This window comes from Streptomyces sp. NPDC051582 (assembly GCF_040681715.1).
GTDB lineage: Bacteria > Actinomycetota > Actinomycetes > Streptomycetales > Streptomycetaceae > Streptomyces.
In genome coordinates this window covers 111919-167967 of sequence record NZ_JBFAZJ010000008.1, presented here as the reverse complement: position 1 = coordinate 167967, position 56049 = coordinate 111919, and the positions used below count along the sequence as shown (strand labels likewise).

Annotated in this window: 51 protein-coding genes and 1 tRNA gene (2 of these 52 cut by a window edge); 27 read left to right on the top strand and 25 right to left on the bottom strand. The window is 72.7% G+C overall.

Features of this window, described 5'->3' with window-relative positions; all coding sequences use genetic code 11:
• The 4 genes from AB0M92_RS13680 to AB0M92_RS13665 all read left to right on the top strand — a co-directional run.
• Positions 1-1077, top strand: the end of a protein-coding gene (locus tag AB0M92_RS13680) for a molybdopterin-dependent oxidoreductase (protein ID WP_366102308.1). It extends 1209 nt beyond the left edge of the window; 1077 of the gene's 2286 nt are visible here — the last part of the coding sequence; its start codon lies off the left edge, out of view; the stop codon is at positions 1075-1077.
• A 73-nt stretch (positions 1078-1150) separates the two neighbouring features.
• The gene (locus tag AB0M92_RS13675) at positions 1151-2686 is read left to right on the top strand and encodes a citrate:proton symporter (protein ID WP_366102307.1); all 1536 of its coding nucleotides are present in this window, start codon (positions 1151-1153) and stop codon (positions 2684-2686) included.
• Between the two features lie 107 nt (positions 2687-2793).
• The gene (locus AB0M92_RS13670) at positions 2794-4206 is read left to right on the top strand and encodes an aldehyde dehydrogenase family protein (protein WP_366102306.1); all 1413 of its coding nucleotides are present in this window, start codon (positions 2794-2796) and stop codon (positions 4204-4206) included.
• A gap of 116 nt (positions 4207-4322) precedes the next feature.
• Positions 4323-5402 carry a Zn-dependent alcohol dehydrogenase gene (locus AB0M92_RS13665; RefSeq protein WP_366102305.1) on the top strand — a complete coding sequence of 360 codons (1080 nt, stop codon included), beginning with the start codon at positions 4323-4325 and terminating at the stop codon, positions 5400-5402.
• Positions 5403-5494: 92 nt separating this feature from the next.
• Here the strand turns inward: AB0M92_RS13665 and AB0M92_RS13660 are convergent, their stop codons facing one another.
• Positions 5495-6163 (bottom strand): TetR/AcrR family transcriptional regulator C-terminal domain-containing protein, encoded by a 669-nt coding sequence (locus AB0M92_RS13660; RefSeq protein ID WP_366102304.1) that lies wholly within the window; start codon positions 6161-6163, stop codon positions 5495-5497.
• 90 nt (positions 6164-6253) lie between these two features.
• Between AB0M92_RS13660 and AB0M92_RS13655 the strand changes: the two genes are divergently transcribed.
• From AB0M92_RS13655 to AB0M92_RS13645, 3 genes are all read left to right on the top strand, one after another.
• Positions 6254-7405 (top strand): acyl-CoA dehydrogenase family protein, encoded by a 1152-nt coding sequence (locus AB0M92_RS13655; protein WP_366102303.1) that lies wholly within the window; start codon positions 6254-6256, stop codon positions 7403-7405.
• 127 nt (positions 7406-7532) lie between these two features.
• Complete coding sequence (locus tag AB0M92_RS13650) at positions 7533-7823, top strand: YiaA/YiaB family inner membrane protein (RefSeq protein ID WP_366102302.1); 291 nt, start codon at positions 7533-7535, stop codon at positions 7821-7823.
• Positions 7824-7913: 90 nt separating this feature from the next.
• Positions 7914-8561 (top strand): TetR/AcrR family transcriptional regulator, encoded by a 648-nt coding sequence (locus tag AB0M92_RS13645; protein WP_366102301.1) that lies wholly within the window; start codon positions 7914-7916, stop codon positions 8559-8561.
• A 13-nt stretch (positions 8562-8574) separates the two neighbouring features.
• On the opposite strand, the gene AB0M92_RS13640 is transcribed toward AB0M92_RS13645, so the two are convergent.
• A complete protein-coding gene (locus AB0M92_RS13640; protein ID WP_366102300.1) occupies positions 8575-9036 on the bottom strand; it encodes a MaoC family dehydratase in 462 nt (153 codons plus the stop codon).
• 134 nt (positions 9037-9170) lie between these two features.
• Between AB0M92_RS13640 and soxR the strand changes: the two genes are divergently transcribed.
• On the top strand, positions 9171-9614 hold the full coding sequence (gene soxR, locus AB0M92_RS13635) for a redox-sensitive transcriptional activator SoxR (protein WP_366102299.1): 444 nt from the start codon (positions 9171-9173) through the stop codon (positions 9612-9614).
• On the opposite strand, the gene AB0M92_RS13630 is transcribed toward soxR, so the two are convergent.
• From AB0M92_RS13630 to AB0M92_RS13615, 4 genes are all read right to left on the bottom strand, one after another.
• A complete protein-coding gene (locus AB0M92_RS13630; protein ID WP_366102298.1) occupies positions 9595-10356 on the bottom strand; it encodes a 3-keto-5-aminohexanoate cleavage protein in 762 nt (253 codons plus the stop codon). The two genes, soxR and AB0M92_RS13630, sit on opposite strands and share 20 nt — an antisense overlap.
• A gap of 107 nt (positions 10357-10463) precedes the next feature.
• On the bottom strand, positions 10464-11090 hold the full coding sequence (locus tag AB0M92_RS13625; protein WP_366102297.1) for a hypothetical protein: 627 nt from the start codon (positions 11088-11090) through the stop codon (positions 10464-10466).
• Between the two features lie 151 nt (positions 11091-11241).
• Positions 11242-12597 (bottom strand): serine-threonine protein kinase, encoded by a 1356-nt coding sequence (locus tag AB0M92_RS13620; protein WP_366102296.1) that lies wholly within the window; start codon positions 12595-12597, stop codon positions 11242-11244.
• A gap of 115 nt (positions 12598-12712) precedes the next feature.
• Positions 12713-13981 carry a DUF1343 domain-containing protein gene (locus tag AB0M92_RS13615; protein ID WP_366102295.1) on the bottom strand — a complete coding sequence of 423 codons (1269 nt, stop codon included), beginning with the start codon at positions 13979-13981 and terminating at the stop codon, positions 12713-12715.
• 96 nt (positions 13982-14077) lie between these two features.
• Between AB0M92_RS13615 and AB0M92_RS13610 the strand changes: the two genes are divergently transcribed.
• From AB0M92_RS13610 to AB0M92_RS13600, 3 genes are all read left to right on the top strand, one after another.
• Entirely contained in the window at positions 14078-14842 is a 765-nt protein-coding gene (locus tag AB0M92_RS13610) for an SDR family oxidoreductase (protein ID WP_366102294.1), read from the top strand.
• A complete protein-coding gene (locus tag AB0M92_RS13605) occupies positions 14839-16587 on the top strand; it encodes an AMP-binding protein (protein WP_366102293.1) in 1749 nt (582 codons plus the stop codon). Before AB0M92_RS13610 ends, AB0M92_RS13605 begins: the two co-directional genes overlap by 4 nt.
• A gap of 76 nt (positions 16588-16663) precedes the next feature.
• On the top strand, positions 16664-17269 hold the full coding sequence (locus AB0M92_RS13600) for a TetR/AcrR family transcriptional regulator (RefSeq protein ID WP_048476917.1): 606 nt from the start codon (positions 16664-16666) through the stop codon (positions 17267-17269).
• A gap of 33 nt (positions 17270-17302) precedes the next feature.
• On the opposite strand, the gene AB0M92_RS13595 is transcribed toward AB0M92_RS13600, so the two are convergent.
• From AB0M92_RS13595 to AB0M92_RS13560, 8 genes are all read right to left on the bottom strand, one after another.
• Positions 17303-18502 (bottom strand): S8 family serine peptidase, encoded by a 1200-nt coding sequence (locus AB0M92_RS13595; RefSeq protein WP_366102292.1) that lies wholly within the window; start codon positions 18500-18502, stop codon positions 17303-17305.
• 188 nt (positions 18503-18690) lie between these two features.
• Positions 18691-19929 (bottom strand): acyl-CoA dehydrogenase family protein, encoded by a 1239-nt coding sequence (locus tag AB0M92_RS13590; protein WP_366102291.1) that lies wholly within the window; start codon positions 19927-19929, stop codon positions 18691-18693.
• Positions 19930-19938: 9 nt separating this feature from the next.
• Positions 19939-21015: a phosphotransferase family protein gene (locus AB0M92_RS13585; RefSeq protein WP_366102290.1), complete on the bottom strand. Its 1077-nt coding sequence runs from the start codon at positions 21013-21015 to the stop codon at positions 19939-19941.
• 211 nt (positions 21016-21226) lie between these two features.
• Positions 21227-22138 (bottom strand): MBL fold metallo-hydrolase, encoded by a 912-nt coding sequence (locus tag AB0M92_RS13580; RefSeq protein WP_366102289.1) that lies wholly within the window; start codon positions 22136-22138, stop codon positions 21227-21229.
• Between the two features lie 192 nt (positions 22139-22330).
• Positions 22331-22627: a hypothetical protein gene (locus tag AB0M92_RS13575; RefSeq protein WP_366102288.1), complete on the bottom strand. Its 297-nt coding sequence runs from the start codon at positions 22625-22627 to the stop codon at positions 22331-22333.
• Between the two features lie 83 nt (positions 22628-22710).
• Complete coding sequence (locus AB0M92_RS13570; protein ID WP_366102287.1) at positions 22711-23031, bottom strand: DUF202 domain-containing protein; 321 nt, start codon at positions 23029-23031, stop codon at positions 22711-22713.
• A complete protein-coding gene (locus AB0M92_RS13565; RefSeq protein ID WP_366102286.1) occupies positions 23028-23426 on the bottom strand; it encodes a DUF202 domain-containing protein in 399 nt (132 codons plus the stop codon). Before AB0M92_RS13565 ends, AB0M92_RS13570 begins: the two co-directional genes overlap by 4 nt.
• Positions 23427-23435: 9 nt before the next feature.
• Positions 23436-23966 (bottom strand): NUDIX domain-containing protein, encoded by a 531-nt coding sequence (locus AB0M92_RS13560; RefSeq protein WP_366102285.1) that lies wholly within the window; start codon positions 23964-23966, stop codon positions 23436-23438.
• Positions 23967-24045: 79 nt separating this feature from the next.
• Between AB0M92_RS13560 and AB0M92_RS13555 the strand changes: the two genes are divergently transcribed.
• The 4 genes from AB0M92_RS13555 (at position 24046) to AB0M92_RS13540 (ending at position 30360) form a co-directional block, all read left to right on the top strand.
• Positions 24046-25701 carry an FAD-binding dehydrogenase gene (locus tag AB0M92_RS13555; RefSeq protein WP_366102284.1) on the top strand — a complete coding sequence of 552 codons (1656 nt, stop codon included), beginning with the start codon at positions 24046-24048 and terminating at the stop codon, positions 25699-25701.
• Between the two features lie 342 nt (positions 25702-26043).
• Entirely contained in the window at positions 26044-26991 is a 948-nt protein-coding gene (locus AB0M92_RS13550) for a hypothetical protein (RefSeq protein ID WP_366102283.1), read from the top strand.
• A gap of 133 nt (positions 26992-27124) precedes the next feature.
• The gene (locus AB0M92_RS13545) at positions 27125-28669 is read left to right on the top strand and encodes an APC family permease (RefSeq protein WP_366102282.1); all 1545 of its coding nucleotides are present in this window, start codon (positions 27125-27127) and stop codon (positions 28667-28669) included.
• Positions 28670-28923: 254 nt separating this feature from the next.
• Positions 28924-30360, top strand: coding sequence for an amino acid permease (locus AB0M92_RS13540; RefSeq protein ID WP_366102281.1), 1437 nt, complete (start codon positions 28924-28926; stop codon positions 30358-30360).
• Between the two features lie 121 nt (positions 30361-30481).
• On the opposite strand, the gene AB0M92_RS13535 is transcribed toward AB0M92_RS13540, so the two are convergent.
• Positions 30482-31789: a hypothetical protein gene (locus AB0M92_RS13535; protein WP_366102379.1), complete on the bottom strand. Its 1308-nt coding sequence runs from the start codon at positions 31787-31789 to the stop codon at positions 30482-30484.
• Positions 31790-31919: 130 nt separating this feature from the next.
• Here AB0M92_RS13535 and AB0M92_RS13530 point away from each other — a divergent pair, with 130 nt between their 5' ends.
• On the top strand, positions 31920-33458 hold the full coding sequence (locus AB0M92_RS13530; protein ID WP_366102280.1) for a hypothetical protein: 1539 nt from the start codon (positions 31920-31922) through the stop codon (positions 33456-33458).
• Positions 33455-36112, top strand: a complete 2658-nt coding sequence (locus AB0M92_RS13525; RefSeq protein ID WP_366102279.1) for a hypothetical protein — start codon at positions 33455-33457, stop codon at positions 36110-36112. Before AB0M92_RS13530 ends, AB0M92_RS13525 begins: the two co-directional genes overlap by 4 nt.
• 174 nt (positions 36113-36286) lie before the next feature.
• On the opposite strand, the gene AB0M92_RS13520 is transcribed toward AB0M92_RS13525, so the two are convergent.
• Positions 36287-36371 (bottom strand) — tRNA-Leu (locus AB0M92_RS13520).
• A gap of 169 nt (positions 36372-36540) precedes the next feature.
• Between AB0M92_RS13520 and AB0M92_RS13515 the strand changes: the two genes are divergently transcribed.
• The 3 genes from AB0M92_RS13515 (at position 36541) to AB0M92_RS13505 (ending at position 39219) form a co-directional block, all read left to right on the top strand.
• Positions 36541-37866 (top strand): M20/M25/M40 family metallo-hydrolase, encoded by a 1326-nt coding sequence (locus tag AB0M92_RS13515; protein WP_366102278.1) that lies wholly within the window; start codon positions 36541-36543, stop codon positions 37864-37866.
• A gap of 131 nt (positions 37867-37997) precedes the next feature.
• Positions 37998-38231 (top strand): chaplin ChpH, encoded by a 234-nt coding sequence (chpH, locus tag AB0M92_RS13510; protein ID WP_366102277.1) that lies wholly within the window; start codon positions 37998-38000, stop codon positions 38229-38231.
• A gap of 97 nt (positions 38232-38328) precedes the next feature.
• Entirely contained in the window at positions 38329-39219 is an 891-nt protein-coding gene (locus AB0M92_RS13505) for a chaplin family protein (protein ID WP_366102276.1), read from the top strand.
• 57 nt (positions 39220-39276) lie between these two features.
• On the opposite strand, the gene AB0M92_RS13500 is transcribed toward AB0M92_RS13505, so the two are convergent.
• Entirely contained in the window at positions 39277-39465 is a 189-nt protein-coding gene (locus AB0M92_RS13500; RefSeq protein ID WP_030860319.1) for a DUF5703 family protein, read from the bottom strand.
• Positions 39466-39512: 47 nt separating this feature from the next.
• Between AB0M92_RS13500 and AB0M92_RS13495 the strand changes: the two genes are divergently transcribed.
• Positions 39513-40184, top strand: coding sequence for a hypothetical protein (locus AB0M92_RS13495; protein WP_366102275.1), 672 nt, complete (start codon positions 39513-39515; stop codon positions 40182-40184).
• A 77-nt stretch (positions 40185-40261) separates the two neighbouring features.
• On the opposite strand, the gene AB0M92_RS13490 is transcribed toward AB0M92_RS13495, so the two are convergent.
• On the bottom strand, positions 40262-42493 hold the full coding sequence (locus tag AB0M92_RS13490) for an ATP-dependent RecD-like DNA helicase (RefSeq protein WP_366102274.1): 2232 nt from the start codon (positions 42491-42493) through the stop codon (positions 40262-40264).
• Positions 42490-43485, bottom strand: a complete 996-nt coding sequence (locus AB0M92_RS13485; RefSeq protein WP_366102273.1) for an aldo/keto reductase — start codon at positions 43483-43485, stop codon at positions 42490-42492. The genes AB0M92_RS13490 and AB0M92_RS13485 overlap by 4 nt, the downstream gene beginning before the upstream one ends.
• Positions 43486-43594: 109 nt before the next feature.
• Here AB0M92_RS13485 and AB0M92_RS13480 point away from each other — a divergent pair, with 109 nt between their 5' ends.
• Together AB0M92_RS13480 and AB0M92_RS13475 are read left to right on the top strand one after the other, a co-directional pair.
• Positions 43595-44644, top strand: coding sequence for an LLM class F420-dependent oxidoreductase (locus AB0M92_RS13480; protein WP_366102272.1), 1050 nt, complete (start codon positions 43595-43597; stop codon positions 44642-44644).
• 188 nt (positions 44645-44832) lie between these two features.
• Positions 44833-45621 carry a ferritin-like domain-containing protein gene (locus AB0M92_RS13475; RefSeq protein ID WP_366102271.1) on the top strand — a complete coding sequence of 263 codons (789 nt, stop codon included), beginning with the start codon at positions 44833-44835 and terminating at the stop codon, positions 45619-45621.
• A gap of 15 nt (positions 45622-45636) precedes the next feature.
• Here AB0M92_RS13475 and AB0M92_RS13470 read toward each other — a convergent pair whose 3' ends face one another.
• Positions 45637-46629 carry a magnesium and cobalt transport protein CorA gene (locus tag AB0M92_RS13470; RefSeq protein WP_366102270.1) on the bottom strand — a complete coding sequence of 331 codons (993 nt, stop codon included), beginning with the start codon at positions 46627-46629 and terminating at the stop codon, positions 45637-45639.
• 54 nt (positions 46630-46683) lie between these two features.
• Between AB0M92_RS13470 and AB0M92_RS13465 the strand changes: the two genes are divergently transcribed.
• The 4 genes from AB0M92_RS13465 (at position 46684) to mshC (ending at position 50294) form a co-directional block, all read left to right on the top strand.
• On the top strand, positions 46684-47421 hold the full coding sequence (locus AB0M92_RS13465; RefSeq protein ID WP_366102269.1) for a histidine phosphatase family protein: 738 nt from the start codon (positions 46684-46686) through the stop codon (positions 47419-47421).
• A gap of 62 nt (positions 47422-47483) precedes the next feature.
• Positions 47484-48074, top strand: coding sequence for a DUF3090 domain-containing protein (locus AB0M92_RS13460; protein WP_366102268.1), 591 nt, complete (start codon positions 47484-47486; stop codon positions 48072-48074).
• On the top strand, positions 48038-48943 hold the full coding sequence (locus tag AB0M92_RS13455; RefSeq protein WP_366102378.1) for an SCO1664 family protein: 906 nt from the start codon (positions 48038-48040) through the stop codon (positions 48941-48943). Before AB0M92_RS13460 ends, AB0M92_RS13455 begins: the two co-directional genes overlap by 37 nt.
• A gap of 121 nt (positions 48944-49064) precedes the next feature.
• Complete coding sequence (mshC, locus tag AB0M92_RS13450) at positions 49065-50294, top strand: cysteine--1-D-myo-inosityl 2-amino-2-deoxy-alpha-D-glucopyranoside ligase (protein WP_366102267.1); 1230 nt, start codon at positions 49065-49067, stop codon at positions 50292-50294.
• Positions 50295-50358: 64 nt separating this feature from the next.
• Here mshC and AB0M92_RS13445 read toward each other — a convergent pair whose 3' ends face one another.
• The 5 genes from AB0M92_RS13445 to AB0M92_RS13425 all read right to left on the bottom strand — a co-directional run.
• Positions 50359-51339: a PAC2 family protein gene (locus AB0M92_RS13445; RefSeq protein ID WP_366102266.1), complete on the bottom strand. Its 981-nt coding sequence runs from the start codon at positions 51337-51339 to the stop codon at positions 50359-50361.
• Positions 51340-51466: 127 nt separating this feature from the next.
• Positions 51467-53074 (bottom strand): glycerol-3-phosphate dehydrogenase/oxidase, encoded by a 1608-nt coding sequence (locus tag AB0M92_RS13440; protein WP_366102265.1) that lies wholly within the window; start codon positions 53072-53074, stop codon positions 51467-51469.
• A 37-nt stretch (positions 53075-53111) separates the two neighbouring features.
• The gene (glpK, locus tag AB0M92_RS13435) at positions 53112-54638 is read right to left on the bottom strand and encodes a glycerol kinase GlpK (protein ID WP_366102264.1); all 1527 of its coding nucleotides are present in this window, start codon (positions 54636-54638) and stop codon (positions 53112-53114) included.
• A gap of 73 nt (positions 54639-54711) precedes the next feature.
• Positions 54712-55494, bottom strand: a complete 783-nt coding sequence (locus AB0M92_RS13430) for an MIP/aquaporin family protein (RefSeq protein ID WP_366102263.1) — start codon at positions 55492-55494, stop codon at positions 54712-54714.
• A gap of 312 nt (positions 55495-55806) precedes the next feature.
• Positions 55807-56049 carry the end of an IclR family transcriptional regulator gene (locus AB0M92_RS13425; protein WP_366102262.1) on the bottom strand. The gene runs 525 nt beyond the window's last position, so 243 of the gene's 768 nt are visible here — the last part of the coding sequence; its start codon lies beyond the right edge, outside the window — the gene reads right to left on this strand; the stop codon is at positions 55807-55809.

Here is a 56049-nt window from a genome sequence, read left to right as displayed (position 1 = left end):
CGCCTCGACGCGGCCCTGGCCGGGCTCGACTTCATGGTCAGCATCGACCCGTACCTCAACGAGACCTCCCGCCACGCCCACGTCGTGCTGCCCCCGCCGCCGCCCTCACAGAGCGCGCACCACGACTTCGCGTTCAACGGTTTCGCCGTCCGCAACCAGGTCCGCTACACCCGGCCCGCCGTCCCGCTCGAAGCGAGCCGGCTCGACGAGTGCGAGATCCAAGCCCGGCTCGTCCTGGCCGTCTCCGGCCGGTACGGCTCCGCGGGCCCGTCCGCGGTCGACGACATGGTCATCCACGGCGTCCTCGCCAAGGAGACCGCCGACCCGCGCTCCCCGCTGCACGGGCAGGACCCGCAGCGCCTCGCCTCCCTGCTCACCGGGGAGAACGGTCCCGAGCGCCGGCTCGACCTGATGCTCCGACTCGGTCCGTACGGAGACCAGTTCGGCCTCGTCCGCGCTCCCGGGGCGGGATCGGGCGCGGACGAAGACGCGCCCGCGAGCGGCGCCGCAGCGGAGGGGCTCAGCCTGGAGCGGCTGCTCGCGCACCCGCACGGCATCGACCTGGGCCCGCTGCGGCCCAGGCTGCCGGGGGTGCTGAGGACGCGCAGCGGCAGGATCGAGCTGCTCCCGGACCCGATCACGGCCGAGCTCCCCAGGCTGCGCGCGGCGCTCGCCGACCGCCCCGCCACCCTGGTGCTCGTGGGCCGCCGCCATCTGCGGTCCAACAACAGCTGGTTGCACAACGTCCCGGCCCTCACCGGAGGTTCCAACCGCTGCACCCTCCAGGTGCATCCCGAGGACGCCGGCCGGCTCGGTCTCACCGAGGGCGGGCTGGCCCGGATCACCGCCGACGGCGGCAGCCTGGAGGTCCCCGTCGAGGTCACCGACACCGTCCGCACCGGCGTCGTCAGCCTCCCGCACGGTTGGGGCCACGACCGCGACGGGGCCCGGCTCTCCGTCGCCTCCGCGGCGCCCGGAGCCAACGTCAACCAGCTCCTCGACGGCTCCCGGCTGGACCCGCTGTCCGGCACCGCGGTGCTCAACGGCTTCCCCGTCGAACTGACACCACTGCCCTGAGCTGGGGTTCTGCTCGTATTGCTCACGCCCGGACGTCTTGTTGACGTGAGTGGGAGGCACCTACGTTCCCTGCATGCTGACCTTCCTCGGCTTCGCCATGATCGCCACCTTCCTGGTGCTGATCATGATGAAGAAAATGTCGCCCATCGCGGCGCTCGTCCTCATCCCCGCGCTGTTCTGCGTGTTCGCAGGAAAGAGCGCACACCTCGGCGACTACGTCATCGACGGCGTCGGCAAACTCGCGCCGACCGCCGCCATGCTGATGTTCGCCATCGTCTACTTCGGCGTGATGATCGACGTCGGCCTGTTCGATCCGATCGTGCGCGGCATCCTGCGCTTCTGCAAGGCGGACCCGGTGCGGGTCGTGGTCGGCACCGCGGTCCTGGCCGCGATCGTGTCGCTCGACGGCGACGGCTCGACCACCTTCATGATCACCGTCTCGGCCATGTACCCGCTCTACAAGCGGCTCGGCCTCAGCCTGGTGGTCATGACGGGCGTCGCCGCCACCGCCAACGGCGTCATGAACACCCTCCCTTGGGGCGGCCCCACGGCCCGCGCCGCGACCGCCCTCAAGGTCGACGCCTCCGACATCTTCGTCCCGATGATCCCCGCGCTCGCGGTCGGGCTGCTGTTCGTGTTCGGCCTCGCCTACGTCCTCGGCCTCAAGGAGCGCCGCCGCATCGGGACGCTGACCATGCCCGGCGAGGGCTCGGAGCGGCCGGCCGAGGAAGTCGCGGAGCCCGCCGAGGAGCGTCTGCTTGTCGCCACCGCCACGGGATCCGCCGACGCCGGGACGGCCGCGGCCAAGGCCGGGTCCGCCGGGTCCGGCGGGCCCCGCGGGCCCGTGACTCCGGCCGAGCCGGGCGCCCCCGCCTCCCGTACGGGCGGCGGGTCCGACTCCGGCGCGGACCTCGCTTCCGGCCCCGCCCCCGGCCCCGCTTCCCTCCCCGCCCCGCACGAGGACGGCTTCCAGGGCCTCGACCCCCGCCGCCCGACGCTGCGCCCGCGCCTCTACTGGTTCAACGCCGGGCTCACCGTCGCCCTCCTCGCCGCGATGATCATGGAACTGCTGCCGATCCCGGTGCTGTTCCTCCTCGGTGCCGCCCTGGCCCTCACCGTCAACTTCCCGCACATGCCGGACCAGAAGGCCCGGATCGCCGCCCACGCCGACAACGTCCTGAACGTCGCCGGCATGGTCTTCGCCGCGGCCGTGTTCACCGGCGTCCTCAGCGGCACCGGCATGGTCAAGCACATGGCCGACTGGCTCGTCGGCGTCGTCCCGGAGGGCATGGGCCCGCACATGGCCCTGGTCACCGGTCTGCTCAGCCTGCCGCTCACCTACTTCATGTCCAACGACGGCTTCTACTTCGGCGTCCTGCCGGTCCTCGCCGAGGCCGGCGCCGCCCACGGGGTCTCCCCGCTCGAAATCGCCCGCGCCGCGCTGGTCGGCCAGGCCCTGCACATGTCCAGCCCGCTGGTTCCCGCCGTCTACGTCCTCGTCGGCATGGCCAGGGTCGAGTTCGGCGACCACACCCGATTCACCGTGAAATGGGCGGCCCTCACCTCCCTCGTCGTCCTCGGGGCAGGGATGCTTTTCGGCATCATCTGAGCCCGGGGCCCCTGGCGGGCCGAAAACTACCGGCGGTAGTTTGTAGGGTGGTCGAACGAGGTCAGGTCTACGCGTCCACGCGTTCGTGCGCGCTCGGGAGGAAAGCCATGAAGGCCCACGACGGGATGTACATCGACGGCGCATGGCGGCCCGCCGCCGGCCGTGAGCGGATCGAGGTGGTCAACCCGGCCGACGAGCAGGTCATCGGCGGGGTCCCGGCCGGAAACGCCGACGACGTGGACGCGGCCGTCCGCGCGGCCCGCGCGGCCTTCCCCGGCTGGGCCGCAACGGCCCCGGCCGAGCGGGCCGCCCTGATCGGGGCGCTCCGCGACGTGCTGGTCGCCCGCAAGGGCGAGTTCGCCGAGCTCATCACCGCCGAACTCGGCTCCCCGCGGGGCTTCTCGGAGATGGTCCACGTGGGCGCGCCGATCGCGGTGTCCTCCTCCTTCGCGGAGCTGGGGGCCTCGTACGCCTTCGAGGAGAAGATCGGCAACTCCACCGTGCTGATGGAGCCGGTCGGCGTGGTCGGGGCCATCACCCCCTGGAACTACCCGCTGCACCAGATCGTTGCCAAGGTGGCACCCGCTCTCGCCGCCGGCTGCACCCTCGTCCTCAAGCCGGCCGAGGACACCCCGCTGACCGCACAGCTCTTCGCCGAAGCCGTGCACGAGGCGGGCATCCCGGCGGGCGTGTTCAACCTGGTGACCGGGACCGGCCCGGTCGCCGGCCAGGCGCTGGCCGCGCACGAGGGAGTCGACCTCGTCTCCTTCACCGGCTCCACCGCGGTCGGCAGGCAGATCGGCGCCACGGCCGGCGCCGCCGTCAAGCGCGTCGCCCTCGAACTCGGCGGCAAATCGGCCAACGTCATCCTGCCCGGGGCCGACCTGGCCAAGGCCGTCGCGGCGGGTGTGGGCCACGTCATGAACAACTCCGGCCAGAGCTGCAACGCGCTCACGCGCATGCTCGTCCACCGCGACCAGTACGAGGAGGCCGTCTCGCTCGCGGCCGCCGCCGTCGCCAAGTACCCCTCGGGCGACCCCCGCGATCCGGGCACCCGCCTCGGCCCGGTCGTCAACGCCAAGCAGCGCGACCGCGTGCGCGGATACATCGGCAAGGGCGTCGAGGAGGGCGCGCGCCTCGTCGCGGGCGGCCCCGAGGCGCCGTACGAGCAGGGGTACTTCATCGCCCCGACCGTGTTCGCCGACGTCACGCCCGAGATGACCATCGCGCAGGAGGAGATCTTCGGCCCGGTGCTGTCGATCCTCCCGTACGAGGACCAGGACGAGGCCCTGCGCATCGCGAACGGGACCGTCTACGGGCTGGGCGGCGCGGTGTGGGCGGCGGACGAGGAGACCGCGGTCGCCTTCGCGCGCCGCATGGACACCGGCCAGGTGGACATCAACGGCGGCCGCTTCAACCCGCTCGCGCCCTTCGGCGGGTACAAGCAGTCGGGTGTCGGCCGCGAGCTCGGCCCGCACGGCCTGGCCGAGTACCTCCAGACCAAGTCGCTGCAGTTCTGAGCCGGCAGCACGGCACAGCACACACACCACAGCGCAGCACGGCGGCGAACCGCACCGCCCCGTACAGCGCCGAGCCACCGCCCCGCACTCCTGAGCCCGAGAGACGGAAAACGACCATGGTCCGCGCCGCCATCCTGCCCGCCGTCGGAGCACCGCTGGAGATAAGGGACATCGTCCTGCCCGATCCCGGCCCCGGCCAGGTACGGGTGCGGCTCGCCGCCGCCGGTGTCTGCCACTCCGACCTCTCGCTCACCGACGGCACCATGACGGTGCCCGTCCCCGCCGTCCTCGGTCACGAGGGCTCGGGGACGGTCCTGGCCGTCGGCGAGGGCGTCACCCACGTCGCGCCCGGCGACGGCGTGGTCCTCAACTGGTCCCCGTCCTGCGGGGAGTGCCACCACTGCTCGATCGGCGAGGTCTGGCTCTGCGCCAAGGCGCTCAGCGGGGTCGGGGCGGTCTACGCCCACGACGCCGAGGGCGCGGCGCTGCACCCGGGGCTGAACGTGGCCGCGTTCGCCGAGGAGACGGTCGTCGCGGCCCACTGCGTGCTGCCCGCGCCCGCCGGGATCCCGCTCGCCGAGGCGGCCCTGCTCGGCTGCGCGGTCCTCACCGGCTACGGCGCGGTGCGCAACAGCGCCCAGGTGCGCCCGGGCGAGTCCGTCGCCGTCTTCGGCGTCGGCGGAGTCGGCCTGGCCGCGCTCCAGGCCGCGCGGATCGCCGAGGCGGGCCCGATCGTGGCCGTCGACGTCTCCCCGGCCAAGGAGGAGCTGGCCCGGGCGGCGGGGGCCACCGCGTTCGTGCTCGCCTCCGACACCACGGCCAAGCAGATCCGCGCCCTCACCGGCGGACAGGGCGCCGACGTCGCCGTCGAGTGCGCAGGCCGGGCGGAGTCCATCCGCGCGGCCTGGGACTCCACTCGCCGCGGCGGCCGCACCACGGTCGTCGGCATCGGCGGCAAGGACCAGAAGGTGGGCTTCCACGCCCTGGAGATCTTCCACTTCGCCCGTACCCTCACCGGCTGCGTCTACGGCAACAGCGACCCCGCGCGCGATCTCCCGGTGATTGCCGAGCACGTCCGCGCGGGCCGCCTCGACCTCGGTTCCCTGGTCACCGACCGCATCACCCTGGACGGCATCCCCGCCGCCTTCGAGGCGATGCTCGCCGGCAAGGGCGGCCGCTCGCTCGTGGTGTTCTGACCGCCCGCGGAACTCCGCCCGCCGTCCGCCGAACTCCTCCGCCGTCCGCCGAGCTGCGTCCACCCACCGCCGCCGGCGGCGGTGGCCGCCGTCTAGCGGCCCGTCGTACGCCCCGTCGTACGCCCCGTCAACGCCTCGTGCTGGAGGGCCAGTCCGTCCAGCAGGGCGGCCAGGCCCGTCTCGAACGCGCCCTCGTCCACCTCGCGCCGGTGCTCCGCCAGCAGGTGGGCCTGGCCGAGGTGGGGGTAGTCCGACGGGTCGTACGCGGCTTCGTCGTCCACGAAACCCCCGGCGAACGAGGCCACCGCCGAGCCCAGGATGAAGTACCGCATCAGCGCGCCGATCCGGGTCGCCTGGGCCGGCGGCCACCCGGCCGCCGTCATCGCGCCGAACACCGCGTCCGCCACCCGCAGCCCCGCCGGGCGCCGGCCCGGGCCGCGCGCCAGCACCGGCACGATGTTCGGGTGGTCGGACAGCGCGTCCCGGTACGAGTGGGCCCAGTCGTGCAGGGCGCCCCGCCAGTCCCGGCCCGCCCCCGGTTCGAACATCGACAAGTCGACACGGGCGCTCACCGCGTCCGCGACCGCCTCCAGGATCTCGTCCTTCGTGCGGAAGTGGTTGTACAGCGACGGCCCGCTGACCCCCAGCGCGGCGGCCAGCCGCCGCGTCGACACCGCCTCCAGTCCCTCCGCGTCCACCAGCGCGCCCGCCGCCCCGACGATGAGGTCCCGGCTGAGGAGGGGCTTGCGCGGTCTGGCCATGCGCCACATAGTAGGGCCTGCCCGCCATAAACTACCGGTGCTAGTTAACCCTTCCGGGTCGACCCGCGCCGGACCGCACGGAGGTGCCCGGTGAATCTGGAGCTGAGCGAGGAACAGGAAGCCGTGCGCCGGCTCGCCCGCGAGTTCACCGAGCGCGAGATCGCCCCGTACGCCGCCGAGTGGGACCGCGCCGAAAGCGTGGACCGGGCCATCGTCAAGAAGCTCGGCGACCTCGGCTTCCTCGGTCTGACCGTCCCCGAGGAGTACGGCGGCTCCGGTGGCGACCACCTCGCCTACGTCCTGGTCACCGAGGAACTCGGCCGCGGAGACTCCGCCGTGCGCGGCATCGTCTCCGTCTCCCTCGGCCTGGTCGCCAAGACCGTCGCCGCCTGGGGGACCGAGGAGCAGAAGCGCGCCTGGCTGCCCCGGCTCTGCTCCGGCCGGGCGCTCGGCTGCTTCGGCCTGACCGAGCCCGGCACCGGCTCCGACGCCGGCAGCCTCACCACCCGCGCCGTGCGCGAGGGGGACGCGTACGTCGTCAGCGGCAGCAAGATGTTCATCACCAACGGCACCTGGGCCGACGTGGTCCTGCTCTTCGCCCGGACCAACGACGAGCCCGGCCATCGCGGGATCTCCGCCTTCCTCGTCCCCGCCGACACCCCCGGACTCACCCGCCGCGAGATCCACGGCAAGCTGGGCCTGCGCGGCCAGGCCACCGCCGAACTCGTCCTCGACGGCGTCCGCGTCCCCGCCTCCGCGATGCTCGGCCCCGAGGGCAAGGGCTTCTCCGTGGCCATGTCGGCCCTGGCCAAGGGCCGGATGTCGGTCGCCGCCGGCTGCGTCGGCATCGCACAGGCGGCGCTGGACGCGGCCGTCTCGTACGCCGCCCAGCGCGAGCAGTTCGGCAAGCCCATCGCCCACCACCAGCTGGTCCAGGAGCTGATCGCCGACATCTCGGTCGACGTGGACGCGGCCCGGCTGCTCACCTGGCGGGTCGCCGACCTCGTCGACCGCGGGCAGCCCTTCGCCACCGAGTCCTCCACAGCGAAGCTCTTCGCCTCCGAGGCCGCCGTGCGGGCCGCGAGCAATGCCCTCCAGGTACACGGCGGTTACGGCTACATCGACGAGTACCCGGCCGGCAAACTGCTGCGCGACGCCCGCGTGATGACCCTGTACGAGGGCACCAGCCAGATCCAGAAGCTGCTGATCGGCCGCGCCCGCACCGGGGTTTCCGCCTTCTGAGCGCGAGCCCGTACCGAGCGCGAGCCCGTACCGAGCGCGAGTACGCACTGAGTACGGGCCCGCTCTGAGTACGCGCTTGAGTACGTGCGCGGAGGTGCGTGCGGCCACGCCGCCCGATGCTGGGCCCATGAACGAGACACCGGTCAAGCAGCGCAATTCTGCGGCGTACTACGGTCAGGCCCTCGCCTCCTTCGCCGTCGCCATCTGTGCCGTTGCCGTGGGGATCTACCACCTCCAGGTGGACGGCTGGGTCCGCGCCTTCCTCGGCATCGCGGTCCTCTACCTCACGACCTCGGCCTTCACCCTCGCCAAGGTGATCCGGGACCGCCAGGAGCTCACCGAGATCGTCACCCGGGTCGACCAGGCCCGAATGGAGAAGATCATGGCCGACTACGACCCCTTCCAGCCGAAGGTCTGAGCGGCGGGCACGTGTCCTCCAAGGTCGCTAAGCGCTTGCTCACCCTCCGGTAGGGTGTTCCTTCCACAGGACGAAGAGGGTGAGCGAGCGATGGACAGCGCGGAGGAGACGACCGGCGGCTACCGGCCGTGGTCGGAGGTCACCCCCGACGCCGCACGGCGGCTGCTCGTCGCCGCCGTCGAAGCGTTCGCGGAGCGCGGTTACCACGCCACCACCACGCGTGACATCGCGGGACGGGCCGGGATGAGCCCGGCCGCGCTCTACATCCACTACAAGACGAAGGAAGAGCTCCTCCACCGGATCAGCCGGATCGGCCACGACAAGGCCCTGGAGATCCTGGAGACCGCCGCTTGCGGACCGGGTTCGGCCGCCGCGCGCCTCGACGCCGCCGTACGGTCCTTCGTGCTGTGGCACGCCGCGCACCACACCACCGCGCGCGTGGTCCAGTACGAGCTCGACGCCCTCGCCCCGGAGCACCGCGGCGAGATCGTGGAACTGCGGCGGCGGAGCGACGCCGCCGTACGCCGCATCCTCGCCGACGGGGTCGAGGCCGGGGAGTTCCACGTCCCGGACGTTCCCGGCACCACCCTCGCCGTCCTGTCCCTGTGCATCGACGTGGCCCGCTGGTTCAACGCGGCCGGCCGCCGTACGCCCGACGAGGTCGGCGCGCTCTACGCCGACCTCGTCCTGCGCATGGTCGGAGCCGCCCCGGACGGCCCCGCTACGCCTCGGAAGTAGTTCGACGAGCCGTTCAGAAGTAGTAGCGGGACACCGACTCCGCGACGCACACCGGCTTGTCGCCGCCCTCGCGCTCGACCGTGACCGTCGCCGTGACCTGGACGCCGCCACCCGCCTCCGTGACCTCCGTGATCACGGCGGTGGCGCGCAGCCGCGAGCCGACCGGCACCGGCGCCGGGAAGCGCACCTTGTTCGTGCCGTAGTTGATGCCCATCTTCATGCCCTCGACCCGCATGATCTGCGGGACCAGGCTCGGCAGCAGCGACAGCGTCAGATAGCCGTGGGCGATGGTGGAGCCGAAGGGCCCGTCCGCGGCACGCTCCGGGTCCACGTGGATCCACTGGTGGTCGCCGGTGGCATCGGCGAACAGGTCGATCCGCTTCTGGTCCACCTCCAGCGGGCCGCTCGGACCGAGCGGCTCCCCGATCCCTGCGCGCAGCTCCTCGGCGGACGTGAAGATCCTCGGCTCGGCCATGCGGCTCCCTCTCCCTGGCGTTCTCGGGCGAATAAGCGCTTGCTCAGCGCGCTGCCCAGCATGCTGGGGCCGCATGTATCTGTCAACGACACGTCTGTCAACGAATGTCGGACCGGCCGACTACCCTCGGCCTCGTGCCGCAGATTCCCGAGAAAGTCCACGAGCTCACCGTCGGCCAGCTGTCCGCCCGCAGCGGCGCGGCCGTCTCCGCGCTGCACTTCTACGAGACCAAGGGCCTGATCAGCAGCCGCCGCACCACCGGCAACCAGCGCCGCTACAGCCGCGACGCCCTGCGCCGGGTGGCCTTCGTACGCGCGGCCCAGCGCGTCGGCATCCCGCTCGCGGCCATCCGCGACGCACTCGCCCAGCTGCCCGAGGAGCGCACCCCCAACCGCGAGGACTGGGCCCGGCTTTCGGAGACCTGGCGTACCGAGCTCGACCGCCGCATCACCCAGCTGGCGCGCCTGCGCGACCACCTGACCGACTGCATCGGCTGCGGCTGCCTCTCGCTGAAGAACTGCGCCCTGTCCAACCCGGACGACGTCTTCGGCGAACAGCTCACCGGCTCCCGGCTGTAGCGGCCCCCGCGGCGGCGCACATCTCCCGGGCCGCCGCCACCAGCTCGGCGTTCGAGCGCGCCGGGCGGCCGTCCGGCAGGTGCAGCACGTCGCCCGCGCCGGTCCGCGTGGCCGCGCCGCACCGCGCGGCCAACCGCAGCACCGGCCAGGCGGCGGCCTCCCGCCCGAACAGCAGCAGGGGCACCGGCGGCAGCCACCGCAGCCCCGCCACCAGCGCCGGATCGGCGGCGGTCAGCTCCACCGCGAGCCGGACGCGCGCGGGGTCCCGTACGGGCCAGGCCAGGAACCGCGCCAACGGCCCCGGCCCGGCGCCCGGCCCCGCCCCCGGCTCGGCGCCGCCCTCCCCGCCCAGCGGAACCACCGCGTCCACGGCCACGCCCCGCGCCAGCAGGGCCTGCGCCAACTCCTCGGCCCCCGGCTCCGCGAAATGCACCACCGCCCGGTCCGGCAGCACCGTCCACGACCGGACCCGCTCCAGCCGCCCCGCCGGATCCGGCTCGGCCCCGATCCCCGCGGACACCGAAAGCGGTACGAAGACCCCCGCGCCCCGCATCGCCTCCAGCAGCGGCCCGACCACCCGGGGGGACAGGCTCTCCCGGCCGCACGGGGTCCGGGGGTGGACCAGCACCTCCCCGGCTCCGGCGGCCACCGCCGCCAGCGCCGACTCCACCAGGTCCGGCGGGGACAGGGGAACGGCGCCGCCGGCGGCGCCGCCGCGCCCACCGTTCAGCGACACCAGCACCGGAACCGGCTCCAGTACCGGAACCGGCTCCAGTACCGGAACCGGCTCCGGCGCCGGAACCGAATCCGACGCCGGGTCAGGCCCCGCCCTCCCGCCTCCCCGCCCGCTCATGCCGCCCCCGCCGCGGCGGGGTCCGTCACCGAGACCGCGTCCAGCAGCGCGGGCCTCGGCACGACGATCCCGCAGCCCGCGCACACCGGCCCGTCCCAGGCCCACGCACCCTCCCAGGTGCGATGCCCCGCATGGGGCCTCCGTCTCTGCCCCGGCCCGTGCGCGGGCCAGCGCAGCTCCTGCTCCCCGCAGACCGGGCACCCCGTCCCCGGCTCCGACTCCAGCGCCGCCACCAGCCGCCGCAGCACCTCGCCGAGCGTCCCGTCCGGCCGCACCCCCGGATCGGCGCACCGCACCACCGCGTCCCCGCTGCCGCCCCACGCCCACTCGGGCCGGCGCAGCCCGTGGTACTTCTCCCGCCGCCGCCGCTCCGCGAACTGCCGCTCGTACTCCAGCCAGACCGCCCGTGCCTCCTCCAGCTCCTCCAGCGCCGCCACCAGCCGCTGCGGATCGGCCGCCCGGTCCTCGGGAGCGATCCCGTGCCGGTCGCACAAATGCCACCACGTCGCCCGGTGCCCGTACGGAGCGAACCGCTCCAGGCAGCGGCGCAGCGAATGGCGCCGCAGGGCACGGTCATTGCGTGCGTCCCGCACCTGGTACGCCAGACTTCGAAATCCCGCCATCACACCTTCACCTCCGTCGCGCCCACGCCCGCACCGGGGGGCGTCGTACTACGTCGAACGACGACGCACCGTGAGATGTGCCCAACATGCCCGGCCAGGTGCGGGCGCATGCGGGGGCGGTCGAGGCGTGCGGGTGGCACATGGCCGGATGTCAGCGCCCCATGCGCCCCGCGGCAACCACGAGCCGGGCCAGCTCCTCGTGGCAGATGTCGCTGTGCGCCCCCGAAGGCGGACCCCCGCGGCGCACCACGGACCCGGTGTCCACACTGACGCAGCCGGCCTGCGGGACCCCCGCGCGCAGGGCGGCGTCGAGGGTGAGCCGCGGTGCGCCCGACACCGCCTGCACCCCGTCGTGCCCGATCGCGCCCCACCGTTCGTCCAGGCCGAGGAGACCGGCCGAATCCCCTGCCATCCGGGAGGCCAGCGGATAGAAGACCTTGAGGGCGGAGTCGTACGGGGAGTGGCAGGCGACCACCGGCCCGTCGACCTTGCGCTGCATCCCGCGCAGGGCGCCGCCGCTGCTCTTGTCGTGGGGGAGCCGGTCGGCGAAGGAGTAGTGGGAGAAGGCCCCCTGGAGCAGGGTCGCGGACTTCACGTACCGGGCGCCGTCCGGCACGGCGCGCAGCGAGAAGGACACCACCCGGGCCCCGAAGCTGTGGCCGATGAGGTGGATGCGCAGGGCCGGGCGGCGGCCGGCCAGCTCGGCCAGGACCGGGCCGAGGCCGCGCTCGCCGACGACTCCGGCCCGCTTCTTCATCTGGTAGTACGTGGCCTGCCGCAGCAGTTCCTTGGCACCGGTCCACAGCGTGCGCAGGCCGCCGCCCAGGGAGAAGCCGGGCTCGGCGGCGCCCCCGGGCGGCCCGCCCGCCTCGACGAGCCCCTCGGTGAGGGCCCGGCACACCTCCAGCACGTCCTCGGTGAAGATGGCGGGCACCGCGGGCACGGCCGGAGGAGCGGCGGGGGCGCCCACCGCGCCCACCGCGCCGACCGCACTGACGGCGACCACCGCATCCACCGTGTCCACGCCCGCCAGCTCCCGCACCAGCGCCCCGAATTCGGTGAACGCCGCATGGGACTCAGGCCGTTCCTCCAGGAGTTCGGCGATCCGGTCCAGCTCCGCGACCCGCCCCGGCCAGAACTCCCCGAGTGCCCGCAGCGTGGCGGGGTCCAGGGCCGTGCCGTGGCCCGGCCCGGCGAGCGCGCCGTGCGGGTCGAAGTCCGGTATCGGCTCGTCGGAGAACCGGATCGAGGGCCAGACGACACCCACGTAACCCAGCCGCACCCCCGGCCCCACCAGTCCCGGGAACGGCGCGTAGAAGCGGTCGAAGAGCCGCGTCGAGGTCGAGCGGTCACTGTTCCAGCCGTGGGCGAAGACCAGCAGGTCGGTGGCCTCCAGCGTGCTCACCGCGTCCTGGCTGCCCGGGTCGACGTCCCCCTCGGCATCGAAGGTCAGCTCCGCGTACGGACCGACCCCGATCCCGCCGCCCACCGCCGTTGCATCCGACATGAGGTCCCCCTCCGCGCCGTCTCTCGGGTGCCGTCCGGCATCCTGCTGGTGCCCTTACCCGGCCAGACCCCCTACGCCCACGGATTCACGGGAACTCACGCGGATTCACGGGAGTTCACGGATAGAGCAGGTACCGCCCCCGCACCGCCGCGAACCGTTCCAGCCCCGCCGACCAGTCGCCCGCGATCTCCTCGACCCCCGCACCCGCATCGATCATCTTCCGGACCCGGTCCGTCCCGGTCAGCCGGTCGATCCAGTGGTCCGTGCGCCACGCGAAGCCGCTCCACGTCCGCTTCGCGGTCACCAGCAGCCCGATCCCCGCCCGCACGGGATCGAAGGCCGCCCGGTCGTGCACGATCAGCCGGACCCCGCCGCACACCTTCCCGGTGAACTTGGAGAAGGTCGGCGTGAAGTAGGCCTCCCGGAACCACACCCCGGGCAGGCCGAGTTCCTGCGCCGCCTCCGCCCAGCGCCGGTCCACGCCCTCCGCGCCGACCACCTCGAACGGCGTCGTCGTCCCGCGCCCCTCGGACAGGTTGGTGCCTTCGAACAGGCAGGTGCCGGCGTACGCGAGGGCGGTGTCCGGCGTCGGCACGTTCGGGCTCGGCGGCACCCAGGGCAGCCCGGTCGTCCCGAAGAAGGACTCCCGCCGCCAGCCGGTCATCCGTACGGTGCTCAGCCTGACCGGTTTCGCGGCCAGGAACTCCGCGTTGAACAGCAGGGCCAGCTCCGCCACCGTCATCCCGTGCGCCAGCGCGATCGCCTCCCGGCCCACGCCACTCGCGTACGCCGCCTCCAGTACGGGTCCGGCGGCGCGGCGGCCGCCCACCGGGTTCGGCCGGTCCAGGACGACGACGGCCTTGCCGGCCAGCGCGGCCGCGCGCATGCAGTCGTACAGGGTCCAGATGTAGGTGTAGAAGCGCGCCCCGACGTCCTGGACGTCGAAGACGACCGTGTCGACCCCGGCCGCCGTGAACACGTCCGCGAGCTTCTGCCCGCTCGTGCCGTACGTGTCGTACACCGGGAGCCCCGTCGCCGGATCGCGCCCGGCCGCCTCGGAGCCGCCCGCCTGCGCCGTCCCGCGGAACCCGTGCTCCGGCCCGAACACCGCGACCAGCTTCACCCGCGAGTCCGCGTGCAGTACGTCGACCAGGTGGCGGGCGTCGGCGGTGATCCCGGTGGGGTTGGTGACGACGCCGACCCGCTGGCCGGCGAGCAGCGCGTAGCCGTCGGCGGCGAGCTGTTCGAAGCCGGTGCGGACCCGGTCGGCGACCGTGTCCACCCGGTCCGGGGCGGGGCCCGGCGCCGCGCCCGCGGCCCCCAGCGTTCCCAAGGCCCCCGTCGTCCCCGCCAGTCCCAGCAGCCCCCGTCGCGACAGCGTCATCCCGCCACGCTAGGTGCCGCCCCTCTTCCACCCCGACATACCGACCGGTTAGTCTGCCCGGCATCCGGCCGTGAGCCCCGCCCGAAAGGTGATCCCGTGAACGCGTACCAGGACCAGCGAGTCGTCGTCACCGGCGCGGGCGGCGGCATCGGCGCCGCCCTCGCCCGCCGCTTCGCCGCCGAGGGGGCCACGGTCGTGGTCAACGACCTCGACGCCGCCAAGGCCGCCGCCGTGGCGGGGGAGATCGGCGCCAGGGCGATCGCGGTCCCGGGCGACGCCTCTTCCGTCGTGACCGAGGCCCGCGAGGCCCTCGGCGGCCGGGTGGACGTCTACTGCGCGAACGCCGGACTCGCATCCGGCGGGGACGCGTTCGCCGACGAGGCCGTCTGGGAGGCGGCCTGGGACACCAACGTCATGGCGCACGTGCGCGCGGCCCGGCTGCTGCTGCCCGACTGGCTGGAGCGCGGGAGCGGGCGCTTCGTGTCCACCGTTTCGGCGGCGGGACTGCTGACCATGATCGGGGCGGCGCCGTACAGTGTCACCAAGCACGGTGCGCTCGCCTTCGCGGAGTGGCTCTCGCTGACCTATCGCCACCGCGGCCTCCAGGTCCATGCCATCTGCCCGCAAGGGGTCCGCACCGACATGCTGACGGCGGCGGGCTCGGCGGGCGAACTCGTCCTCGCGCCGACCGCGATCGCGCCGGAAGCGGTCTCGGACGCACTGTTCGACGGCATGGAGAAGGGCCGGTTCTTGATCCTCCCGCACCCCGAGGTCGCGGACTACTACGCCGCCCGCGCCACCGAACCGGACCGCTGGCTCTCCGGCATGAACCACATCCAGCAGAAGTGGGAGACCAGGTGACGCAGCCGAACCGGCCCTCCGGCTACGCGGCCAAGCCGTGGCTGGGCCTGCTCAGCCAGGCCCAGCGCGCCCCCGTCTCCCCGCCGCCGAGCCTCCTGCACGCCTTCCGCGAGGCCGCCGCCAGGGCCCCCGAACGCACCGCGCTGGCCTACTTCGACGGCCGCATCGGCTACGCCGAGACCGACGCGCTCTCCGACTCGGTGGCCGGCCACCTCGCGGGCCACGGCGTCCGCCGCGGCGACCGGGTGGCCGTCATGCTCCAGAACACCCCGCACTTCGTGCTCGCCGTCCTGGCCGCGTGGAAGGCCGGGGCGGTGGTCGTGCCCCTCAACCCCATGTACAAAGCGGGTGAGATCGGACACATCCTGCGTGACTCCGGGGCCGCCGCACTGGTCTGCGACGGCCGCGCGTGGACGGCGTACGCCGCCGAGGCCGCCCGCGGCACCGCCGTACGGGTCGCCCTGACCGCCTCGGACCGGGATTTCCAGAGCCGGAACGACCCGCGCGTCTTCGCCCCGGCGGAACCGGAGGCCGCCCCCTGGGCCGCCCCGGAGCACCCCACGGCCGAGCCCACCGACCCGCACGCCCACGCCGCCCCGCACGCCCACGCCGCCCCGCCGACCCCCGCCGACCTCACCGCCGTGGCCCGCCGGGGCCACCCCGCCCCGCCGGACCCCGGTCTCACCGCCGCCGACACCGCGCTCATCAGCTACACCTCCGGCACCAGCGGCACCCCCAAGGGCGCCATGAACCCGCACGGCGCGCTCACCCACAACGCCGTCCGGCAGGTCACCGGACACCCCCTCCCCGAGGGCGCCACCTACTTCGCCCTCGCCCCCCTCTTCCACATCACCGGCATGGTCTGCGAGCTCGGCGCCTGCTTCGCCAACGCCGGCACCCTCGTCCTCGCCCACCGCTTCGACGCCGGGGTCGTCCTCGACGCCTTCCTCGCGCACCGCCCCGCCTACACCGTCGGCCCGGCCACCGCGTTCATGGCCCTCGCCGCCCACCCCGAGGCCACCGCGGACCACTTCGCCTCGTTCCAGGTGCTCTCCTGCGGCGGCGCCCCGCTCCCGCCCGCCCTCGTCGAGCGCCTGCGCGCCGCGTACGGCTTCTACCTGCGCAACGGCTACGGCCTCACCGAGTGCACCGCCCCCTGCGCCTCCGTGCCCGTGCACCTGGAAGCACCCGTGGACCCCGCCTCCGGCACCCTCTCCGTGGGCCTGCCCGGCGCCGACACCCTCGTACGGATCCTCGACGAGCACGGCACCGAGGTGCCCTTCGGCGAGACCGGCGAGATCGCCGTCCGCGGGCCCCAGGTCGTCCCCGGCTACTGGGGACTGCCCGCGGACACCGCCAAGGCCTTCCCGGACGGCGAACTGCGCACCGGTGACGTCGGATTCATGGACGCAAACGGCTGGCTCTACGTCGTCGACCGCAAGAAGGACATGATCAACGCCTCCGGGTTCAAGGTCTGGCCGCGCGAGGTCGAGGACGTGCTCTACACCCACCCCGCCGTGCGCGAGGCGGCCGTGGTCGGCGTCCCGGACCCGTACCGCGGCGAGAGCGTGAAGGCGTACGTGAGCCTGCGCCCCGGGACCTCGGCCGAGCCGGCGGAGCTGTCGGCGTACTGCGCCGCCCGCATCGCCGCGTACAAATACCCGCGCGAAGTGGAGATCCTGCCTGTCCTGCCGAAGACCACGAGTGGCAAGATCCTGCGACGGGAGCTGCGCGACCGCGGCTGAAAATAGCCGTACGGTCGTACAGCCGCTCGCACAGCTGGTCGTACGGACCAGGGAACAGGGAAGGAAGGTCAGCGCCATGGCTGCCAGGACCACGGAGCCCGAAGGCACGCACGAGACCCCGGTGCCGCAGCGGCTGCTGGCCGTCGCCACCCGGCTCTTCGCCGAGCGCGGCTACGACCGCACCTCCGTCCAGGAGATCGTCGAGGCGGCCGGTGTCACCAAGGGCGCCCTCTACCACTACTTCGGGTCCAAGGACGACCTGCTGCACGAGGTGTACGCGCGGATGCTGCGCCTCCAGCAGCAGCGCCTCGACGCGGTGGCCGATTCCGGCGCCCCGGTCGAGGAGCGGCTGCGCGCCGCCGCCGCCGACGTGGTGGTCACCACCATCGAGAACCTCGACGACGCGGCGATCTTCTTCCGGTCGATGCACCAGCTCAGCCCGGAGAAGTTCAAGCAGGTGCGGGCGGAGCGCCGGCGCTACCACGAGCGGTTCCGGGCGCTGGTCGAGGAAGGCCAGCGCACCGGGGTGTTCTCCACCGCCACCCCCGCGGACCTGGTGGTGGACTACCACTTCGGTTCGGTCCACCACCTGTCCACCTGGTACCGGGTGGACGGTCCGCTCACGCCGCAGCAGGTCGCCGATCATCTCGCCGACCTGCTGCTGCGCGCCCTGCGCCCGTAGCGGGACCCCTGGCGGGACCCCTGGCGGGATCCGCTACGGGGCCACCTTCAGCAGCTTGTTGGCCGTGCCCGCCGAAGGGTTGGTCACCGCGCCGCTCGTGGCCGCCGCCGTCAGCGCCGCCGCCGTCTGCGCCGGGGTCGCGGACGGGTGTCCGGCCAGGTAGACCGCCGCGGCGCCCACGACGTGCGGGGTGGCCATGGAGGTGCCCGAGATGGTCTTCGTACCGGTGTCGCTGTCGTTCCAGTCGGACGTGATGTCCGAACCCGGCGCGTACAGGTCCACCACCGAGCCGAAGTTGGAGAACGAGGACTGCTCGTCGTCGATGGTGCTGGACGCGACGGTGATCGCCTCCGGGACCCGCGAGGGCGAGCCCTGGCCGGCGTCCGCCGACTCGTTGCCCGCCGCCACCGCGAAGGTGACGCCCGAGGCGATGGCGCGGCGAACCGCCTCGTCGAGCGCCTCGTCCGCGCCGCCGCCCAGGCTCATGTTGGCGACCGAGGGACCCGAGTGGTGCTGGGTGACCCAGTCGATCCCGGCGACCACCTGCTCGGTGGTGCCGGAGCCGTTGTCGTCCAGCACCCGCACCGCGACCAGCTTCGCCTTCTTGGCGACGCCGTGCGCCGTCCCGGCTATGGTGCCCGCGACGTGCGTGCCGTGGCCGTTGCCGTCGTCGGCCTTGTCGTCGTTGTCCACCGCGTCGAACCCGGACGTCGCACGGCCGCCGAAGTCCTTGTGGGTCGTGCGTATGCCGGTGTCGATGACGTACGCCGTCACGCCCTCGCCGGCGCTGTCGGGGTAGTTGTACTTCTTGTCGCCCGCCTTGGCGCTCTGGTCGATCCGGTCCAGACCCCAGGACGGCGGGTTGTCCTGCGTGGATTTGATGGTGAACTTCTTGTTCTGCACGACCTTGCCGACGGCCGGGTCCGCGGCGAGCCGCTTGGCCTCGGTCTCGCTCAGCCCCGCGGCCGAGAAGCCGTTGACCCCGGAGCTGTAGGTGCGCTTCAGCTCGCCGCCGTACTTCTTGGCCAGCTGTTCCTTGTTCGCGGATGCGTCGAGGATGACGACGTAGCTACCACTGATCGCACCGGGTGCGCCCAGCCCGTACACCGTGCCCTCGGCCGGTGTCGCAGCCCCGGCCAAGGGGCTGGCGACCAGGGCCGCGGCGGCCGCGGCGGCCACTGTCGTGCCGACCGCCGCGTACCGGAAAGTGCGCGAGCGCTTGTGAGTTGCCATCTGGAGAGTTCTCCTCTTGCTGACGTGTGGGGCGTCAAACTTCTGAAGAACCCTGTTCCGATTGACAGGCGCAAATCAAGAACGTACCGGCGGTTCGGGGATTTTCAACAAGGTTTCTTAAAAGGCCCCCCGCATCGCCTCCACTTCGTACATGGGTTCATGCGAACTCCCGCACGATTTCCACACGTTCAGGCGCGGGACGCGTACTTCTTCAGCTCGCGGTGGGCCAGCGAGCGCTGGTGCACCTCGTCCGGACCGTCCGCGAGGCGCAACGTCCGCGCCGCGGCCCACAGTTCGGCCAGCGGGAAGTCCTGGCTCACCCCGCCCGCGCCGTGCAGCTGCACCGCGTCGTCCAGGATCCGGACCACCGCCCGCGGGGTCGCGATCTTGATGGCCTGGATCTCGGTGTGCGCGCCCCGGTTGCCGACCGTGTCCATCAGCCAGGCCGTCTTCAGCACCAGCAGGCGCAGTTGCTCCACCGTGACCCGGGCGTCGGCGATCCAGTTCTGTACGACCCCCTGCGCGGCCAGCTCCTTGCCGAAGGCCGTACGGCCCACTGCCCGCCGGCACATCAGCTCGATGGCCCGCTCCGCCATGCCGATCAGCCGCATGCAGTGGTGGATGCGGCCCGGGCCCAGCCGGGCCTGGGCGATCGCGAAGCCGGAGCCCTCCTCGCCGATCAGGTTGGCGGCCGGCACCCGGGCCCCGTCGAAGACCACCTCGGCGTGGCCGCCGTGGTCGTGGTCCTCGTACCCGTACACGGTCATCGCCCGGCGCACCTCGACGCCCGGGGCGTCGCGGGGGACCAGGATCATCGACTGCTGGCGGCGCGGATCGGCGCCCTCGGGGTCGGTCTTGCCCATGACGATGAAGATCTTGCAGTCCGGGTTCATGGCCCCGGAGATGAACCACTTGCGTCCGGTGACCGTGTACTCGTCGGCCCCGCCACCGCTCGCCGAACGCTCGATGCGGGTCTCGACGTTCGTCGCGTCTGAGGAGGCGACGTCCGGCTCGGTCATCGCGAACGCCGACCGGATCTCCCCGGCAAGCAGCGGCTCCAGCCACTGCTTGCGCTGCTCCTCGCTGCCGAACTGCGAGAGCACCTCCATGTTCCCGGTGTCCGGGGCCGCGCAGTTGGTCGCCATCGGCGCCAGGTGCGGGCTGCGGCCGGTGATCTCGGCGAGCGGGGCGTACTGGAGGTTGGTCAGCCCGGCGCCGTGCTCGACGCCGGGCAGGAAGAGGTTCCACAGGCCCTGGCGGCGCGCCTCGGCCTTCAGTTCACCGAAGACGGCCGGGGTGTCCCAGGGCGAGGCCAGCCGCGCGCGCTGCTCGGCGGCGACGGGTTCCGCCGGGTACACGTACTCGTCCATGAACGCGAGGAGCCGTTCGCGGAGTTCCTCGGTCCGGGCGTCGAATGCGAAGTCCATGGGTGTGCCTCAGCCTTCCTGGCCGTTTTCGGATGTGTGGCGGCCCCGGAGAGTGGTCAGGCCGTGCTCGATGAACACCGGGACCAGGTCGCCGATCCGGTCGAAGCCCGCGCCCACCGTCTGCCCGAGCGTGTAGCGGTAGTGGATGCCTTCGAGGATCACCGCGAGCTTGAACCAGGCGAAGGCGGTGTACCAGGCGATCGCGCCGGTGTCCCGGCCGGAGCGGGCGGCGTACCGCTCGATCAGTTCGGCCGGCGCCGGGTGGCCGGGCGCGCCGCTCGTCGTGCTGACCGGCGAGTCCGTCAGCCCCAGGTCCGAGCTGTACATGACCAGCAGGCCGAGGTCGGTCAGCGGATCCCCGAGCGTGGACATCTCCCAGTCCAGCACCGCCCGGATCGTGTCGTCCGGACCGCCGATCAGCACGTTGTCCAGCCGGAAGTCCCCGTGCACGACGGTCGGGGCGGGGGAGTCGGGCAGGGAGCGGCCGAGCGCGGCGTGCAGCTCGTCGATGCCCGCGAGCTCGCGGCCCCGCGAGGAGTCGAGCTGCTTGCCCCAGCGGCGCAGCTGCCGGTCGAGGAAGCCCTCGGGCCGGCCGAAGTCGCCCAGGCCCACCGCCGCCGGATCCACCGCGTGCAGGTCGACCAGGGTGTCCACCAGGCCCAGCACGGCCCGCCGGGTGCGCTCGGGGCCGAGCTCGGCGAGCTGGTCGGCGCTGCGGTACGGAACCCCGTCCACGTACTCCATCACGTAGAACGGCGCCCCGAGGACCGAGTCGTCCTCGCAGAGCAGCACCGGCTCGGGCACCGGCACGGCCGTGCCGTGCAGCGCCCGGATGACCCGGTGCTCCCGCTTCATGTCGTGTGCCGTGGCCAGCACGTGGCCGAGTGGCGGGCGGCGCACCACCCAGCGGCCGGTCCCGTCGGTGATCTCGTACGTGAGGTTCGAGCGGCCCCCTTCGATCAGCCGGCCGCGCAGCGCCCCGGCCACGAGTCCGGGCCGCACCCGGTCGAGATGACCGCGCAGCCGTTCCAGGTCGAGGCCCCGGGGGCCGGCCGAAGCGGACTCTGGCGCCGGCGTTGAGGTCATGGGTGCGCACCTCCGTGCGGAGTGACGGGACGGGACGGGACGAACGAATGACATCATGCCGACCAGTCGGTATGTCGTCCAGTACGCCGGGCGAACGAGTGCGGGCCGGAGGAGAATCCTCCGGCCCGCACGCGGGTCGGAACGCCCGCTGCACGCATGTCACGAGGTCATGCGTGTCACATGGTCGTGTGTGTCATACGTGTCATACGTGTCACGCGTGACACAGGATCGGCGTCCCGCCGTTCATCACGGTCATGTCCTGGAGCACCGCCGGTATGTTCAGCGGCGCCCCCTCCGGCTCCCCGGCCAGCTCCGCGTACGCCCGGTGCAGGTTCGCCACCAGCCGCTCGCTCTCCCGCCAGACCGCGAACTCCCCGAGGTCGGCCTGGCGCGCCGCCTCCAGCGGGCTCAGCCCCTTCGCCCTGCCCTCCCGGGCCAGTTCGGCCACGTACCGCAGATAGCGCTCGGTGGCCTCGTACGCGGACGGGTCCGTCAGCGGCCCGTGTCCCGGTACGACGGTCTGCGCGTCCAGCGAGCGCAGCAGCTCCAGTGCCCGCAGCGAACCGGCGAGCGAGCCCATCGCCAGGAAGGGCGTGCCCCCGGCGAAGACCAGGTCGCCGGTGAAGACGATGCCCTGGCGCGGCAGGAACACGATCGAGTCCCCGGTGGTGTGCGCGACGCCCGGGTGGATGACCCGGACCTCCGTCTCGCCGAGGTGGAGGGTCGTCCGGTCGCTGTACGTGAGGTCCGGCGCGGTGATCTCGACGGAGCCGAAGTCGGTGGCGGGCCAGATCAGCTCCAGCTGGTGCCCGGCCGCGATCTGCTCGGTTCGCGCGTTGTCGTGTCCGAGGATCAGCGCCTCGGGGGCGAAGACGGCGTTGCCGTACGTGTGGTCGCCGTGGTGGTGGGTGTTGACCACCGTGCGGGGCAGCGGCACGCCCGCGCCCACGACCGCCTCGCGCAGGGCCAGGGCCCGCCGCTCGGTGGCCGCGGTGTCGATGAGCAGGGTACGGCCCCCGTCGCTGACGAAGCCGGCGTTGTTCAGGCACCAGCCGCCGTCGGGCTGGACATAGGCGTACACCCCGGTCGCGGGCTGGACGAGGTACGGCTCTTCGGCGGTCATGATCGCTCTCCCCGGGTCGCTCTGACAAGCGGTCAGCATCCTGCCAGTCGCGGCGGCGCCGGGGGAGGGCGGGGTGTGGGCCGTACCCGAGTGGCCGGTCCCTCCGGCGGCCGTCGGCGGACGGCAACGGCCGTCAGTGGCCGCAGCGGACGTCAGCGGACGTCAGCGGACGTCAGCGGACGTCAGCGGACGTCAGTGGTCGTCGTAGTGCCCGTCGTGCTCGGCGTGCCGGTGCCCGTCGTGCACGTAGTCCACGTGGTCGCCGTGCTGCACGGCCTCGTGCCCGCAGGCCGGCCCGTGGGCGTGGTCGTGGTCCTCGTGGGAGGCGTGCCCCGCGGGCTCGCACTCGTCCCAGTGCCCCGCGTGCTCGCGGTGCAGATGGCCGTCGTGCGCGTAGTCGACGTGGTCGCCGTGGGACACCTCTGCGTGCCCGCAGTCGGGGCCGTGGGTGTGGGTGTGGGTGGGGTGTTCCCGGTGCATGGTCGTCATGGCGCCGAGGCTAATGCGGAACAACCCATATCGCCTGTTATGTCCCGATCGGCGCGAACAAGCAGGATCATCCGATCACCGGCTCAGAAGATGACCGCCACCGCGAGCACCGACAGGGCCACCGTGCACGCCACCGCCGCCAGCGCCGACCGCGCCGAGAGCCCCGGCGGCCGGGCCGCCGCCAGCTGCCGCACCCGCCGGTGCGCGACCACCAGGAACGCCAGCCAGATCAGCACGATCACCGCCGCCCCGAGCACCTCCACCGGCGAGCCCGACCCGCGCAGCGCCGTCCGCAGTGCCAGCACCGCCGTCACCGAGCACGCCAGGGTCGTACGCCGCCACGCGAGCCGGGTCCGCTCGGGCTGCAGCCCCGCGTCGCGGACCGCCGGACCGGAAGCCGTCACGGCCGGCTCGTCCAGCCCATCAGCACCACCAGCACCATCGCCAGCGCGACCAGCCCCACCCCCAGGCTCAGCACCACGGGGAACCGTGAGATCGGCAGGTCCTCGCCCCGCCGCATCGCCCGCTCGCACTTCACCCAGTGGTTCACCGCCCGCAGTGCGCAGGCGGCGCCCACCGCGAGCAGCGCGAGCGACATCCCGACCCGTACCCCCCAGCGCAGGTCCGGCAGGAACTGGTCCACCGCGAACCCGCCGCCCACCAGGGCGAGGGCGGTCCGGATCCAGGCCAGGAAGGTCCGCTCGTTGGCGAGCGAGAACCGGTAGTCGGGGGTCTCGCCCTCGTCCCTCACCCGCTGCGGCGCGAACCAGAGGCGCACGTCCTTGACGAAGTCGATCACCCGGCCAATCTACTGGTGGGACTCCCGGTGCGCGCGCAGTCGCCGGTACGCCTCCAGTCCGTCCGGCACCCACTCCCACTCCCCGCCCGAGACCCGCCCCGCGAGCTCCTCCTCGGAGAGCCACGTGTGCCAGGCCACCTCCGACTCCTGCGGCCGCACCGGCAGCTCGCACCGCACCTCGTGAACGTAGGACCACCAAGCCCCGCCCGGCCCCTCGTACAGGAACTTGAACAGCGGCACCGGCTGCGCCAGCCCCGCCACGCCCAGCTCCTCCTCGGCCTCCCGCAGCGCGGCCCCGGCGTAGCTCTCGCCGGCGCCCACCACCCCGCCCACGAACATGTCGTAGGCGGAGGGGAAGACCAGCTTCGAAGCCGTCCGCCGGTGCACGAACACCCGTCCCCGCGCGTCCCTGGCCTGCACGAACACGCACCGGTGGAGCAACCCGCCCGCGTACACCTCGCCCCGCGGCGCCCGCCCCGTCACCCGGTCGTCCCGGTCCACCACGTCCAGCACTTCGTCAGCAGCACTCACACGGCTCATCCAACCACCGCTGTTGACTGGTTACCGCTCCGTAGCCAAGGATCTGCCCCACCACCGACCGGAGGACGGGTTCGCACACATGACGTACGACGCAGACGTGATCGTGATCGGGGCGGGTCTCGCGGGTCTCGTGGCCACCGCCGAGCTCGTCGACGCGGGTCGCAAGGTCATCCTGCTCGACCAGGAGCCGGAGCAGTCGATCGGCGGCCAGGCGCACTGGTCCTTCGGCGGGCTCTTCTTCGTCGACTCGCCCGAACAGCGGCGGATGCGGATCAAGGACAGCCGCGAGCTCGCCCTCCAGGACTGGCACGGCACCGCCGGCTTCGACCGCGAGGAGGACGCCTGGCCGCGCCGCTGGGCCGAGGCGTACGTGGACTTCGCGGCCGGCGAGAAGCGCCCCTGGCTGCACGCCCGGGGAGTCCGCTTCTTCCCGGTGGTCGGCTGGGCCGAACGCGGCGGATACGACGCGAACGGCCACGGCAACTCCGTCCCCCGCTTCCACATCACCTGGGGCACCGGTCCGGGCCTCGTCGCCCCCTTCGAGCGGCGGGTCCGCGAGGGGGTGGCCCGCGGGCTGGTCCGGCTCCGCTTCCGCCACCGGGTCACCGGGCTCGCCCGGACGGCCGGCGCCCTGGACACCGTGACCGGCGAGGTCCTGGAGCCCTCGGACGCCGTACGGGGCACCGCGAGCGGCCGCGAGAGCGCCGGCACCTTCTCGCTGCGGGCCCAGGCGGTCATCGTGACCAGCGGCGGGATCGGCGGCAACCACGACCTCGTGCGCGCGCAGTGGCCCGACCGGCTCGCCGCCCCGCCGCGGCGGATGCTCTCGGGCGTACCGGCGCACGTGGACGGCCTGATGCTCGGCATCGCGGAGGAGGCGGGCGCCAGCCACATCAACAAGGACCGGATGTGGCACTACACCGAGGGCATCGAGAACTGGGACCCGATCTGGTCCAAGCACGGCATCCGCATCCTGCCCGGCCCCTCCTCGCTCTGGCTGGACGCCACCGGCAAGCGGCTGCCCGTACCGCTCTTCCCCGGGTTCGACACGCTCGGCACCCTCGACCACATCATGAAGACCGGCCACGACCACACCTGGTTCGTGCTCAACCAGCGCATCATCGGCAAGGAGTTCGGCCTCTCCGGCTCCGAGCAGAACCCGGACCTGACCGGCAAGTCGGTCCGCGACGTCATCGACCGGGCGCGCCAGGCCGTACCGGGGCCGGTGAAGGCCTTCATGGACCGCGGCGCCGACTTCGTCGTCGAACGCGATCTCGGCGCGCTGGTGCGCGGCATGAACGCCGTCACCAAGGAGGACCTCCTCGACGAGGAAACCGTCCGCCGCGAGATCGTGGCCCGGGACCGGGAGATCGCCAACCCGTTCACCAAGGACCTCCAGGTGACGGCCATCCACGGAGCCCGCAAGTACCTCGGCGACAGGCTGATCCGCACCGCCGCCCCGCACCGCATCCTCGACCCGAAGGCGGGCCCGCTGATCGCCGTACGGCTCTCCATCCTGACCCGCAAGTCCCTGGGCGGCCTGGAGACCGACCTGTCCTCCCGGGTCCTGACCGGATCCGGCGAGCCGCTGGCCGGCCTGTACGCGGCGGGTGAGGCGGCCGGCTTCGGCGGCGGAGGCGTCCACGGATACCGCGCCCTGGAGGGCACCTTCCTCGGCGGCTGCATCTTCTCGGGCCGCGCGGCGGGCCGCGCGGCCGCCAAGGCGGTGGTCTAGGTCGTTGCGAGGCGTTCCATTCGGCCACAATCGTGCGGCCCCGCCCGGGCCCCCGCCCGCGTCCCGGGCGGGCTCCGGGTCCACCTCCGCGAGCGACGGCAGCCGTGCCTCCGGCACCTCCGGTACGGCCACCGGACGCTGCGCGGAGTCCGTGACGGCCATCCGCTCGCCCGCCATCGCCGCGAACGAGTGGAAGCGCACCAACTGTCGTCTTGTTCCCACCAGTTGAAACGCGCCACGCAGTGGACTGGACCTTGACGCGGAGCTGTGCCTACCGCTTTGCTGTGCGTGATCATCCAGCCAAACCGTCCGCCCGCGCCCGTGTTGGAGGGAATCCCGCGGATGTCCCCGCCTCCGCCGCCCCTCGGCCGCGCCCGCAAGCGGGACGCCCAGCTCTTCGACCCGGCCCTGTGCGACACCGAACTGGTCGACGTACGAGCCCAGTTCACCCAGGGCCGGTGGTCCAGGGCCCGTTCCCTCCTCGTCGCCACCGGCGACGACTGGGACCGCCGGGGCCACCGCCTCGTCGTGCTCGCCGAGACCCCGGCCGCCACCGCCTGGGCCCGTGAATGGCTGCTCGCCGAACCCGAGAGCCCCGACGCCGTCACCCTGCTCGCCTGCGCCGCCGTCTTCACCGCCCTGCGCCGCAAGGGCACCCCCGAATCGGCCGAGGAGGCCTGCCGCCGGGCGGCCGCGCTGCTCCCGGCCGACCCCACCCCCTGGCTGGGCCTGCTCATGCTGACCCGGGCCTTCGGCACCGAGGAGGAGTTCAGCCGCCACTTCGACCAGGTCCGGGCCCGCCACCGCGAGCACCACCACGCCCACCACCTGATGGTCGCCAAGCTGGCCGAACACACCCCCTCCTCCGGCCACGACCCCCTCCACGAGGTCTACGACTTCGCCGCCTGGGCCGCCGAGGAGTCCCCGGCCGACTCCCCGCTCGCCGTCCTGCCGGTCATCGCCCACGCCGAGCGCTACCGGGTGCTCGCCGCCACCCGCGGCCGCACCCCCGACGGGGCCGCCGCCCACTGGTCGGGCCGGCGCGCCCGCCAGGTGCTGCGCTCCGCCTTCGACTGGTGGCTGGAGTGGGAGCGCGAGGACCACCCCCGCAACCGGGTCGACCTCAACTTCCTGGCCCACGCCAAGCTCTGCGAGGGCCGGCCGGCCGAGGCCGCCGCCCTCTTCCACCGCATCGGCAGCCACGCCACGCCCGCCCCCTGGTCCTATCCGGACCTCGACCCGCACAAGGCCTTCCTCGCCGCACGCAGCGCCGCGCTCGGCACGGCTTGACGCGCCGGGCCCGCACACCGCATTCACGCACCGCACCGCACCGCACCGCACCGCCCCGCACAGCGCACCAGCACACCGCACCCGCACAGCCCCCGCTCCGCTCCCCGACCCTCCCCCGAAAGGACACCCCGCCATGGCGACGGGCAGATCCACCACGCTCGGCACCGCACCCGAGATCCGCACCTACAAGGGCCAGGACCGCGCCCTGCGCGCCGACCGCCTCGGCACCCCCGGGCTGCTGCTCTCCGTACTCGCCGCCAGCGCGCCGCTGATGGTGGTCGCCGGCGTGATGCCCACCACCTTCGGCGTCATGGGCATCGTCGGCCAGCCCCTGCTGTTCGTGATCCTCGGTGTCGTGCTCGCGCTCTTCGGCATCGGCTACGCCGAGATGAGCCGGCACGTCCACAACGCCGGTGCCTTCTACGCGTACATCGCGCGCGGCCTCGGCCCCACCGCGGGCGCGGGTGCCTCGCTCGTGGCCCTCGTCGCCTACAGCGCCATGCAGGTCGGCGTCTACGGCATCCTCGGGTTCGAGGTATCCGGCCTCTTCGCCACCTACCTCCAGATCGACCTCGCCTGGTGGATACCGGCCCTGGCGGCCGTGGCCCTCACCGGGACGCTCGGCTGGCTCAAGATCGACCTCAATGCCAAGGTCCTCGGCGTCCTCCTCCTCATCGAGGTCGTCCTCGTCGTCATCTTCGACATCGCCGCCCTCGGCAAGCCCGGAGCCGAGGGCATCTCGCTGCACGCCTTCAACCCCGAGACCCTGAGCGGCCCCGGCCTCGGCACGGCCCTGTGCTTCTGCATCGCCGCCTTCGTCGGCTTCGAGCAGTCCCCGGTCTACGCCGAGGAGACCAGCAAGCCCCACATCGTCGTCTCCCGCGTGATGTTCCTCGCCGTCGGCTTCGTCGCCCTCTTCTTCGCCTTCAGCGCATGGGCCCTCACCGTCGCCACCGGCCCCTCCGAGGTCGTCAAGACCTCCGCCGAAGCCGGTCCCGGCCTGCTCTTCCAGCTCACCGGGGACCGCCTCGGCAGCACCTTCACCGACGTCCTGCACGTCCTCTTCGTGACGGGCATGTTCGCCGCCATGCTCAGCTTCCACAACGTGGTGGCCCGCTACGCCTTCGCCATGGGCCGCGAGGGCCTGCTCCCGGCCGCCTTCGGCCGGACCAACGCGGGCACCGGCGCCCCCGCCACCGGCTCGCTCCTGCAGACCGTCGTCTCCGTCCTCGTCGTCCTGGCCTTCGCCGTCACCGACGACAAGCCGGCCGGGGACCCCACCACGCCCGTGCTGCACCTGTTCACCTGGATGGGCAACGTCGGCGCCCTCGGCGTGACCCTCCTCATGGCCGCCGCCTCCTTCGCCGTCATCGCCTTCTTCGTCCGCCGCGGCACCGCCGCCGCCCAGGTCTGGCGGCTCGTCGCGGCCGGCGCCGCCGGGATCGCCCTGCTCGCCATCGCCGTCTACACGGTGAAGGACTTCGACGTCCTGGTCGGCGCCGAGAAGGGTTCCGCGCTCAGCTGGGTCCTGCCCGGCATCATCGCCGCCGCCGTCCTCGTCGGGCTGCTGTACGGGGCCCTCCTGCGCAGCCGCCGCCCCGAGGTGCACGCCCGCATCGGCCTCGGGAACGAGGCCTTCCGCCTCGACCAGGCCGCGGAGGCCGACCCCCGGGACTGACCGCGCCCGGCTTGGCGGCCGGTCCCCGTGAAAACCCGGTACTGCCTCGCTTTCCAGCTCATCCGATGCCCCCGGCAACCGTTTCCATGGTCGCCGGGGGCATCCGCGTGGGGAGGCCGGGTTTTGGCCATGGCCGGGGCTCATGGTCTCCTGGGGCGACAAAAACATCCGGACCCCCGCACAGGTGACACCACCCAGCTCCCCTGCGCGGCGGCCCGGGCCTGCCTGTCCCACGTACGAAGGCGAAGCGCTACATGAGTGACCGCACCTTGACCGAGGCCACCGCCCCGGCGTCGTCCCGCCACGTCGACGCGGGTGACGAGGGCTACAGCAAGGACCTCAAGTCCCGCCACATCAACATGATCGCCATCGGCGGGGCGATAGGAACCGGCCTGTTCCTCGGCGCCGGCGGCCGGCTCGCCAACGCGGGCCCCTCCCTCGCGATCGCCTACGCGGTGTGCGGCATCTTCGCCTTCTTCGTCGTCCGGGCCCTCGGCGAGCTCGTGCTCTACCGCCCCTCCTCCGGCGCGTTCGTCTCCTACGCGCGCGAGTTCATGGGGGAGAAGGGCGCCTACACGGCCGGCTGGCTGTACTTCCTGAACTGGTCCACGACCACCGTGGCCGACATCACCGCCGCCGCCACCTACGCGCACTTCTGGTCCATGTTCACCAGCGTCCCGCAGTGGATCCTCGCCCTGATCGCCCTCGCCGTGGTCCTCACCGCGAACCTGATCTCGGTGAAGTACTTCGGCGAGATGGAGTTCTGGTTCTCCCTCGTCAAGGTCGCGGCCCTCGGCATCTTCCTGCTCGTCGGCATCTACCTGGTCGTCACCAGCCACCCGATCGACGGCCACACCCCGGGCCTGGCCTCGATCACCGACAACGGCGGCATCTTCCCGTCCGGCATGCTCCCGATGCTCCTGCTGCTCCAGGGCGTGGTCTTCGCGTACGCCTCCGTCGAGCTGTGCGGAGTCGCCGCCGGTGAGACCGAGAACCCCGAGAAGATCATGCCGAAGGCGATCAACTCGATCATGTGGCGCGTCGGCCTGTTCTACGTCGGCTCGGTGGTCCTGCTCGCGCTGCTGCTCCCGTACACCTCGTACTCCTCGGACCAGAGCCCCTTCGTGACCGTCTTCGACAAGCTGGGCGTCCCCGGCGCCGCCGGCGTCATGAACCTGGTCGTCCTGACCGCCGCGCTCTCCAGCCTGAACTCCGGGCTCTACTCCACCGGCCGCATCCTGCGCTCGATGGCCATGTCCGGCTCCGCGCCGAAGTTCACCGCCCGCATGAACAAGGGCAAGGTCCCCTACGGCGGCGTGCTGTTCACCGCCGCCTTCGGCCTCGCCGGCGTCGGCCTGAACTACCTGATGCCCAAGGACGCCTTCGAGCTGGTCCTGAACTTCGCCTCGCTGGGCATCCTCGGCACCTGGGCGATGGTCATGATCTGCTCGCTCTTCTTCTGGCGGCGCGCGCAGCAGGGCGGCGTGCAGCGCCCGGCCTACCGCCTGCCCTGGGCCCCGTACACGCAGATCGTCACGCTGGTGTTCCTGGTCACCGTGCTGGTCCTGATGTGGTGCGACGGCGGCGTCGGCCGCACCACGGTCATGTGCGTCCCCGTCATCGGCGCCGCGCTCGTCGGCGGCTGGTTCCTGGTCCGCCGCCGCGTCGCGGAGATCGCCGCGAACCGCTGACGTCCCCTCCCGCACGCGCAGAAGGACCCCGCCCTCGGGCGGGGTCCTTCTCGCTTCCCCGGCTCAGGCCCGCTCGACCACGCCGGACTTCGGCTGCACGGCGCCCGAGCCCTCGATCCGGCTACGCGGGGAGCGCGGGGAACACGACCACCGAGCCGTCCTCGTCGCGGGCGATCTCGATCGCCACGTCCCTCGCGCGGCTGTCGAACACGACGCCGTCGCCCAGCTTGCGGATCCGGTTCGCCGCGCGCATCAGGCGATCGACCTCACCGGTCGTGAAGACGGGCCGCAAACCCTGCGGGCGTGCCAGCTCCAGCGCCGACAGGCGTTCCAGGACCCCGGCGATGCTCGACTCCAGGGTGTCGAGGCGCTGCTGATCGGTCTTGAGCGCCCGGGCGAAGGTCTCGAACAAGTTGCCGGGGTCGCTCTGCGCGTGTTCGACGGCCTGCAGGACGATGACCCGCCGCTTCAGCGCAATGGCCAGGGCGGCCAGTTCGAGGTGGGTGCGGAAGGTGCCGCCGGCCTCGTCCACGCCGGGGAACGACCTGGTCAGCGTGGCGATCTCGACGGGCTCGCCGTCGGGCAGCTTGTCGAGCGCGATCCGCCACTGGGCGAGGCGGCGGTCAGCGGCGCCCAGCGCGCTGTTGATGGCGTGCACCGCCGAGTCCAGCCCCAGCGAGAGACCGAGCCTGCCCTGGTCGAGCAGAATGGCGGTGGCCTTGTCGATGGCGTCGCGGCAGCCGTCGAGTTCGCCGTGCTCGTCTTCGAGCTTCTGTTCCCGCAGATCCTCCAGCAGCTCCGTGATGTGCTCGATGGCCTGCCGGCGCTTGGAGTCGGCATGCGCGCTCACCCCGACCGCCACGGCCATGAGCACGAGCGGCGCGGCCACGGTGAGCGCCGCGCTGCCGCCGACGGCGACGCCGGCCGTCGCACCGGCCCCACCGGCCGCGCCCGCCGCTGCCGCCTTCCCGACCGGCACGAACGTCGCGTGGGCGGCGATGCCCGTCGAGTTCACGAGGGCACTGCGAACGCCCCCGGCCGCCCCCTGCGCCGCCATCGGGCGAATGATGCCCTGGCCGAACTGAGCGGCGACCTTCGCGGGAACGACCATGCGGTACAGGCCTTCGCCCGAAGCGGTCGCCGTGGCCGCCGCGGAGGAGCTGCGCGCCGATTGCGTGATGAGCTGTGACAGGTGCTGTGCCAGGGGACTCGCGGCATCGAGCGGGATGCCGCGGCCGCGGTCGAGCCGGCCGGGAAGCGGATGCACCTCAAGCGTGGCGATCGGCTCCTCGGCCAGGACGGCCAGCACACCGCGCAGTTCGGCCAAGCGTTCTGCCGTCATCGGCCCGTCTCCGGTCAACGCGGGCACCCGGACGTCACCGGTCGCCAGCGTCCACACCGGAACGATCGCCTTGAGGTCGTCGGTCATCGTCTCCCCTTGTTCTCCCCGGAATCCAGTCGACGGTACCGGCCCCTCGTCCGCGATCAGCACCTACCCTGAGGCAGGGTCGGACAGCTCCCGCCGATGCGGCGCTCCGGAAACCGGCAAGGGGTGGCAAGTGACAGCGGACGTCCTCGGGCCGGCATGGGCGCTCAAGGGACTGGGCGTGCGCTCCGGACGGTATCCCCTGGCGGTGGAGGGCCCGGTGATGCGGGCCGTGGACCGGCTGGTTCCCGGAGTGTCGACCATGACCCGCTACATCCGCTACCACTCGATGTACGCGGCGATCGCGGCGCACGCGGAACGCGAGCGCTGGGACGCCGCCACGTGCCTGCGGTCGGTCCGCCGCAGCGAAGTACTGCTCGCGGCCCTCCAGTGCCACGAGCAGACACCCCCCGCCTGGCCCGCCCACGGGGTCGACCGGGTGCGGCGCTTCTGCGCGGCCGGACTGGAACTCGCGCGCGCCGCCGACGAGGAGCAGCCGAGCCGGTCGTACTCGCCCCGGCGCTGGGGCTTTTGGGACCAGTACGGCGGACCCGCCACGGTGCTCGGCACCGTGGACGTCGAGGGCGGGGCGCTCAGGCCCGGTCGGCACGTGTGCCCTCCCGCGGTCCAAGAGCTCTTCGCGCCCCTGCTGTCGCTCGCAGCCGCGGACGCCGTGTCCTTCACGGACCTGGAGACGGCGGGGCGGGCGGCTCTCGGTGTCCCGTGTCCGGCCGAGCAGGACTGGCTGACGCAGGTGCTGACCGCGACCCGCGCCGGAGGAACCCACGCCCCGGGGGAGTGGGAGGCCTCCGACCGCACCCGGCGCGCGACCCTGCGCATCCTCGGCCGGGCGATAGACCTCCACGGCCACGAGGGCGACGGGTACCAGGAGACGCTGCGCTCCGCGGTGGCCTTCGGCGAGGAGGCGACCACGGATCCCGTGCTGGCGGCGATCCCCGAGACCGCCGGCTGGCGGGGAGTGCTGCTGCGCCACTATTGCGTCGGCGCCTGGCGCCGGCTCTGGGCGGCGCTGGTGGCCGGTGTCGGCTCCAAGGACGGTGAGGCCGACCGGTCGGCCGAAGAACTGCGCGACTGGCTGGCGCAGCAGGCGCCGGACACGTCGGTGCGGCGGGTCCTGGACGGACTGCCGCCGCTGAAGAGCGCGACCGGCCGGCTGCTGCCGGCCGAACGCGAGCTCCTGGCGCAGGGCGGCGACGCCCCGATGACGAACGTGCTGCTTCTGCTGGCGGGTGCGCTGAGGTCCCGGGAGGGGCATCTGCCCGACGACGTGCGAGCCGTCTTCCTGGGCCGGCAGCGGCGCTGGGCCGAGTTCCTCGACCCGACCTGGGTCGACGGCCTCATCAGCGACCACCTCGACCGGCCCGCCCGCGACCTGGCCGCCCGGCTGGTGGACGACATGCTCGCCCAGTCCCGCAGGGTCGCCCTGGCGAAGCTGCGCACCGACCCGGCGACGGGCGGGCTGAAGATCTTCTCCCGTCTGCACCTGCGCAACGAGCGCTACTTCAAGACCGGTGACGAAGGAGACTCCGAGATCGGCACCCGCATCCCGCAACTGGGCTCCCTGGCAGCGCAGCTGGGGCTCTTCGCCGTCAGCGACGACGGCCTCGCCGTCACCGCGGAGGGGCGGCACGTCCTGGAGACGAACGCATGAGCGCGGCGCAGCACACCCGGTTCGCCTCACCGGTCACCCTGCTGAGGGAATGGAGCGAACGCCGTGACCGGCAGGCGCTGCACGAAGCGCTCCTTCTGGGCTTCACCGTCGACCTTCCCTTCCTGGAGAAGGTCGCCATCCCCGTGGCCCGTGGGCTCGGCGCCCGCACCGCGGTGATCGGTGACGCGGCCCAGGGCCTGTACGACCCGGTCGACGTGCGCCTGGCCGGCCGCGGCTATCTGCACGCCCCGGCCACCTGTCGCGGTGCCTTCCACCCGAAGGTCGTCCTCCTGATCGGCGAACACGCCTGCCGGCTCGCCGTGGGATCGGGGAACCCGACACTGTCTGGCTGGGGGGCCAACGACGAACTGTGGACCGTGGTGGAAACGGAGGACGGCGACTCCCACGCGCTCCTGGCGGACCTCGCCGACTGGCTGGACGCGCTGCCCTCCGTCGTGGACCTGGCCCCCTGGTCGGCCGACCACCTCGCGGAACTGGCGGCCCTGCTGACCGAACGGCACGTCAACGCCCCCGCCGGGCCGGACGGCGGTTCCCGGCTCCTGCACAACCTGCACCGGAGCCTGCTGGACCAGCTGCCGCCGGGACCCGTCGATGACATGAACGCGTACGCCCCGTTCGTCGACGGGGCCGCACACGCCCTCGGCGCGCTGGTCCGCCGCCTGAGCCCGACGCGCACCACCCTCGGTCTCCAGCCCCGCTGGTCCAGTTACGACTCCGAAAAGATCAGGACGGCGCTGGGCGGCCACGACGCACGGATCCGTCTCCTCGACGAGACGCGGATGCGGCACGGCAAGTTCATCGAATGGCAGGTCGACGGCCGACGGCACTCGCTCACCGGGAGCGCCAACCTCACCCGCGCCGCGCTCTGCACCAGTACCAGTGACGGCGGCAACTGCGAGCTCGCCGTGCTCGCCGCCGACACCCTGTCGCTCCTCCCCGACGAAGGGCGCGTCACCACCCCCGCCGGCTTGACGGGCCGCACCATCCGGCCCTTCGCCGCGGCCGGTCACCGGCTCGTCCTGCTGGGAGCGAAGACGGACAGCGACGGGCTGCACGTCTCGCTGGCCCGAACTCACCCCACGCCCGTGACGATCAGCACCTCTCCGGACGGTTCGCCGGGCTCCTGGTCGCAGGTCGGGACCGTCCCGGCGGGAGCGTCGGCCCACTCCTTCACGCTCACCACGGTGCCCGGTGCGGCGGTGCGCGCCACCTGCACCCGGCCCGACGGCACCACCGTGGAATCCGCGGTGGTCTTCGTCTACAGCCCCGTGCACTGCGCACGACGCCAGAGCACCGACAGCGGTCCCCGGCTGAGATACGACTACACGGCAGGGACGCTGTTCGCCGACGAGCGCGCCGCGCGCCGCTTCGAGACCGATCTGCTGCGCCTGCGCGAGCTGACCGCGGGAACGTCGGCTCCGCGGGTGAGTCCGGCGCCGGGCTCGACGACGGTCTCGGTGACCTTGAGCGGAGTCGACCGCTGGGACGCCTACGTCGAGGACTGCCGCCGGATGATCGGGGCCCCGCTGACGGATCTGGCGTTCGGCGGCCTCCGGCTCGACCTGCCGCAGACCCCCTCGTCGCGGTGGATCGTGTCGGCGGTCACCGGTGGCGCCGCGGAGGACGACGATTTCTTCGAGGAGGAGCCACAGGACGAGGACACCGCCACCACGATCGAGTCCCGCGTCCCCCACCTCCCGCCCGAGGAGCGTTCCCGTTGCCGCACCTGGATCCAACGCTGGGTGCGGACGCTGGTCCCCTCCGAGGCATCGGCCGCGGCGCCGCTTCCGGTCCGGCTGCTCGTGGCCAGCCTGTACGTCCAGCTCCTGGCGGCCGGAGCCTGGGACGAGGACGACCAGAGCTGGCGCCCCGGCCTGAGCGGCGTCCTTGAGGCCCTCGGCGCCGAAGAAGGAACCGGCGGGGCGGAGCAAGGGCTCCCACCGGAGGCCCGGCGGCGGCTCGACTCGGTGGTGGCCGTCGTGATGACGCTGCTCCTCCAGGACGCCACCTTGACCGGTGGCGGCGAGCACGATGTCCTGGCCGCCCGCGCCTGGCACGGGAGCAGGGCGATGGTCGCGCGCGCCGAGCTCTCCGAGGGCGAGGATCTGCTCCTTCCGCCGGAGCGGGCGCTCGCCCGCGTCGCCCCCTGGAGCGAGGTGGAACGGCTCATCGCCCTGGCCCGGGAGGACGATCCGCACGCGGAGGCGATCGAGGAGTTCGTCGCGGCAGGCTGGTCGGCCACGAACGAGGACGGGATCTGGGAGATCACGGGCTCCTTCGGCAATCCCGTGCCGGTCGCTGCCAGAGCCGCCGAACGGCTCGGCCGGCGGCACGGCGCGAACGGCGTGCTCGTCCGGGCCCACGGCAGGGACCGCTGGGCATTCGTCGCCTGGGCCGACCCCCACCTGGTCTTGCTGAGCCTGCCGGCACGCGTCTGGCGCACCTATGCGATACGTCCCCCGGCCACACCCGAATCACGGTTCAGGGGCGGCGACCTGTCCGCGGTGCCCGGCCTCGTCGGCACCCCGACACCGCTGCGGACGGGCCCGCCGGAGGCCCTCAGGAAGCTGCTCGACGGAGTGGGCCTCCCGTATCCCGAGTTGATCGGGCGCTTGTTCACGCCCGGCCCGTGAGCGGCGGCACACCGGCGCGGGCCGTTCCCGGTCCCGGAGCCCGGCTCCGCCGAACGCTCGCCGATCCCGGCGCGAGGCCCGCAGGCACCGGGAACGACGGAATGCCGGTGAGTCTCGCGACTCGACCGGCATTCCGTGAAAACCTCGGAACGATCTTGCGAACGTCCCGCTCTGTGTCCGAGGGGGGACTTGAACCCCCACGCCCGATAAAGGGCACTAGCACCTCAAGCTAGCGCGTCTGCCATTCCGCCACCCGGACAAGGTGTCTGTCTCGCGTCCCTCGCGGGCCGTTCCGACGTGGAAAACATTACCAAACATTCCGGGGTCCCCGATCACACCCCCCGGCGGCCGAGGATCGCCCTTGGGCGGAGCCGGGCGAAGCGGGAGGATGGGGAGGCAGTCGGTACCGATCAGTGGGAGGAAGCAGCGTGAGCGAGTCGAGCGCGGGCAGGACCGTCTCCGGCGAGGACGAGGTCGTCGACCTCTGCCGGGACCTCATCCGGATCGACACCAGCAACTACGGGGACCACTCCGGGCCCGGGGAGCGCAAGGCGGCCGAGTGGGTCGCGGAGAAGCTCGCCGAGGTCGGACTGGAGCCGCAGATCTTCGAGTCCCACAAGGGGCGCGCCTCGACCGTGGCGCGCATCGAGGGGGAGGACCCGTCGCGGCCGGCGCTGCTGATCCACGGCCACACCGACGTGGTCCCGGCCAACGCCGCGGACTGGACGCACGACCCCTTCTCGGGCGAGATCGCCGACGGCTGCGTGTGGGGCCGCGGCGCCGTCGACATGAAGGACATGGACGCGATGACGCTGGCCGTCGTGCGCGACCGGCTGCGCAGCGGCCGCAAGCCCCCGCGGGACATCGTCCTGGCCTTCCTCGCCGACGAGGAGGCGGGCGGCCTGTACGGCGCCCGGCACCTCGTGGACAAGCACCCCGGCCTCTTCGACGGGGTCACGGAGGCGATCGGCGAGGTCGGCGGCTTCTCGTTCACCGTCAACGAGAACCTGCGGCTGTACCTGGTGGAGACCGCCCAGAAGGGCATGCACTGGATGCGGCTCACCGTGGACGGCACCGCGGGCCACGGCTCGATGACGAACAACGACAACGCCATCACCGAGCTGTGCGAGGCCGTGGGCCGCCTCGGCCGCCACCAGTGGCCGGTGAGGGTCACCAAGACCGTACGGAGCTTCCTGGACGAGCTCTCGGACGCGCTCGGCACCCCGCTCGACCCGGACGACATGGACGCGACCCTGGCCAAGCTGGGCGGCATCGCCAAGATGGTCGGCGCGACGCTGCGGAACTCGGCCGCCCCGACCATGCTCGGCGCCGGCTACAAGGTCAACGTCATTCCCGGCCAGGCCACCGCGCACGTGGACGGCCGCTTCCTGCCCGGCTACGAGGACGAGTTCTTCGCCGACCTCGACCGGATCCTCGGGCCGCGCGTGAAGTACGAGGACGTGCACGGGGACAAGGCCCTGGAGACGGACTTCGACGGGCGGCTCGTGGACGCGATGCAGGGCGCCCTGAAGGCCGAGGACCCGATCGCGCGGGCCGTCCCGTACATGCTCTCCGGCGGTACGGACGCGAAGTCCTTCGACGACCTCGGCATCCGCTGCTTCGGCTTCGCCCCGCTCCAGCTCCCGCCCGAGCTCGATTTCGCCGGGATGTTCCACGGCGTGGACGAGCGGGTGCCGGTCGACGGGCTGAAGTTCGGCGTGCGCGTTCTGGACCGATTCATCGACAACTGCTGAGAATCGGGAAGGTGTGCGTTTCTCACTGGGAAGAGTGAATGCACTCATACGCTCGTAGCCCTGGTGACGCCTCCTCGTTACAGGTGGTGCGGTCCGCGGCTGGGACCGCAATTGCCAACTAGGAGGAACTCATGCTTAAGAAGGTTGTCGCCGCTGCGGCTGCCACCGGTGGTCTCGTTCTCGCGGGTGCCGGCCTCGCCGCCGCCGACGCGGGTGCGCAGGGTGCGGCCATCGGCTCCCCGGGCGTCCTGTCCGGCAACGCCATCCAGGTCCCCGTCCACGTTCCCGTGAACGTCTGCGGTAACACGGTCAACGTGATCGGCCTGCTGAACCCCGCTTTCGGCAACACCTGCGTCAACGCCTGACGCGTCTGAAGTCTTGGGCCCCGGAGCGCATTCCAGCGCTCCGGGGCCGCCGGGCTTTCAGGGCCCGGCTGTTCTTACACCGCAGGGGGACAAACACATGCGACGACAGGCAGCGGCAGCGGTCACCAGGAAGACGCTGATCACCATGGCGGCGGCGGGGGGTGTGCTCGCGCTGGGCGGGGGTTACGCACACGCCGACTCCGGCACGTCCGGCCATGCCGTGAACTCTCCGGGCGTGGCGTCCGGGAACTCCGACCACGTACCCGTGGACGCGCCGGTGAACATCTGCGGCAACACCGTCTCGGTGGTGGGGCTGCTCAACCCGGCTTTCGGGAACCGGTGTTCCAACGACTCGGCCACGCCGAACCACCCCGGTCACCCGGGGTACCCGGGCAACCCCGGCCACCCGGCCGAGCCCGAGGAGCCGGACGAGCCGTGCGACGAGGACGAACCGGGCCACCCCGGCAACCCCGGCACGCCCGGCCACCCCGGGACTCCGGGCCACCCCGGCCACCCGGGCAACCCCGGGACTCCCGGCCACCCGGGCAACCCCGGGACTCCCGGCCACCCGGGTAACCCCGGGACTCCGGGTACGCCCGGCAACCCGGGCACTCCGGGTACGCCGGGCAACCCGGGCACTCCGGGTACGCCCGGCAACCCCGGCACTCCGGGTCAGCCCGGCAACCCCGGTACTCCGGGTCAGCCCGGCAACCCGGGCACGCCCGGTCAGCCCGGGAACCCCGGTACGCCGGGTATGCCCGGCAACCCGGGCCAGCCCGGTACTCCCGGGCTTCCGGGCGGGCCCACCGGGCCCGGCGAGGGCGGTGTCACTCCCGTGACCCACCCCGGCCAGGGCATCGCCCCGGCCCAGCAGGCCGGGCTCGCCGCCACCGGCGCCGGAGACGTCCTCGGCGTGGGCCTTCCGCTCGCCGCCGGCACGCTGCTGGCCGGTGCCGTGCTCTACCGGCGCGCCCGCAGCGCGGCCTGAGGCGCGCAGGCCGTCCGGCGCGGGCCCCCGACCGGGGTCCGTGCCGGACGGCCCGCGTCACCAGGTGGCGCGGACCTGACGGATGATCCTCCGGCGAAGCCGCACCCGGCGACTGCCGTCCCGGTACAGGGCCAGCCGGTCGATCTCCCAGTTCCCGTACTCGGCATGATCGGTGAGCAGGCGGGTCGCCTCCTTGCGGGGCACACCGCGGGGCACGTACACGTCGACAAATTCGTATTCCGGCATCGCATCTATTGTGCGGGCAGAGCCCTGCTACGGATAGCGTCTGCACTATGTCTGATGCCGCTCTGCCCAGTGTTGCCGAGGTACGCGCCGCCGCCGAGGCGGTCAAGGCCGCGCTCGACCGTCACCTCGCCGCGGTCGAGAGCAGGATCGGGGACGAGGACCCGGCCGTCTACGCCGCCTTCAACGAACTCGCCGCCGCCGCCGAGGAGTACGACGAGCTCCTCTACGACCGGTACGACGAGGTCACCCCGTTCGAGATCCCCACGCCCGAGGACGGTGTCCCGTACACCGGGCCCGCCGAGCCCGCGGCCTTCAGCGTGCTCATCCGCCGTGACTACGCCGTCGTCGAACCGCCGAGGCTGATCGCCCAGGCCGAGCGCGTCGCCGCCCACGACCGGGAGGCCGAGCTCGCCCTCGACGGCGGCACGGCCGGCGCGCTGGGCGTGCTCTTCGGGGAGTACGAGCCCGACGAGATCGCCTCCCGCTACAAGGAGTTCGGCCTGGAGGAGGGGGACTCGACCCTCTGGATCGCGGCTTCGGAGGAGGTCGCGGAACCGGGGGAGTGGCTGGGCTCGCCCTTCGGGCACACCGACCCGCAGGACGTGCTGCACCGTTTCGACGTGAGCTCCGTCTTCGACGAGGAGACGGACGATTTCGACGAGGACGAGGAAGAAGACGCGGGCGGCCGGGCGGCGCGGCCCGGCCTGACCCCGGCCTGACCGCCTCCCGCACGCAGGACGCCGCGGCCCCCGTCCCGAAAGGGCGGGGGCCGCGGCGCGCTCGCCTCACGCGCGGGTCACTCCGGCTGGTCCTGCGCCGCCGCCACGAGGGCCCGCAGCAGGCCGGTCAGCCGGGTCGTACGCGGCTTCGGCAGCACCTCGGCGACCGCGCGCGGCAGCGCCTGGTCCACGCCGTGCACCACGGACAGGTGCCGCTCGGCCCGCCCGAACGCCGTGTACACCCAGTCCCGGGAGAGGGCCTGCGCCGCGTCTCCGGGCAGGACGACGACCACGGCGGGCCAGCGGGCGCCGGCCGCCTGGTGCGCCGTCACCGCCCAGCCGTGCCGCACCTGCGACTCCACCCGCTCCTTCGGTACGACAATCCGCGCGCCCGATGCGTCCAGGTGCAGCCCCTGCGCGTCGGCCGTCACCACCGTGGCCGGGACGGCCCGCCCGGGCGAGGGCACGTGCACGACGCGGTCGCCGGGGTCGAAGCCGCCGAACCGGCCGGGGCCGGGGTTCAGCCGCTCCTTGAGGGCCGCGTTCAGGGCCCGCGTCCCCGCCGAGCCGCCGTGGCCCGGGGTGATGACCTGGACGGAGTCCGCGGGGATCCCGAAGGCGCGGGGCACGGACTCGGCGACCAGCTGCACGGCGCGGTGGACGGCCTCCCCGGCGTCGCGGACCGGGACGATGACGACCTCCTTGCCGGGGGCCTCGACCTGGTTCAGCTCGCCGATGCCGACGCCCGAGACGAGTTCGCCGACCGGGCCGGGGTCGGGGGTCCGCGAGACCAGCTGCGGGCAGGCGCGGGCCGCGAGCACATCGCCGAACACGCGCCCGGGTCCGGCGGACCCGAGCACCCCGGGGTCTCCGGAGAGCACCAGGCGGGCCCCGTCGGGGACGGACTCGACGAGCGCGGCGGCGGTCTCCACGTCCAGCTGGGGGGCGTCGAGGACCACGAGCAGGTCCACCGCGAACTGCCCGTCGCCGTCCCGGCCGGGCCCGGCGGCGCCGGAGAGCAGGTCCGCGACGGTGACGGCGCCGTCCGCGGGGGTGTGCGCGGCCAGGCAGACGCGCAGGCCCAGATCGCGGGCGGCGGCGAGCAGGGCCAGCGGCTCGGCGCGGGCGGCCTCGCCGCCGGTGTGGGTGACCAGGCCGTGGCCGGAGGCGGCGCGGATCAGCTCGGCGCCGGGGCCGGTGGCCGCCTTCTCCCAGTCCGCCGGGTCGTCGAAGGTGTTGGCGAGGCGGGCCAGGCCATCGGCCAGGCTCTCCTCGGCCAGCGCGTATCCCTCCAGGCCGACGAGCACCCGGACGGGCTGCTCCTCGCCTTCGGCGACGGGCGGCCCGAGCGGCTCCTGGAACACGAGGACGGCGCCCTCGCCGATGGACTGCTCCAGGGACTCGGCGGGATCCGGGACGCCGTACTGGGCCAGGGCGGATTCGAGGGTGGGGGCTTCCAGCGCGGTGTGTCCCTTGAGCGCCGCCTGCTCCAGCAGCCAGCCCACCAGGGCGGCGGCGCGCCGCTCGTCGCCGGGGCCGGCGTCGGGGCCGAGCAGGGCCCGGGCGAAACCGTCGGCCTGGGTGGGGCGTACGCCGGCGACGGCGAGGAGCCGCCAGGGGTCTTCGGCGAGCCGTTCGGCGGCGTCCTCGCCGAGGGCGGTGGCGGCCGGGACGGCCAGCGCCTCGGGGGCGCCGCCGCGGGCGAGCACGGCGCGCACGCCGTCGATGCCGGCGGCGGTCGGGGCGGGGACGGCGGGCCGGGCGGGGCGGGGGGCCGCGGGAGCCTCCGGAGCCCGCCGCGGAGCCACGGGCGCCTCGTCGAAGTACACGGGGGAGGGCTTGTCCCCGCTCTCCACGGCCCGTACGGCGGCCAGCAGATCGGCGGCCTTCCCACTGAGCTTGGCCCCGGCGTCCACGGGCCCCTGCCGCTCCGCCTTGCGGCGGGCGATGCGCTCCCGCTCCACCTTCTGCGCGGCCAACTCGGCGGCGGCCTCGCTCACCACGGGCTGCGCCGCCGCCTCCCCGCCGGAGGCCCCGGCCCCCGCCTCGGCCTCCGGTGCGTCGGAGCCGCCGCCGTCGGCCGCGTCGACCTCGGTCTCGGTATCGGCCTCGGTATCGGCCTCGGCCGGCGCCGCCGCTCCGTCCTCGCCCTCCGACCCGTCCCTTCCCGGAACCGGGGGCTCCGCACCCGGGCCCCCGCTCCCCGCGTCGATCCCGGCGGGCTGCGGGTCCGCCGCTTCCGTGCCGGAGGGGGCCGCCTCGGGGGTGGCCGGGTCCTTCGGGGGAACGGCTTGGCGGTCCGTGCTCACAGCGTGCTCCAGTCGTGGTCGGGGTAGCGGTGCACGGGCGCGGACACATCGTCCAGCGCCCGGCAGATCTCCTCCGGAAGGGTAAGCGGCTCCACCGACAACGCCTCGCTGAGCTGCGCGGACGTCCGCGCGCCCACGATCGGTGCGACCACGCCCGGCCGGTCCCGGATCCACGCCAGCGCCACCTGGAGCGGGGTCACCGCCAGGCCCTGGGCCGCCGTCGCCACCGCGTCCACGATGCCGCACGCCGTCTCGTCCAGGTACGGCTCCACGAAGCCGGCCATCGTCGGTGAGGCGCCCCGGGAGTCCGCCGGGGTCGCGCCGTCCCGGTACTTGCCCGTCAGGACCCCCCGCCCCAGCGGGGAGGACGGGAGCAGCCCGACACCCAGGTCCAGCGCCGCCGGGAGCACCTCGCGCTCCACGCCCCGCTGGAGCAGCGAGTACTCCATCTGCGTCGACGCCAGCCGCGTCCGCACCCCCGGCGCGGCCAGCTGCCACGTCGCCGCCTTCGCCAGCTGCCAGCCGCAGAAGCCCGCCACCCCCGCGTACCGGGCCCGGCCGCTGCTCACCGCCAGGTCCAGGGCCTGGAGGGTCTCCTCCAGCGGGGTCTGCGGGTCGAACGCGTGGACCTGCCACAGGTCGACGTGGTCCGTGCCGAGCCGGGCCAGCGAATCGTCCAGCGCGGCGAGGAGGTGGCCGCGCGAGCCGTCGGTCCGGCGGTCCGCCGCCCGGACCGAACCCGACTTCGTCGCGATCACCAGGTCCCGGCGCGGGACCAGCCCGTCGATCAACTGCCCCAGCAGGTACTCCGCCTCACCGCCCCCGTACACGTCGGCGGTGTCGACGAGCGTCCCGCCCGCCTCCCAGAACGTCTTCAACTGCTCGGCAGCGCCCGACTCGTCCGGGCCATCCGCGGAACGGCCCCAGGTCAGGGTGCCGAGGCCGATCCGGGACACGCGCAGTCCGGTGCGGCCGAGATGCCTCTGCTCCATGACCGCTGAGACTACTGGGGCACTGACGCGGGACGCCCTGGCGCGCTACAGTCCCCCGCAGACCCACGTTACTGATCGGTAAACCGGCATCACCGTAAGGGGACGACACATGCGGCTCGGCATCAATCTCGGCTACTGGGGCGCTGGCATGGACGCCGACAACCTGGCCGTGGCCCAGGAGGCGGACCGCCTCGGCTACGACGTCTGCTGGGCGGCGGAGGCCTACGGCTCCGACGCCCCGACCGTGCTCGCCTGGGTCGCCGCCCAGACCGAGCGCATCGACGTCGGCTCCGCGATCCTGCAGATCCCGGCCCGCCAGCCCGCGATGACCGCCATGACGGCCGCCACGCTCGACTCCCTCACCAAGGGCCGCTTCCGCCTCGGCCTCGGCGTCTCCGGCCCCCAGGTCTCCGAGGGCTGGTACGGCGTCAAGTTCGACAAGCCGCTCGCCCGCACCCGCGAGTACGTGGAGATCGTCCGCAAGGCCATGTCCCGCGAGCGGCTCAGTTACGAGGGCGAGCACTGGACCCTGCCGCTGCCCGGCGGCCCCGGCAAGCCGATCAAGCTGACCGTGCACCCCGAGCGCGAGCACATCCCGCTCTACATCGCCGCCATCGGGCCCAAGAACCTGGAGCAGACCGGCGAGATCGCCGACGGCGCCCTGCTCATCTTCCCGGCCGCCGAGCACCTGGAGGCCACCGCGCTCACCCACATCCGGGCGGGCCGCGAGAAGGCCGGACTGACCATGGAGGGCTTCGACGTCTGCCCGACCGTCCCGCTGGCCGTCGGCGAGGACGTGACCGGCCTCGCCGACATGTTCCGCCCGTACACGGCCCTGTACGTCGGCGGCATGGGCAGCCGGAAGCAGAACTTCTACAACCAGCTCGCCCAGCGCATGGGCTACGAGAAGGAAGCCGCCGAGATCCAGGACAAGTACCTGGCGGGCGACAAGGCGGGCGCGGCCGCGGCCGTCCCGCACTCGCTGATCGACTCGACCACCCTGCTCGGCTCCGTCGAGCGCATCGCCGACGGGATGCGGGCCTACGCCGAGGCCGGGGTCACCACCCTCACGCTCGCCCCGGCCGGTTTCACCCTGGACGAGCGGCTCACCGCCCTGCGCGCCGGCACGGAAGCCATGGAGCGCGCCGGCCTGGCATAAGCGGGTCCCGCGATGCTCTGCGGCCGTGGTGGGGGCTCGGGGGTCTTCCCCGCCACGGCCGACACAGGCACAACGCCCGCGGCGCCCTGCGGGTTACGCCCGCGCCCCCACCCGTTCCCGTCGTTCATTCGGCCGAGCGGTGCCACCCTTCGGTTGCCGGGCCCCCGGATCGGCCGTTGACTCGATGCATGCTCTCTGCGCGCAGCCTGTTCCAGGAGATCGTCGACCACGACGACTCGTTCCAGCTGTTCTGCTCCATCGCGGCCAGCGGTGAGTCCCAGGGCGGCTGGGAGAACGCCCGGATCGCTGCCCTGGTGCCCGACGGCATGCGCGCGCTCGCGCCCAAGATCACCCGGCACGGCGCCGACGAGGACAAGCACGGCCGGATCTTCAACGCCCTGCTGCGCAAGCGCGGCCTGCCGCCCGTCCCCGTGCCGCCCGAGACCGACTACACGATGCTGCTGGAACGGCGCGGCATCGGTCTCGCGCACGAGAAGCTGCGCCGCGAAGAGCCGCTGACCGAGGAGGACATCGTCGTCTACCTCGCCCACAGCCGGGTCACCGAGCAGCGCGCCGCCGACCAGATGATCATGCTGGTGCGGCAGTTCGGTGACCACCCCGAGGTCGGCAGGGCCGTCCGCATGATCAGCCACGACGAGGACAACCACCTCGCCTACTGCCACGAGGAACTGCTCAGTCTCGTCCGTGAGGGGCACGGCCGGACCATCCAGCGGGTTCTGCGCGACAGCGCCCTCGCCGAGATCTCCATCTACCGGGACGTGAGCCTCGCCGTCATGGACCACATGGGCCGGCTGCTGCGCTGGCCCGCGCCCAAGGCGGCCGCACTGGCCGCGGGGATCCGCGGGCTGTACGCGTACGAGCGGTTCGCGGGCTGGCACCGCATGATCAGCCTGCGCCCGCCGGAGCGGCGCGATGCGCTGGGCGGCGTGCCGGTGACCACGCCCGAGTACGCCTGAGGGACGGGGGAGCCCCTACAGCCAGCCGCGGGTCTTGAACAGGCGGTGCAGGCCCAGACAGGCGCCCACCATCACCAGGATCACGACCGGATAGCCCCAGGGCTGCCGCAGCTCCCACATGTGGTCGAAGTTCATCCCGTAGATCCCCGCCACCATCGTCGGCACGGCCGCCATCGCCGCCCACGCCGAGATCTTGCGCATATCGTCGTTCTGCCGGACGCCCATCTGCGCCAGGTGCGCGGCCAGCGCGTCCGACAGCAGCCGGTCCAGGCCCTCGATGTACTCGCTCGCCTTGGTCAGGTGGTCGGCGACGTCGCGGAAGAACGGCTGCGCGTGCTCGTGGACGAAGGGCACGTTCCCGAAGGCGAGGCGGTCCATCGGCTGGAGCAGCGGGCTCGTCGCCCGGCGGAACTCCAGCACCTGCCGCTTGAAGCCGTAGATCCGGGCGGCGGTGTTCTTGGTGTCCGTCGCCTGCGGAGCGAAGACGTCGGCCTCCACCTCCTCCAGATCGGCCTGGAGCTCGGCGGCCACCTCGATGTAGTGGTCGACCACCGCGTCGGACACCGCGTACAGCACCGCCGTCGGCCCGTGCCGCAGCACCTCCGGCTCGTGCTCCAGGCGGTGGCGCACGGCGCTCAGCGGGGCCCCCTCGCCGTGCCGGACCGTGACCACGAAGGAGTCGCCGATGAAGAGCATCAGCTCCCCCGTGGTGACCGTGTCGGTGTCGTCGTCGTACATGACCGGCTTGAGGACGACGAACAGCGAGTCGTCGTACACCTCCAGCTTGGGGCGCTGGTGCGCGGTCAGCGCGTCCTCCACGGCCAGCTTGTGCAGCCCGAACTCCCTGCTGACGTGCTCGAACTCCTCCTCCGTCGGCTCGTACATGCCGACCCAGAGGAAGGCGTCACCGCTGGCCCGGGCCTCGTCGAGGGCGTTCGAGAGGTCCTCGGGCGCAGGGGAGCGGCGGCCGTCCCGGTACATGGCGCAGTCGACTATCACGGACGGCATTCTCCCCCGGCCGCCCCCGGTCCGCACGCAGCGCCCACCGCTTAGGCTTGCGTCATGGCCACGCTGATCCTCGTACGACACGGGCGGTCCACCGCCAACACCGCAGGGCTGCTCGCCGGATGGACACCGGGAGTGGCCCTTGACGAGCGCGGCGCCGAGCAGGCGGCGGCGCTGCCCGGGCGGCTCGCCGCGGTGCCGCTCGCCGCCGCCGTCAGCAGCCCCCTCCAGCGCTGCCGGGAGACCCTCGCCCCGCTGCTCGCCGCGCGCCCGGAGCTGGAGCTGCACACCGACGACCGGATCGGCGAATGCCACTACGGGGACTGGTCGAACCGCAAACTCTCCGAGCTCTCCGGCGAACCCCTGATGAAGATCGTCCAGCAGCACCCCTCGGCCGCCGCCTTCCCCGGCGGTGAGTCGATGCGCGCCATGCAGGCGCGCGCCGTGGACGCCGTACGGGAGTGGAACGCGCGGATCGAGGAGGAGCACGGGAGCGACGCCGTCTTCCTGATGTGCTCGCACGGGGACATCATCAAGTCCCTTGTCGCGGACGCCCTCGGCATGCACCTGGACCTCTTCCAGCGCATCCACGTGGACCCCTGCTCGGTCACGGCCGTCCGCTACACGCCGACACGCCCGTTCCTGCTCCGGCTCGGCGACACGGGGGACTTCGGTTCGCTCGCCCCGCGCCCGGCCCCCGCCCCGGACGCGGCGCCCGCCGGCACCGCCGACTTCGAGAGCGCGACGGAGGACGGAGGCAACGCCGTTGTCGGAGGCGGCGCGGGCGCGGCCTGATCGAAGCGCGCAGTAGGGTGGACGGGCCGAAACAACCCGCCACCGAGACTTGGAGACTGGACGTGCCCCGTCAGGTGTTCCTCTACGACCCGCCGGACCGCTTCGTGGCGGGCACGGTCGGCATGCCGGGGCGCCGTACGTTCTTCCTGCAGGCCTCGTCCGGCCCCCGCGTCACCAGCGTCTCCCTGGAGAAGACCCAGGTCGCGGCGTTGGCCGAGCGGATGGACGAGCTGCTGGACGAGGTCGTGCGGCGCACCGGGGGCAATGCCCCGGTCCCGGCCGTGGCCCCCGCCGAGGCCGCCGACACCGCGCCGCTGGACGTCCCGGTGGACGAGGAGTTCCGCGTCGGCACCATGGCCCTGGCCTGGGACGGCGAGGAACAGCGGATGATCGTCGAGGCGCAGGCGCTCGTGGAGCTCGACGCCGACTCGGAGGAGGACCTCGCCGAGGCGGAGGAGCGGCTGCTCCAGGACGAGGAGAACGGCCCGCCGATGCTGCGGGTGCGCCTCACCGGCGCCCAGGCCCGGGCGTTCGCCAAGCGGGCCCTGGACGTGGTCAACGCGGGCCGGCCGCCGTGCCCGCTGTGCAGCCTTCCGCTCGATCCCGAGGGGCACGTCTGCCCGCGCCAGAACGGCTACCGGCGCCAGGCGTGAGCGCCACGGGGGAACTTGAGGAGCTGCTCGCGCGGGGCGAGCTCACGGTCGTCGGCCGGATCCGCGAGGCGTCCAACGCCGTGCTGCTGTGCACGGTGGCGAACGGGGGCGTGAGCGCCGACTGCGTGTACAAGCCGGTCAAGGGAGAGCGCCCGCTGTGGGACTTCCCCGACGGGAACCTGGCCCAGCGCGAGGTCGCCGCCTACCTGGTCTCCGAGGCCACGGGATGGGGCCTGGTGCCGCCGACCGTGCTGCGCGACGGACCGTACGGGGAGGGCATGGTCCAGCTGTGGATCGACTCCCAGGACTCCGGGGACTCCGGGGACTCCGGGGACTCCCGGGACTCCGGGGGCGACGAGCCCGCCGGTGAGGATGCCGGCGATCCCTCCGGCCTGCTGGCCCTCGTCGAGGGCGAGGAGGCGGGGGAGGGCTGGAAGCCGGTCGCCCTCGCCGACGTCGGGGAGGGGCGCACCGCGCTGCTCGTCCACGCCGACGACCCCCGCCTGCGCCGGCTCGCCGTCCTCGACGCCGTGATCAACAACGGCGACCGCAAGGGCGGCCACCTCCTGCCCGCGCCCGACGGGCGGCTCTACGGCATCGACCACGGGGTGACCTTCCACCGCGAGGACAAGCTGCGCACCCTGCTCTGGGGCTGGGCCGGTGAACCGCTGACCGAGGAGGCGCGCGGGGTGCTCACCGCGCTGGCGGCCGAACTGGCCGACGGGGAGCCGCTGGCCACCCGGCTGGCCGAACTGATCACCGCGGTCGAGCTGGCCGCCGTACGGGCCCGGGTGGCCGATCTCCTGCGCACCGGAGTGCACCCGAGCCCTTCCGGGCAGTGGCCCGCCATCCCCTGGCCGCCGGTCTGAACAGGCCTGGCCGGGCGCAGCCCGGTCAGGCACACAACCAGCCGGACCGCAAGAGCGCCGATCAAGCCAACAGTGCAGGTCCGGTTCGTTTTCGGAACACGCGTCCGGTTAGGCTCGACACATGCATGCCTGGCCCGCTTCTGAGGTCCCCGCCCTTCCTGGCAAGGGCCGCGACCTCCAGATCCACGACACCGCGACCCAGGGGACGATCACCCTCGCCCCCGGTCCCGTCGCCCGTATCTACGTCTGCGGCATCACTCCGTACGACGCGACCCACATCGGTCACGCGGCGACCTACAACGCGTTCGACCTCGTACAGCGCGTGTGGCTCGACACCAAGCGGCAGGTCATCTACGTCCAGAACGTGACGGACGTCGACGATCCGCTCCTGGAGCGGGCGCTGCGCGACGGCCAGGACTGGACCGAGCTCGCGGAGCGCGAGACGGCCCTCTTCCGCGAGGACATGACCGCCCTGCGGATGCTGCCCCCGCAGCACTACATCGGCGCCGTCGAGGCCATACCGGGCATCGTGCCGCTGGTGGAGCGGCTGCGCGACGCCGGCGCCGCGTACGAGCTGGACGGCGACATCTACTTCTCGGTGGAGTCCGACGCCAACTTCGGCAGCGTCTCCCACCTCGACGCCGAGGCGATGCGGCTGCTGTCCGCGCAGCGCGGCGGCGACCCGGAGCGCCCGGGGAAGAAGAACCCCCTGGACCCGATGCTGTGGATGGCCGCCCGCACGGGCGAGCCGAGCTGGGACGGCGGCTCGCTGGGCCGCGGCCGGCCCGGCTGGCACATCGAATGCGTCGCCATCGCCCTGGACCACCTGGGCATGGGCTTCGACATCCAGGGCGGTGGCTCCGACCTGGTGTTCCCGCACCACGAGATGGGCGCCTCGCACGCGCAGGTGCTGACGGGCGAGTTCCCGATGGCCAAGGCGTACGTGCACGCGGGCATGGTCGCGCTGCACGGCGAGAAGATGTCGAAGTCGAAGGGCAACCTCGTCTTCGTCTCCGCGCTGCGCCGCGCCGGGGTGGACCCGGCGGCGATCCGCCTCGCGCTGCTCTCGCACCACTACCGGGCCGACTGGGAGTGGACGGACGAGGTCCTGGAGCAGGCGGTGGCCCGTCTGGAGCGCTGGCGCGCGGCCGTGTCCCGCCCGGACGGCCTGCCGGCCGACGCTCTGGTGGAGGAGGTCCGCGAGGCCCTGGCGAACGACCTGGACGCCCCTGCCGCGCTGGCGGCCGTGGACCGCTGGGCGGACGCCCAGAACGCCTCCGACGGGGACGACGAGTCCGCGCCGGGCCTGGTCTCGCGCACGGTCGACGCCCTCCTGGGCGTGGCCCTGTAAGGCGCCCCGGCCGAAACCGCCGATGCCCCCCGACCGTCCGGTCGGGGGGCATCGTGTCGTGCGGCTACGCCTGCGGCGTGTCGTCCTCGCCCGGCTCGGGGTCGGCCCCCGGCTCGGAGTCCGGCTTGCGCTTCGGCGGGCGGGTCAGACCGCTGGAGGTGTCGCGCAGGTACGAGCCGTCGCCCGGCTCGGCCGAGGGGGCCGCCGGATCGCGGCGGCGCAGGTACCGCTCGAACTCCCGGGCGATGGCGTCGCCCGAGGCCTCCGGCAGGTCCGCCGTGTCCCGCGCCTCCTCCAGCGTCTGGACGTACTCCGCCACCTCGCTGTCCTCCGCGGCCAGTTGGTCCACGCCGAGCTGCCACGCCCGCGCGTCCTCCGGGAGTTCACCCAGCGGGATCCGGATGTCGATCAGATCCTCCAGCCGGTTCAGCAGGGCCAGCGTCGCCTTCGGGTTCGGCGGCTGGGAAACGTAGTGCGGGACCGCCGCCCACAGTGACACCGCCGGGACGCCCGCGTGCGTACAGGCCTCCTGCAGGATGCCCACGATCCCCGTGGGGCCCTCGTACTTGGTCTCCTCCAGATCCATCGTCCGTGCCAGGTCCGCGTCCGAGGTGACCCCGCTGACCGGCACCGGCCGGGTGTGCGGGGTGTCCCCGAGCAGCGCGCCCAGGATCACGACCATCTCCACGCCCAACTCGTGCGCGAAGCCCAGGATCTCGTTGCAGAACGACCGCCACCGCATGGACGGTTCGATGCCCCGCACGAGCACGAGGTCGCGCGGTTTCGCGCCGCCGATCCGCACCACCGACAGCCTCGTCGTCGGCCACGTGATCTTCCGCACCCCGTTGTCCAGCCACACCGTCGGCCGGTTGACCTGGAAGTCGTAGTAGTCCTCGGCGTCCAGCGCCGCGAAGACCTCGCCCTTCCACTCCCGGTCCAGGTGCGCGACCGCACCGGAGGCCGCGTCACCCGCGTCGTTCCAGCCCTCGAACGCGGCCACCATGACCGGGTCGATCAGCTCGGGCACGCCCTCAAGCTCGATCACCCAGGTCTCCTTCCGAAGTTCCCTTGTGTACGTGGGTCAGCCTAAGCCTTGAGGGGACACCGGCCACAGCCCACGACAGAGGGGCGGTTCCCCTCGGAACCGCCCCTCTTCCCCGCCTGCGTACGAGCTATGCCTTGCGGCCCAGCATCTCCTCGACCCGCGCGCGCACGGAGTCGTCGTCGAGGCCGCGGACCGTCACCGTGGTACGGCGGCGCAGCACGTCGTCGACCGTCTCGGCCCACTCGTTGTCACGGGCGTAGGCGACCTGTGCCCAGATCTCCGGGCCGTCCGGGTGGATCCGCTCCGCCAGCGCCGGGTCCTCGTTCGCCAGGCGAGCGATGTCGAAGGCCAGCGAACCGTAGTGCGAGGCCAGGTGGCGTGCGGTGAGCGGGTCCATCCGCGTGCCCGGCTCGCGGTCCACCAGCAGGCGGTGCGCGACGGCGTTCGGGTTGGCGACACCGGGCAGCGGCACCCGGCGCACGAGCGACTTCACCGGCTCCATGTCGTCGGTGAGCGGGCTGCCGGGCAGCTTGGCCAGCTTGTCCATGACCACGCGGCCGATGTGCCGGTACGTCGTCCACTTGCCGCCGGCCACCGACAGCATGCCGCCGGCGCCCTCGGAGACGACGGTCTCGCGCTTGGCCTTCTCGACGCCGCCGGGGCCGCCGGGCAGCACGCGCAGGCCCGCGAAGGCGTACGTCATCAGCGAGCGGTCCAGGTCCGCGTCCTTCACCGAGAAGGCCGCCTCGTCCAGGATCTGCTGGATGTCGGCCTCGGTGGCGCGCACGTCCGCCGGGTCGCCCTCGTACACCTCGTCGGTGGTGCCGAGCAGCAGCTGGTCCTCCCACGGGAGGGCGAAGGTGATGCGGTACTTGTCGATCGGGGTGGCCATGGCGGCCTTCCACGGCGACTTGCGCTTCATGACGATGTGCGCGCCCTTGGAGAGGCGGATCGACGGCATCGAGTGCTTGTCTTCCATGCGCCGCAGGTGGTCCACCCACGGGCCGGTGGCGTTGAGCACGACGCGCGCGTCGACGCCGAACTCGGTGCCGTCGAGGCGGTCCTTGAGCTCGGCACCGCTGACCCGGCCGCGCGTCGTGCGCAGGCCGGTGACCTCGGCGTGGTTGAGGACGACGGCGCCCGACTCGACGGCCGCGCGGACCGTCATGACGGCGACGCGGGAGTCGTTCATCTGGTGGTCGTAGTAGACCGCGACGGCCTTGAGGTTGTCCGTCTTCAGACCCGGGTTGTCGGCGGCGGCACGGGCCGGGGATATGACCTTGCCCATGCCGTCGCCGAAGGCCGAGAGGGCGGAGTAGGCGAAGACGCCCGCGCCCAGCTTGGCCGCACCGACCGGTCCGCCCTTGTAGACCGGCAGGTAGAAGGTGAGCGGGTTGACCAGGTGCGGGGCCACGTCCTTGGCCAGCACCCGGCGCTCGTGGTGGTTCTCGGCGACCAGCTTGACCGCGCCGGTCTGCAGGTAGCGCAAGCCCCCGTGGACGAGCTTGGAGGAGGCGGAGGAGGTGGCGCCGGCGAAGTCGCCGGCGTCCACCATGGCGACCCGCAGACCCGACTGCGCGGCGTGCCAGGCCACCGAGGTGCCCAGGATTCCACCGCCGATGACCAGCAGGTCGTACGTGGCCTTCGCCAGCTGCTCACGGGTCTCGGCGCGGCTCGCGTTCGAGCCGGCGGTCGGGTGCGTACCCAGGGCGGGGACGCTCTGCAGGGTGCTCATATCTCTTAGCTCCTCGTCGATTGACTCAGCTGGTGCGTCAGCTGGCGTCTTCGTCGTCGATCCAGCCCATGGACCGCTCGACGGCCTTGAGCCAGTTCTTGTACTCGCGGTCCCGCTGTTCGGCGGGCATCCGCGGGGTCCACTCCGCCGCACGGCGCCAGTTGGCGCGCAGGGCGTCGGTGTCGGGCCAGAAGCCGACGGCCAGGCCGGCGGCGTAGGCGGCGCCGAGGCAGGTGGTCTCCGCGACCATCGGACGGACCACGGGGGCGTCCACGAAGTCGGAGAGGGTCTGCATCAGCAGGTTGTTGGAGGTCATGCCGCCGTCGACCTTGAGGGCCGCGAGCTCGACGCCCGAGTCCTTGGTCATGGCGTCGGTGATCTCGCGGGTCTGCCAGGCGGTGGCCTCCAGGACGGCACGGGCGATGTGCGCCTTGGTGACGTACCGGGTGAGGCCGGCGATCACACCGCGGGCGTCGGAGCGCCAGTACGGGGCGAACAGGCCGGAGAAGGCCGGTACGAAGTAGGCGCCGCCGTTGTCCTCGACCGAGAGCGCGAGGGTCTCGATCTCGGCCGCGGTCTTGATCATGCCCATCTGGTCGCGCATCCACTGGACGAGCGAGCCGGTGACGGCGATGGAGCCCTCCAGCGCGTAGACCGGCTTCTGGTCGCCGATCTTGTAGCCGACCGTGGTCAGCAGGCCGCTGTAGGAGTTGATGACCTTGTCGCCGGTGTTCATCAGCATGAACGTGCCGGTGCCGTAGGTGGACTTGGCCTCGCCCTCGGCGAAGCAGGTCTGGCCGAAGAGGGCGGCCTGCTGGTCACCGAGCGCCGAGGCGACGGGGACACCGGCGAGGACGCCGTCCTTGACGTGGCCGTAGACCTCGGCGGAGGACTTGATCTCGGGGAGGATGTTGGTGGGGACCTCCATCGACTCCGCGATCTTCGGGTCCCACTCCAGGGAGTGAAGGTTCATCAGCATGGTGCGCGAGGCGTTGGTGACGTCGGTGACGTGCACACCGCCCTGGGCGCCGCCGGTGAGGTTCCAGATGACCCAGGAGTCCATGGTGCCGAAGAGGATGTCGCCGGCCTCGGCGCGCTCGCGCAGGCCCTCGACGTTGTCGAGCAGCCAGCGGGCCTTGGGGCCGGCGAAGTAGCTCGCCAGCGGCAGGCCGGTCTCGCGGCGGAAGCGGTCCTGGCCGACGTTGCGGCCGAGCTCCCTGCAGAGGGCGTCGGTGCGGGTGTCCTGCCAGACCAGGGCGTTGTGCACCGGCAGGCCGGTGTTCTTGTCCCACAGGACGGTGGTCTCGCGCTGGTTGGTGATGCCGACCGCCTTGACGTCGGCGGCGGTGATCTCGGCCTTGGCGATGGCGCCGGCGACGACCTCCTGGACGTTGGTCCAGATCTCGGTGGCGTCGTGCTCGACCCAGCCCGGCTTCGGGAAGATCTGCTCGTGCTCCTTCTGGTCGACGGCGACGATGCGGCCGTCACGGTCGAAGACGATGCAGCGGGAAGAAGTGGTGCCCTGGTCGATCGCGGCGATGAAGGGGCCGGTGCTGCTGGTCATGTGGCTGCTCCTGGAAGGTCGAGGTAGGCGGAATCAGGGGCGGTGCGGATCTTGCGATACGTGCCGATGCTGATCAGGCGAACGCGAGGTTGTACAGACCTCCGGCGAGGGCGGCACCGGCGAGCGGGCCGACCACCGGGATCCAGGAGTATCCCCAGTCGGAGCCGCCCTTGTTGGGAAGCGGCAGCAGGGAGTGGACGATGCGCGGGCCGAGGTCGCGGACCGGGTTGATGGCGTAGCCGGTCGGACCGCCGAGCGAGAGGCCGATGCCGACGACGACGAAGGAGGTGATCAGGACGCCGATGACGCCGAGGCCCTTGCCGTCGTCCTGGAGGCCCTGGGTCAAGATCGCCAGGACCAGGACGGCCGTGCCGATGATCTCGGTCGCGAGGTTCTGGACGACGTTGCGGATCTCGGGGCCGGTGGAGAAGACACCGAGCACCGGACCGGCCTGGTCGTGCGGGTGCGGGTCTTCCGGGCCGAGCTTGGCGTCACGGATGTGCTCCGGGTCCGAGAGGTGCACCCGGAACTGTCCGTAGTAGGTGACCCACATCAGGACCGCGCCGAGCATGGCGCCGAGCAGCTGTCCGGCGAAGTAGACCGGAACGTCGTTCCAGCTGCCGCTCTTGATGGCCAGGCCGACGGTGACCGCCGGGTTGAGGTGCGCACCGGAGAGCGGGGCGGAGACGTAGGCGGCGATCAGAACGGCGAAACCCCAGCCGAACGTGATCGCGAGCCAGCCTGCGTTCCGGGCCTTGGAGCTCTTGAGCGTCACGGCGGCGCAGACGCCACCGCCGAGCAGGGTGAGCAGGGCGGTACCGATGGTCTCGCCGATGAAGATGTCGGAGGTGGACACCCGCGACTCCTTTGCCTTGCAGGGGTGGGCGGACACCGGGTCCCGTCCGGTGGTCCGCGCACTCGGTGAGTGCTTCACCGGTCCTTGGCCTTGCCCCACCCTAACGCGTATTGCCGGTAGGTGTTCGACAATGCCGACCGATGAACGGCAGTTTTCATCCCAGGTGAAGAACGCGTCAAGGGTTGGCCAGGCCAAAGTGTCGGATCGTTACCACTAGGTGCGATCAGCCAAACCCGGCCATCGGATGGCCGAGATATGGCGAAAAGAGGTCAGAAAGCGGCCAGGGGGTGGCTGAAAACGCCCTGAAGGGGCCTAGAACCGGCCCGCGCCGAGATCGCGTGAAACAGCACGCGCACAGTCCCGCACGGACGCCACGAGGCTCGCACGGGGCTCCCCGCCCTCCCCGCACACCCGCTCCACGGCCCCCGCGACGGCCACCGCGCCCACCGGCATCCGGCGCCGGTCGTGGATCGGCGCCGCCACCGAGGCGATGCCGTCCCAGGTCTCCTCGACGTCCGCGGCCCAGCCGCGCGCCCGGGTCAGGTCGAGGGTCTC

What these genes read in the sequence shown, in the direction of transcription:
- AB0M92_RS13675 (WP_366102307.1), top strand. Translation starts at nt 1,151, where the DNA reads ATGCTGACCTTCCTCGGCTTCGCCATGATCGCCACCTTCCTGGTGCTG.
- AB0M92_RS13670 (WP_366102306.1), top strand. Translation starts at nt 2,794, where the DNA reads ATGAAGGCCCACGACGGGATGTACATCGACGGCGCATGGCGGCCCGCC.
- AB0M92_RS13595 (WP_366102292.1), bottom strand. Translation starts at nt 18,502, where the DNA reads ATGGCAACTCACAAGCGCTCGCGCACTTTCCGGTACGCGGCGGTCGGC.
- AB0M92_RS13465 (WP_366102269.1), top strand. Translation starts at nt 46,684, where the DNA reads ATGGCCACGCTGATCCTCGTACGACACGGGCGGTCCACCGCCAACACC.
- AB0M92_RS13535 (WP_366102379.1), bottom strand. Translation starts at nt 31,789, where the DNA reads ATGACCGACGACCTCAAGGCGATCGTTCCGGTGTGGACGCTGGCGACC.
- AB0M92_RS13475 (WP_366102271.1), top strand. Translation starts at nt 44,833, where the DNA reads ATGCTCTCTGCGCGCAGCCTGTTCCAGGAGATCGTCGACCACGACGAC.
- AB0M92_RS13600 (WP_048476917.1), top strand. Translation starts at nt 16,664, where the DNA reads ATGGCTGCCAGGACCACGGAGCCCGAAGGCACGCACGAGACCCCGGTG.
- AB0M92_RS13660 (WP_366102304.1), bottom strand. Translation starts at nt 6,163, where the DNA reads ATGGCCAGACCGCGCAAGCCCCTCCTCAGCCGGGACCTCATCGTCGGG.
- AB0M92_RS13585 (WP_366102290.1), bottom strand. Translation starts at nt 21,015, where the DNA reads ATGACCTCAACGCCGGCGCCAGAGTCCGCTTCGGCCGGCCCCCGGGGC.
- AB0M92_RS13640 (WP_366102300.1), bottom strand. Translation starts at nt 9,036, where the DNA reads ATGGCCGAGCCGAGGATCTTCACGTCCGCCGAGGAGCTGCGCGCAGGG.
- AB0M92_RS13665 (WP_366102305.1), top strand. Translation starts at nt 4,323, where the DNA reads ATGGTCCGCGCCGCCATCCTGCCCGCCGTCGGAGCACCGCTGGAGATA.
- AB0M92_RS13525 (WP_366102279.1), top strand. Translation starts at nt 33,455, where the DNA reads ATGAGCGCGGCGCAGCACACCCGGTTCGCCTCACCGGTCACCCTGCTG.
- mshC (WP_366102267.1), top strand. Translation starts at nt 49,065, where the DNA reads ATGCATGCCTGGCCCGCTTCTGAGGTCCCCGCCCTTCCTGGCAAGGGC.
- AB0M92_RS13545 (WP_366102282.1), top strand. Translation starts at nt 27,125, where the DNA reads ATGGCGACGGGCAGATCCACCACGCTCGGCACCGCACCCGAGATCCGC.
- AB0M92_RS13440 (WP_366102265.1), bottom strand. Translation starts at nt 53,074, where the DNA reads ATGAGCACCCTGCAGAGCGTCCCCGCCCTGGGTACGCACCCGACCGCC.
- AB0M92_RS13550 (WP_366102283.1), top strand. Translation starts at nt 26,044, where the DNA reads ATGTCCCCGCCTCCGCCGCCCCTCGGCCGCGCCCGCAAGCGGGACGCC.
- AB0M92_RS13650 (WP_366102302.1), top strand. Translation starts at nt 7,533, where the DNA reads ATGAACGAGACACCGGTCAAGCAGCGCAATTCTGCGGCGTACTACGGT.
- AB0M92_RS13590 (WP_366102291.1), bottom strand. Translation starts at nt 19,929, where the DNA reads ATGGACTTCGCATTCGACGCCCGGACCGAGGAACTCCGCGAACGGCTC.
- AB0M92_RS13500 (WP_030860319.1), bottom strand. Translation starts at nt 39,465, where the DNA reads ATGCCGGAATACGAATTTGTCGACGTGTACGTGCCCCGCGGTGTGCCC.
- AB0M92_RS13540 (WP_366102281.1), top strand. Translation starts at nt 28,924, where the DNA reads ATGAGTGACCGCACCTTGACCGAGGCCACCGCCCCGGCGTCGTCCCGC.
- AB0M92_RS13470 (WP_366102270.1), bottom strand. Translation starts at nt 46,629, where the DNA reads ATGCCGTCCGTGATAGTCGACTGCGCCATGTACCGGGACGGCCGCCGC.
- AB0M92_RS13505 (WP_366102276.1), top strand. Translation starts at nt 38,329, where the DNA reads ATGCGACGACAGGCAGCGGCAGCGGTCACCAGGAAGACGCTGATCACC.
- AB0M92_RS13580 (WP_366102289.1), bottom strand. Translation starts at nt 22,138, where the DNA reads ATGACCGCCGAAGAGCCGTACCTCGTCCAGCCCGCGACCGGGGTGTAC.
- AB0M92_RS13620 (WP_366102296.1), bottom strand. Translation starts at nt 12,597, where the DNA reads ATGTCGGATGCAACGGCGGTGGGCGGCGGGATCGGGGTCGGTCCGTAC.
- AB0M92_RS13645 (WP_366102301.1), top strand. Translation starts at nt 7,914, where the DNA reads ATGGACAGCGCGGAGGAGACGACCGGCGGCTACCGGCCGTGGTCGGAG.
- chpH (WP_366102277.1), top strand. Translation starts at nt 37,998, where the DNA reads ATGCTTAAGAAGGTTGTCGCCGCTGCGGCTGCCACCGGTGGTCTCGTT.
- AB0M92_RS13575 (WP_366102288.1), bottom strand. Translation starts at nt 22,627, where the DNA reads ATGACGACCATGCACCGGGAACACCCCACCCACACCCACACCCACGGC.
- AB0M92_RS13560 (WP_366102285.1), bottom strand. Translation starts at nt 23,966, where the DNA reads ATGAGCCGTGTGAGTGCTGCTGACGAAGTGCTGGACGTGGTGGACCGG.
- glpK (WP_366102264.1), bottom strand. Translation starts at nt 54,638, where the DNA reads ATGACCAGCAGCACCGGCCCCTTCATCGCCGCGATCGACCAGGGCACC.
- AB0M92_RS13495 (WP_366102275.1), top strand. Translation starts at nt 39,513, where the DNA reads ATGTCTGATGCCGCTCTGCCCAGTGTTGCCGAGGTACGCGCCGCCGCC.
- AB0M92_RS13615 (WP_366102295.1), bottom strand. Translation starts at nt 13,981, where the DNA reads ATGACGCTGTCGCGACGGGGGCTGCTGGGACTGGCGGGGACGACGGGG.
- AB0M92_RS13625 (WP_366102297.1), bottom strand. Translation starts at nt 11,090, where the DNA reads ATGGCGGGATTTCGAAGTCTGGCGTACCAGGTGCGGGACGCACGCAAT.
- AB0M92_RS13485 (WP_366102273.1), bottom strand. Translation starts at nt 43,485, where the DNA reads ATGGAGCAGAGGCATCTCGGCCGCACCGGACTGCGCGTGTCCCGGATC.
- AB0M92_RS13555 (WP_366102284.1), top strand. Translation starts at nt 24,046, where the DNA reads ATGACGTACGACGCAGACGTGATCGTGATCGGGGCGGGTCTCGCGGGT.
- AB0M92_RS13480 (WP_366102272.1), top strand. Translation starts at nt 43,595, where the DNA reads ATGCGGCTCGGCATCAATCTCGGCTACTGGGGCGCTGGCATGGACGCC.